Raw genomic sequence first — 47,796 nt, forward strand, 5'->3', positions numbered from 1 at the left:
GCTATGCTTGGGATGAAAGCAATCCTTATGTGTGCAAATCTCAGCGACGGCTTGCGGCATTGAGTGAAGTCTGCGGAACTGTCAAATCGTGAGCATCAGCAAAAGCATACGCCGCCTGCACGCCCTGTGGCTGGGGTGTTGGGTGTGCCTGTGTGTGGCGGCGTGTCAAACATTTTCAGGCAACCCAATTGCGATACCGCAACCCTTACCTAACTACGATACGGTCACTTGGTTACATGTAACCAAGTTGCCTGAAGGCCAACAAAGTTTAGTGGCAGCGCAAACCGATGCAACAGGTGCTTGGCGGTGGGTGCAAACCGATGCTTTTGGGGCGCCGCTGGCGCGCCAAATGGTGGATCGGCAAGGGTGGAAAAACGATGGATTTTTGCCGCCCAACGCCCCGGCCAGCCGCTTGTTTGCGGCGTTGGCGGTATTGGTGGGTGCGCAGCAGCACGTGGATTGGCCGCTCATTTATCCCCAACAGCAGCAGACTCGGGAATCAGGCTGGACGGTGTACCGATATCGCCAACAGCTGCTATGGCGAATTCGGCCACAGGGCGATAATCAATGGGATGTGGTGTTGGCGGATGGGACAACGTGGTTGGTTGAGGTGGTGAATGAATAAAATGGGGCCGGTTTTTTTACATCAGCCGGGCGTGGTTTCTGCGTTGGGGGATGATTTGGCCTTCAGTTGGCAGGCGTTGTGTCAATCGGATGGGCATTATTTAAGCCGGCAAACACAGTGGGTTCACCAGCGTGTTTTACCGGTGGGTGCGGTGTCTGTGCCATTGCAGCCGTTCGCTGCGCCAACGTTGCCAGGGTATAAAAATCGCACCAATCGGTTGTTGTGGCATGCCAGTATTGCGGTGGCCAACCAAATTATACAAGCCAAGCAGCAATTCGGCGCGCATCGGGTGGCAGTGGTGGTGGGAACATCTACCAGTGGTGCTGATGAAAATCGGGCGGCGTTCCAACAGGTGGTGGCTGGGCAGGATTGGTCCAACAGTGGGTTCTCGCAAACCCAGCAATCGCTGTATTCGCCTGCCGATTTTTTGGCGCAAGCGCATGGATTGACTGGCTTGTGCTACGTCATTTCCACTGCGTGTACTTCAGGGGCGCGGGCTCTCATTAGCGCGGCGCGGTTATTGCATGCTGGTTTGGCCGATGCAGTGGTATGTGGTGGGGTGGACTGTTTGTCTTGGTTAACGCTCAATGGCTTTGCCGCTTTGTCGGTGTTGTCAGACGCGGTGGCCACTCCTTTTGGTCCCCAGCGCCAGGGGATTAATATTGGCGAAGGCGCTGCGGTGTTTGTGGCTACCCGTGCGCCGCTGGGTGATCAAGATGATGCTTTGCGATTATGGGGTTACGGCGCCAGCAGTGATGCTTGGCATATGTCCAGTCCTAGGCCAGATGGGTTGGGTGCACAGCAGGCCATTCAGGCAGCCTTGGTATGCGCTGATTTGTGTCCAGATGAGATTGGTTGGGTCAATTTACATGGTACGGGTACCGAGCAGAATGATGCTATGGAAAGCGCAGCTGTAGCCCAGTCATTGGGTAGTCAAGTTTGGTGCACCTCCACCAAACCAATGACAGGGCACACATTGGGTGCTGCCGGGGCTTTGGAGGCTGCATGGGTGTGGGCCGCGGCCAGTCGTCGCATCAACCCTAACGGGATATTACCCAAACAATACTTACCTCTTGGTTATGATGCCAGCCTGCCGCATATTCGCCTAACCGAAGCCCAAAGTACTTGGCCTTCTGGGCCGCGCTTGGGCTTAACGACTTCATTTGCTTTCGGCGGCAGCAATACAGCCTTGGTGCTGGGAGAAGAGGTATGAAACTGAGTTGCCCTATCGATAACGTGGCCCCACTTTTGCCACACAGTGGACAAATGGTATTGCTCAATCGCATTGTCGATTATGATGACCAAGGCTTGAGGGCAATGTTGTGCTTGGCCGATGGCAATCCACTGCAACAAGCAGATGGTACGGTGCCATCGTGGATGGGCTTGGAATTATTGGCACAGTGTATTGGCGCTTTGGATGGCTGCGCTGCACATGAGCAGGGTGAATCGGTGCGATTGGGTTTTTTACTGGGCACCCGAAAATTGCAATTGTTTGCTCCTGCTCTACCTTTAAATACCCCATTGTGGGCGGAGGTGCGGTTGTCCGTACGCGATCAGAGTGGCTTTGCGGTGTTTGATGGCCGTTTATGGGCGCAAACAGACGGCCATTTGGCGCCAACAGCTGAGTCGGTTTTGGTGCAGGCTGCTTTGAATGTGTTTAGCCCGCCTGATTTGGGCGCATATCTGGCACAGCAACAACAGGAAAAATATGCAAAATAATCGTCAAACGGTGTTGGTGACCGGTGCCACCAGAGGCATAGGCCGTGCCGTGGTCTTGGAATTGGCAGCCGAAGGCTATGATGTGGTGGTTCATGGGCGTCAATCAGCGCTGGCGGCCGAGGTAGCTGAGCAGTGCATGGGCTATGGGGTATCAGCCAGAACGCTGTTGTTTGATGTGGCCGATAGGCAAGGCGCTCGTGATTTACTGACAGCAGATGTGGCTCAGTATGGGGCATATTATGGTGTGGTCTTAAATGCGGGTGTGACCCGCGATAATGCCTTCCCCGCCTTTACTGATGCGGATTGGGATGATGTGTTGCGCACCAATTTGGATGGGTTTTATCATGTTTTGCATCCGTTGGTGATGCCCATGATTCGGCGTCGAGCGCCGGGGCGGATTGTGTGTATGGCATCGGTGTCGGGTTTGATGGGCAATCGAGGACAGGTTAACTATAGCGCTGCTAAAGCAGGGCTGATTGGTGCCTCCAAGGCCTTGGCCTTGGAATTGGCCAAGCGCAAAATCACAGTGAACTGCGTGGCGCCTGGTTTGATTGATACCGATATGTTGGATGAACAGGTGCCGGTTGACGATATACTGAAAATGATTCCTGCCGCGCGCATGGGGTTGCCTGAAGAGGTGGCCCATGCGGTGGTGTTTTTGCTTTCGGCAAAAGCGGCTTATATAACGCGGCAAGTATTGGCGGTGAATGGGGGGTTGTGTTGAAGCGGGTGGTGATTACAGGGATAGGCGGAATAACGGCTTTGGGTAACGATTGGCCAGCCATCAGCAGTGCCTTTCGTCAAGGTATCAGTGCGGTTCGGGTGGTGTCTGGGTGGGAGCGGTTTGTGGATTTAAATACCGTCTGGGGGCGCCCGTTACCGACTTTGCACCGCCTGCACACTGGACACGCAAGCAATTGCGCAGCATGGGGCGTGTGGCACAGCTGAATGTGGCTGCTGCCGAACAAGCATTGGCCGATGCAGGGTTGTTGCAGGATGAACGCATTTGCGATGGGCGCATGGGTGTGGCCTGTGGTTCTTCTTCAGGTGCTGCTAAAGACGTTGCCGATATGGGGCGCTTGCTGTTGGATGGAACCTCACCTTCTTTTAGTGCCAATACCTACATCCGCGTCATGCCCCACACCACGGCGGCTAATGTGGCCATTTTCTTCGGTTTGAAAGGGCGTGTTATCCCCACGTCATGTGCCTGTGCTTCAGGCAGCCAAGGGATAGGCTATGCTTATGAAGCCATCAAGTTTGGCAAAATCGACATGATGCTGGCTGGTGGTGCTGATGAACTGTGCGCGGCACATGCGTATGTATTTGATTCTTTGTATGCAGCCAGTTTGAAAAACCATGCACCGCACACTACGCCTGCTCCTTATGACGCGCAACGCGATGGCTTAGTGATTGGCGAAGGAGCAGGCATGTTGGTGTTGGAGTCTTATGAGCATGCTCTGTCGCGTGGGGCGACCATTTATGCTGAATTGGTGGGTTTTGGCACAAATGGCGATGGCAGTCATGTCACTCGCCCCGAGCCCGCTACCATGGAAGCGTGCATGCAGCTGGCATTGGCCGATGCAGGCTTGCCGACCCACACCATTGGCTATGTGAATGGACATGGCACTGCCACGGAACAAGGTGATATTGCTGAGACACAGGCCACACACGCTGTCTTTGGTCAGAACATACCCATCAGTTCACAAAAAAGCTATTTGGGCCATACTTTGGGTGCTTGTGGTGCTTTGGAGTCCTGGTTTTCCATTGCTATGATGAATGAAGGCTGGTTTGCGCCTACGCTGAATTTGCATCAAGTTGATCCGCGTTGTGGCGAATTGGATTACATCCAAGGGACGGGTCGCTATCTGCAAACTGAATACGTCATGAACAACAATTTTGCCTTTGGTGGCATCAATACCTCATTGATTTTTCGTCGCTGGTCATAATCTGTATTGAGGCATGGGTTGTTGCCAAGTGGCGGTGCCGCAAAAATCATAGCGAAAAACCACGTCGTTTGGCGCTGGCCAAACACAACATAACACCATGTCTACACGGGGTGACCACCAACGGGCGTGAAATTCATTTTCTGGATTGGGCGAGCGCACAGCCCACGTGCCATCAGGCTGCCTGAAAATACCCACATTGCGCAAGTCTCCTGGAAAATTTAGATTGGTGGCCTTGATCAGCGCTTCTTTCAATGTCCACAATTGATAGTAGGCCAAGTTGGCTTGAGGCTGAAGAGACCACCAAAGTTGTTCATCCGAAGTTGTGAAAATGGGCAGTAGTTGTGCAAAAGATTTGGGCTGCATGATTTGCACATCAATGCCCAAAGACACATGCTGCCGTGAACTCACACTGGCTGCATAACCTTGATGGTGGCTGAGACAATAGCGGCGAGGCAGACAGTAGCGGCGCAGATGCGCTTTCAGTGCCCGGCTGCTGCGCCAATCCGGGTTGTTGTCTTTTTGTGGCTTTTTGTGCCGGCGCATCAAATCCGTTGGGCTTAATGCGCTTGGGTGGTAGTAATCGGCAAAATCAGGGCTTGCCAGGGTAATCAATAATTCCATAAGATAACTCGGTGAGCGGGCAGCAAGGGCTTGCTTTTGCCATCATAGCATCTATTTTTAATGATTAATTTTGTCAGGATGAAGCCATGAAGACAGACTATGCAAAATGGTTGGTCGCGAGTGTGTTGCTGGTTGCAATGAATGTAGTTCATGCGCGCGATACCAAGTTGATTTTACCCATTGAAGAGGCACTGAACTCGCCAGAAGGTCAATCGGTTCTCGATCCGGCCATCAAAATTCAATTTGCCCGGGGTGGCGGTCGCATCATCAAGCAAGGATTGGTGAGCAATAGAAAAACCAATGCGTTTGGAAAATCGGATAAAGAGGCTTGCCAATGGGCATTTCTGTCTGCTGTGAAACAGTTCCAAGACCGCGCACACGAATTAGGCGGGAAACGGGTGGTTAATTTGGTTAGTTATTACCAAAAAAATACCTTAAAAAGCAGTCGTGAATATGAATGCCATGCTGGGGGCGTCATTGCAGGCGTGGCCTTAAAAGGCGATATTGCCCGATAGTATTTTCAGGCAGCCGCTTCGAATGGGGCGGCTTTTTTATGGCTGTGCGGATTGGAAGAGTTGCCTAAAAATTGTACAATGACGACTTTCCCTTTGTTGTTCCTGATTTCATGCGCATAGGTCCTTACGAATTACCTGCGCCTTTGGCGTTGGCGCCTATGGCAGGGATCACCGACAAACCTTTTCGACAATTGTGTCGGCGTTTCGGCGCGGCATGGGCGGCCAGTGAAATGCTTACCAGTGACCCATCGCTGCAGCACACGCGTAAGACTCGCCAGCGTGCCGATCATGATGGAGAGCAAGGGATCCGGGTGGTACAGATTGCTGGCAGTCATCCGCAGCAACTGGCAGAGGCAGCGCGCTTCAATGTAGCGCAAGGTGCCGATGTGATTGACATCAATATGGGGTGTCCCGCCAAAAAAGTATGTAATGTGGCGGCGGGCAGCGCGCTGTTGCAAAACGAGGCGTTGGTGGCGGATATTTTGCAAGCAGTTGTGCAGGCCGTGCCCGTGCCCGTGACCTTAAAAACGCGACTGGGCTGGGATGATGAACATGAAAACATCGCCACCATTGCTCATTTGGCAGAGAAGGCTGGTATTTCGGCGCTGGCCATACATGGCCGCACCCGCACGCAAATGTATCGTGGCGAGGCGCGATACGACAAAATTACGCAGTTGAAGCAGGAAATACACCTGCCTATATGGGTGAATGGTGACATCATCAGCCCGCAAAAAGCATGGCAAGTGTGGCAGCAAACAGGTGCCGATGGCGTGATGATTGGTCGAGGTGCGCAAGGACAGCCATGGATTTTTCGTGACGTATTGCACTATTTTCAAACTGGTCGGTTGCCTGCGCCGCTGAGCATGGCAGAGCATGCGGCGGTGGTGGCTGAGCACATTGCTGCCATGCATGCATTTTATGGCGCAGTGGCTGGCGTACGGATCGCGCGCAAACACATTACTTGGTATGTGTCGGCATTGCCCGGTGGTGATGCTTTTCGGCGGCAGGTAAATCAAGAAGCGGATGGCTTGGTGCAACAGCGTCAGTTGGATTTATTTTTGAATCAGCAGGTGGCACACTTATCGGCATGGCCGTGTGCCTACCGGCCACAATCGCAGCAGGCTGCCTGAAAGCAGTGCTGGTGCAGAGCAGGGAATGATCATGGTACACAATGTCAGTATTGCCGATTGCATTGCACAAAATTTACAACAATATTTTGCCGACTTGGAAGGCGAAATGCCGTGTGGCGTGTATGACATGGTGTTGGCTCAAGTGGAGTTGCCATTATTGCAGTGCGTGATGGACGTGTGCGACAACAACCAAACGCGCGCGGCACAAATGCTGGGATTAAATCGCAACACATTGCGCAAAAAATTAGCGCAACATCATCTTTTAGACTGAATTTTCTGACCTAATTTTAAGGAAATACAAATGGCTGTGGTGAAACGTGCGCTATTGAGCGTATCCGATAAGACCGGCGTGGTGGATTTTGCTCGTGCTTTGGCGCACATGGGCGTGCAATTGTTGTCCACCGGTGGTACGGCTAAACTGATTGCTGATGCGGGTATTGAGGTCACTGAAGTGGCTGATTATACAGGATTTCCGGAAATGTTGGATGGGCGCGTCAAAACCCTGCATCCGAAAATTCATGGCGGCATTTTGGGTCGCCGCGATCATGCCGATCATATGGCTAAAATGGCCGAATATGGAATCGGTACCATTGATTTGGTGTGCGTGAATCTCTATCCATTTGCGGCTACGGTGGCGAAGCCGCATTGCACCTTGGAAGATGCGATTGAAAACATTGATATTGGTGGGCCAACAATGGTGCGGTCGGCCGCAAAAAATTGGAAAGATGTTGCCATCCTCACCGACAGCCGCGATTACGAGCCCATCATCAACGAGTTGCAGGCCAGTGAGGGTGCCTTGTCTGACAAGACCCGGTTTAATTTGTCGCGTAAGGCTTTTTCGCACACTGCGCAATACGATGGCATGATTTCCAATTATTTGACCAGTGTTGATGATGCGGTGTTAAGCGGTGAAGCAACGTTGCAGCCTTTCCCGCAACAATTTAATCAAAGTTGGTTAAAAGTGCAGGATTTGCGTTATGGCGAAAATCCACACCAGCAAGCTGCATTTTATCGAGATATTTATCCGGCTTCAGGCAGCCTAGCCAATTATCAGCAACTACAAGGTAAGGCGCTGTCGTATAACAACATTGCCGATGCCGATGCCGCTTGGGAAGCCGTCAAGTCGTTTGATGAGCCCGCTTGTGTGATTGTGAAGCACGCCAATCCCTGTGGTGTGGCTGTGGCTGCCGATACGCTGAGTGCGTACCGGCTGGCATTTGCCACTGATACCACCAGTGCTTTTGGCGGCATTATTGCATTTAACCGCGAAGTGGATGCTGCGACAGTAGAAGCCGTAACGGGTCAATTTTTAGAAGTGCTCATGGCCCCCAAATTCAGTGACGATGCCAAAGCCATCATTGCGGGTAAGAAAAACGTGCGTGTTTTGGAAGTACCACTGCTGGCGGGCGCCAATCGCTTTGAATTAAAACGAGTGGGCGGTGGCTTGTTGGTGCAAACACCCGATACCCATCATCTACACTTGGCCGATTTGAAGGTGGTGACTGAACGGCAACCCAATGAACAAGAATTGAAAGATTTGTTGTTTGTTTGGAAAGTTGCCAAATACGTGAAATCCAATGCCATTGTTTTTGGTCAAGGCGGGCAAACTTATGGCATCGGCGCTGGGCAGATGAGCCGCGTTGATTCCACCCGCATCGCGGCGCGTAAAGCTCAGGATGGTGGCTTTGACTTGCACCATGCTTGCGCAGCATCTGATGCCTTTTTTCCATTTCGAGACGGGGTAGATGTGATTGCAGAACAAGGCATCAAGGCGATTATTCAGCCAGGTGGCTCCATTCGTGATGATGAAGTCATTGCGGCAGCCAATGAGCATGGAATTGCTATGGTGCTCACGGGTGTGCGCCATTTTCGCCATTAATGCGGTGTGGATGTGAGTAAGCAAAAACCCTGTCGGGAATGACAGGGTTTTTGCTTGTGGCCGTACGACAGGTAACTGACTATTGATAAAACGGTGTAATGCTGGTGATACTCTCTGCCGGTACGTTAAGCTGTGTAGCCACATATTGCTTCAGTGATTCAGGGTCCTGGGTGCGAACCATGCGATGTGGCACTTGAGCAACCAACTCGTCTTGCACCATTTGCCCAGTCTGCATGATGTTGACCAAACGAATAACATAGCTTGAAGACATGGCTGATACCTCCATGATTTATTTTTAATTTATTAATCAATTTGTGTTGTATGCTTAAAGCATGCAGGCAATCATACTGCATATTTTATTGATGACGCTAGCATTCTTTGTAAAAAGAATTCATGAAATGATATTTGGGCCAAAGGAAAATCAGATATGGCTTTGCAATTCACCCTTATCCCTGTCACCCCTTTTCAACAAAATACCACTTTGTTGTGGGATGATTGCACTTTGGATGCTGTATTGATTGATGTGGGCGGCGATGTGGAAACATTGCTGGCAGCGGTTGCGCATCATCATTTACAGTTGCAGGCGATTTGGCTGACTCATGGGCATTTGGATCATGTGGGTGGTGTGGTGCGCTTGATCGAAAAAATAGAAGTGCCGATTTATGGACCGGGAAAATCAGATGATTTTTGGCTACAGCAATTGCCGGAAATGACTGCTCGATATGGTTTCCCAGTGAGCCCAGTATTTCAGCCTACGCAGTGGCTGGTCGAAAACAAAGTGCTGCATGTGGGCTCACATGCCTTTCAGGTATTGCATATTCCCGGCCATACTCCGGGGCACGTGGTATTTTATTCCGCTGCAGACCAGTTGTTAATTGCGGGGGATGTACTGTTTCGCGAATCAATAGGCCGCACCGATTTTCCTCAAGGCAATCATGCAGATTTACTGCGCAATATTCGCGAAAAGTTATGGAAGCTGCCCGATGAAACACAGGTGATTCCTGGTCATGGGCCCATGACCACCATCGGCCATGAAAAGCGGCATAATCCATTTTTATAAATAATAGGTGGAGAGACAGAAGTTCAGATGATGTAGCGGATGGTGTTTTTGGTCCGCGAGAAGCCTCATTATTTATGAACTCATGATGGTGTTAGTTGCAGCGGTATCGGTCTAGGGCCATATAGTGTAATGGTTGTTGGGCTAATTTAGTGTTTTGTCGTGTTCAAATTTGTTTTATCAAACGATAACCTCATCTCCAATGTGGATCACTCCTGGCTGAACTAAGGTTAAATGAATGCCGAAACAGACGCCATTTTGGTTTTTCCGGGTTTTGGCCAAGGTCATGAGGGGTTCTTTAGTAGAGTCTTTAACGCCAGTGTCGGGATCAACTGTAATCAGTACACATCGGCTGCATGGCTTGAAATTTTCTAATATTGCACTGCCGATTTGAGCCTGCTGCCATCCGTCTTCAATATAAGGCACACCTGCATCAACGATAATGTTGGCACGGAAGCGCCGCATGTCTACGGGATTTGGCAATTGCTGGTTGAGGGCAGACAAAGAAGCGATGTTGGTGAGCAAGTAAGGTGCGCCATCGGCAAAGCTCAGTTCCCCACCGTTGTGATTCAAGATGCGGTGCGATTTTGATCCTAAGTAAAACAAGCGGCATGGGCGCCCCAATTGCGTGGAGAGCCACGCATCGGTTTCAGGCAGCCCTTGGTAGGCAGAAAAGGTGTCTTTCCACACATTCACTTCGTGAGGCTGGGTGTAATCGGATACGGCGACTTGATGTTGTTCACCATTGGGGGCAATGAGTGTGAGTGCGTTATCGCTGGGGACAGCCTGCCACAATACCATCTGTGGATGGGTACGCGCAGTGATGAAGTGGCCATTGGGCTCGGCCACCAGCCAAGCCCGGTCCTGATCAAAGCCACGTTCGTGCAACGTGAGGCTATCGGCGGGTATGCCGCGCATTGATTTGACGGGGTAATAATACAAAGCCACCACTTTCATGTTGTATCCTTTAATTGGCATGAATTACATCAATACGCTGCGTTCTGGTTGCAAAATCGGCGGATACGGTTCACCCAGCTCAGCCAATAAATTGTTTTCAATAGTGCGGCAAATGCTGTCTAAGGCTAATGCATTGGGTTCTTGAGAAAAGGGGTTGGTGATTTCTTCGCCCAATGCATCCAGCCCCAAAAATGCGTATGCCATAAAGCTCACCACCACTGGTGTCATGTAGCCGATGGTTTCCACCAGCCCAAACGGCAACAGCCAGCAATACACATGCAAAGTACGGTGCAGCAAAAGGGTATAAGCATAGGGCAATGGCGTGGTGCGAATACGCTCGCAACCGCCCAAAATACGGCCAAGTTCGTTGATGTGCTCTTCTACGCGCGCCATCAGTGGCGATTCCAAACCGTGTTGTTGATGTAAGTGGTAAAAAGAACGGCTGATTAAGGTTAGGATGTGGTTGGTGGGGCTGGGGGCTGCTAATACGGCAGCGTAATCGCGTTCAGGCAGCCAGCGCTGCAAGTCGTTGTGGGCATCGGTGCCGCGTAAGCGATGGCGTAACGCATGGGCATAGGCAATCAGCAAATATACCCGAGCTTGGGTTTCGGCGGGTGTGCTGCCGCCCGCGTATACCAAAGCCTCGCGAGTGAGGCTGCGGCAAGTAATCAAACAACTACCCCATAACGTGCGCGCCTCCCAGTAACGGTCGTAGCTGGCCCCATTGCGAAAGCCCACAAACAAACCCAATACCAAGCCAATGATGGTGAATGGGGCCACAGTGAGGTTAATGAAATGCCAGTGGAAGTGTAAATATAAAACACACACCACCACCGCCAAGAGATCCAAATACAGTACGCGTTTCCATACCTTGGGTAAGATGGAACCGTGCCAAATCAAAAAAAGTCGCCATATGGAAGGCGGATGATCGTGAACTATCATGGTTTTATGGGTTATCGTTGAGGCGCACCATGCGGTTGACTTGATAAATCAGCAACAGCACGGGTGCGCCAATCAAGGCGGTGAACGTGAAGAATCCGGGATAGCCGATGTGGTCGACAATGGTACCAGAGTAGCCACCCAAAGTTTTTGGAATCAGCGTCATTAACGAGCTGAAAATAGCGTATTGAACCGCTGTAAAGCGGATGCTGGTGAGCGCCGATAGAAAGGCCACAAACACGGCACCAGCCAAGCCCGAAGCCAGATTGTCGGCAGCCACAGCCAAATACATAAATACCACATCGTGGCCGCGCCATGCCAAGCCCACAAACAGTAAATTGGTGAGTGCAGCCAAAATGGCGCCCACGGCCATTAATTTCATTAATGAGTAACGTTGCGCCAGCAAGCCACCCACAAACCCACCCCCAATCGACATGATGACACCAAAGGTTTTGACGGCTGCTGCAATCTCCGTTTTGCTAAAACCCATATCTTCATAAAAGACATTGGAAATCACACCCGAAACAATGTCGGAAATGCGATAAAGGCCGATGAGGGCGAGTAGCCACAGCGCTGCTTTGCCGTAGCGGTTAAAAAAATCCAGAATCGGGTTGAGCCATGTGGTGCGTGCGGTTTCAGCAGAAACCATCCCTGCTTTGACCAATATTAAGCCCACCGCCACTGCCACGGCAATGCTGATGAGAAGACGAATGCTGCCCAGTGCAAATCCCCATAAAGGGGATGCGCTTTCAGGCAATACCAAACCGATGATTTGTATGCTGCCAATGAATGCCACCACACACAGTGCAAAAACCAACACCAAGCGCGCATATTCGCGATTGTGTTGGGTTAACGATTTGGGTGTGGGTTGCGTTTCGCGGATGATGAAGGTGGTGATGATGCCTACCAACATCACTGAAGCCATGATGAAATACGTGTGTTGCCACGCTTGGTATTGGTAATGGGTACCGTTGGAACCAAACACATCCGCTAAAAATAAGGCGCCAGCGCCGGCAATCACCATGCCGATGCGATAGCCCGCGTTGTAGGTGGCCGCCATCACCGATTGCATGGCGGTATCGTGCTCAGCCAGTTCGATGCGGTAGGCATCCACTACAATGTCTTGGGTGGCTGAAGAAAATCCCAATAACACAGCGGCAAAAGCCATGTACATCAGGCTGCCTGAAAGATGGGGGTCGATGAGTGCAATCCACAAAATTGCGATTACGATCAATAATTGCGCCACCAACAACCATGCTCGTCGGCGCCCTAGCCAGCGCGTTAATCCAGGCAGAGGCAAGGCATCAATCAAAGGTGCCCAAACGAATTTAAATGAATACGCCAGTGCCGCCCAGCTAAACATGGTGACGGTACTGCGCTCGACACCCGCCTCGCGCAGCCACAAAGACAAGGTGGAAAAAATCAGCAGCAGTGGTACCCCAGAAGAAAATCCCAAAAACAACATGGTCAGTGCACGCCGATCGCCGTACACCGCCAAAGCTTGCTGCCAGCTGTTGCGTTTTCGGGAGAGTGAAGATGAGGAAGTCATGGTGAGTGCTCATGCGGTTTCAGGCAGCCTGTTGCGGCTGCCTGAGCGATTATTCGGTGGTGGCGGGCAGCGCAGGCGATGTGTCGTCTTCATCGTCTGCTGTTTGGTATGCGGCGGGCAAGGTTTTGCTGGTTGGTACCCCTAGCTGGCTTAATTTTTTGGCACGGTTGATCAGGTTACCGCGGCCAGTGTGTAATTGTTTCATGGCTGTCTGGTATTGTGTTTGTGCCTGTTCAATGTTTTTGCCGACACCTTCCAATGTGGCGACAAAGCCAACAAATTTATCATAGAGCTTGCCGCCTTCTTGGGCTATGGTGAGGGCATTTTGGTTTTGCTGTTCATTGCGCCAAATATTGGCCACAGTACGCAGTGTTGCCAGCAGCGTGCTCGGACCCACCAGCATGATGCGTTTGGCAAAACAGTCGTCGAAGAGCTGATTGTCATGCTGTAATGCCAGTAAATAAGCGGGCTCTACCGGGATAAACATAAACACAAAATCGAGGGTATTGATGCCGTCTATGTTGTCATAACGCTTTGCCGCCAGTTCTTTGATATGTTGCCGCACGGAGTGCACATGTGCGGCCAATTCACGGGCGGCCGCTTGCGCATCAGTGGCTTGTGTGTAGCGGACATAAGCTGTCAGCGATACTTTGGCATCTATGATGATTTGTTTGTTGTCGGGTAGGTTGACCAGTACATCGGGTTGTAGCCGGCGCTGCTGGCCATGCTCATCGGTGATGGTGGTGGCTGCCTGAACGATGTATTCGCGCCCTTTTTGTAAACCAGAGCTTTCCAGCACTTTTTCCAAGATCATTTCACCCCAATTGCCCTGGTTTTTGTTTTGTGTACCCGTGAGAGCATCGGTGAGTGCTTTAGCATCGCCATGCAGTTGGGTATTGAGTTCTTGCAGGCGTTTGAGTTCCACTTCTAAAGTGGTGCGTTCTTTGGCTTCTTTTTCGTAGGTATTTTGCACCAGTTGGCTGAAGCCTTGTATGCGCTCGTGTAATGGGTTGATGAGCTGGCTGAGGCTGTGTTGGTTTTGCTCACTAAAGCGTTTGCTTTTTTCTTCCAAAATATCATTGGCGAGGGTTTTAAATTGGTTGCTTAATTCTTCTTTGGCAGCCAAGAGTAGCGCCAATTTTTCTTGATGAGCTTCGCGTTCTTGCTGTAATTGGGTGCTTAAACGGCTATTGGTTACTTCACTATTATTCAACTGTTGGCGTGTGTTTTGGTAAACCTCATCTAGCTGGCGCCATTCTGTCGCACGCGCTTGCCAATTGGCCAGTTGTTGTTTGGCTGCGGCTAGAGCATTGTCGCTGTTTTGCCATCGTTGCTGAAACTGTTGTACCTGTGCTTGGGTTTGTTGTAGTTGCGCTTGTAACGCTGGTAATTGTCGATTCTCAGCTTGGGCACTCGCCAGTTGTGTACTGGCTGCCTGAAACTGTTGGCGCAATTGGCCTAATTCTTGCTGTGTTTGCTGTTGCTGCTGTTGCCATTGCGTAGCTTCATCTTTTGCGCGGGTGATTTCCGCCTGTAAAGCTTGTGCTTCTATTTGCCATTGTGCTGTTTGGGTGAGAATGCGCTGTCGGCTCCATAGCCAAACCACCACGCCCACCAGACCCGTTGCCAATGCAACGATTAACCACAGCGACAGCGGTACTGCCAACATGATGTTCAACCTTTAAAATAAAGGCGTATGTTATCACGCTTGGCATAGAGTGCATGCGTGGGCTTGGGGATAAATGTTAATATGCGCACTGTGCTGACAACAGTATACGAATTGATGCGGTATATTTACCTGTAGATTGGGTATGATGGCTGGGCGCAGATGGATGCGCCTCTTGCTTAGTTAACTTAAGGTTCCTGAATGTATTTGATGCCCCATAGCAATTGCAGGCCAATCAAGACATGAAGAAATCATGCTGTCGCCCAGCAAAAAGCTGCGTCTTTGAGCGGTTGGGTACTTATGGCTATGCCAATATAGCAGGCAATTGTAATGAGGGGCTCTTATATATATGGCACATGCTGGCACGATAATTGCTCTACACAGCAATCTGCTGTGTGCAAAGTGCCTGCTTGATGAATGAAATGTAATGGGACACATGAAAAACAATATTGAATTTTACTCTTTGAAAGAGTTGTATCGAAATCTTTATCCTTACATGCGCGGATTGCTAAAGTATTTCTTGGTTTCTGTGATTGCTATGGTGGTGGTGGGGGTAACAGGGCCTTGGTTTGCAGCTCTGTTGAAACCCATTATTGATAATGGGTTTGTGGCAAAAAACATTGAGGCAATGAAATGGGTGCCTTTCCAAATAGTGGGCCTGTTTATTTTTCGCGGCATAGCCAACTATATAAATGAATACACCAGCGCGTATATTTCCAATGTGATGGTGCAAAATATCCAGCGTGATCTATTTATTAAAATGATGATGCTGCCAGTTGGGTATTACAGCGAAAATAGCCGAGGACACATGGTGTCTCGCATTACCAATGATGCCAAAGGTATTACTGGGGCTGGCTTTGATGTAATCACGACCGTTGCCAAAGATGGTGTCACCGTCTTGGGATTGTTGGCTTGGCTATTTTGGCTTGATTGGCAACTGACTTTGGTGACATTTATCACCATTCCTTTAATTGCTTGGCTGGTGCGAACGATTAATGCACGCATTCGTCGTCTGGCATCGAAGGCGCAAAGTGGCATGGGCGAGGTCCTGCAAATCCTCACTGAAGCGGTTGACGGGACTCGCGTGGTGCGTGTGTATGGTGGGCAAGAGTATGAGACCAACCGATTCGAAAAGGTGAATAAAGAATTGCGGCACATTGCTGTGCGCAGACAATCCTACACATCGATAGCTAGTGCCACGACTCAGCTTTTGGTGGCCACTTCCTTATCGATTATTTTGTATATGGCTGCACGCCGTGCTGCTCATGCAGGATTCAGTGCCGGCGATTTTATGTCGTTTTTAACGGCCATGTTGATGATGTTTGACCCGCTGAAACGCATCACAAATGTCAACTCTGTTTTGCAAGGTGGGATTATTGCTGCAACCAGCGTATTCAATTTTATGAAAGAAAACAATGAAATTGATAAAGGGAAATTGGCCATGCCAAGAAACCCTGGAGATATTGTCTTCAAAGATGTGGTATTGCGCTATAAGGGCGCGGATAAAAATGCCATTGATCATTTAAATTTAACCATACCCAAAGGCTCAGTAGTGGCATTGGTTGGGGAATCGGGTTGTGGCAAGACCTCTACGGCGAATTTGATCCCTCGGTTTTATGATACAACCAACGGGGAATTGAGTATTGGCGGTGTTAATGTACAGGATTACGAACTCAAAAGCCTACGTGCACAGATGGCGCTAGTGAGCCAAGACGTGGTGCTGTTTAACGACACGATTGCCAATAATATTAAATATGGTCATCCCGAAGCCACCGATGAGCAAGTAGTGGAAGCTGCAAAAGCGGCGAATGCCATGCATTTTATTGAGAAGATGCCAGAAGGTTTGCAAACCCGAGTGGGTGATATGGGGATGAAATTGTCTGGTGGTCAGCGTCAGCGGATTGCTATTGCCCGCGCTTTGCTGAAAGATGCACCCATATTGATTTTGGATGAAGCCACCAGCGCATTGGATACTGAGTCTGAACGTTTGGTTCAGGCTGCTTTGGAAGTCTTAATGAAAAATCGTACTACCGTTGTGATTGCACATCGCCTTTCTACCATTGAAAATGCCAATAATATTGTGGTAATGCATGAAGGCAAAATGGTAGAACAGGGCAAACACGATGAGCTTTTATCTAAAGGCGGCCGTTATGCCAGCCTGTATGCCATGCAATTTGGGCATGCCAATCAAGAGGATTCGTTATAAATACTGATTAAAAACAATATGGCATTATAAATATAAGATAATAATAGATATCTGTGGATGATATGGTAAGGCACACATGCAACCTAATGTGTGCAACGATTGTCTCAGAAATAATAATTGCGGACCGCAAACATGACTGCCCTTTCAATTTTGGTGCCCATTTACAACGTTGAGCCTTATTTGGCTCAATGTTTAAAAAGCATTCAACAGCAAACATTTGAAGATTTCGAAGTTCTTTGCATCAATGATGGCTCTACGGATGGGTCACTGGCCATTATTGAAGAATTTATTAAATTAGATAATCGTTTTAAAGTTATTGATAAGAAAAATACAGGATATGGTCATTCGATGAATGTGGGTTTAGCCCACTGCTCGGGTGACTATGTTGGCATTGTTGAGTCTGATGATTTCATCGAACCAGATATGTTCGACATCTTAATCGCTTTAGCACAGCAGCATGATTTAGATATTGCGCGGTGCAATTATTTTCTGTTTGATCAGCATGGAAAAATCAAGAAAGACTTAAGTTATCTACCCACGGATAAAGTGGTTCATCCGCTTGATTATCCAAAAATCTTCTATCAAGCGCCTTCGGTCTGGGCCAATTTGTACCGCCATACTTTTTTAACTGAAAACCATATTCGCTTTTTGGAAACGCCCGGTGCTTCTTATCAAGATACCTCTTTTGTCTTCAAAGCATATGCTCTTTGCCTGCGGTTTATGTTTGTGGATAAACCTTTGCTGAATTATCGCAAAGACAATGCCCATTCTTCCAGTAATAGTGGCGACAAAGTTTTTTGCGTTTGCGATGAATACCGAGAAATTTTGCGGTTTTGTAAGCAGCATAATGCAGTTTATCAAGCCTTAAAATTTCATATCCCGATGCTGAGATTCAAATGCTATTCGTGGAATTTTGCTCGTATAGATACTGCGCACAAATTACCCTTTCTGAAAGCATGGCGAGATGATATTACTTTAGATTTTAAAGAAAAAAGAATTAATAGGCATTACATCAGTACAAATAAACTGAAAAAAATGATGTTAATCAGATTTCTTCCAATATGGTATAGAGATAGAGTTAAAGGGTTATAGAAGTGCATAATTATATATAGAGCTTATTATTCATGTTATTAATAAATTATTAAATATTTTAAAAATCATAATTGGGAGCAAATGGTTTTGAGAAATCAATTTTTTTGTATCCAGCATATTTTAATGCCAAATTTTGCATTTGGAGCCAGTGAAGAAAAATATCAGCGAGGGGCGTTGGCATTGTATGCAGATGGCAAAACGGTCATTGCCCAAGGTGGAAAATTGTCTTTTGATACTTACTATAATGCCTTGTCAACCGTTGTCTGGTGTGAGCAATGTGATATTCAGAACTTGGCCTTCCAAGCTAAGGGTCATGGCCACACTACTGCTCGCTTATTGCTTGTCACCGATGTTGGGACCATCTTTGAGCTTGCCCGAAATACACTAGTATTGAATGATTCAGAGCAAATTGTATTTGAGGTGAGCCATGATGATATAAGTCATCGTGGTTTAATTTATGTTGAGTTTATCGCTGCTGAGGGCCCGGTTACTTTTAGTGGTGGCGGGTGGTACACAATAGATATACCAAGACGAGATGTGAAATTGGGTATCAGCATCACACATTTTAATCGCAAGCAATATGTTTTGCCTTCTATTGCCAGGGTTAAAAAAGAAATACTGGATGACCCAGAATATAAAGATAAAATTTTATTTACTGTGGTTGATAATTCGCAAAACATTACATCTGCGGAAGCGCCTGGTGTTGACGTTATCTCCAATGCCAATACTGGAGGATCAGGTGGGTTTATGCGGGGACTGTTGCATTATCAAAATGACACAGATGCGACGCATGTGTTGTTTATGGATGATGATGCGTCCTGCGAAACAGAAAGCATTAAACGGGCTTATTGGATTTTGTCGTATGCAGTGAATGATAATAGTGCGGTAGTTGGCTCCCTGTTCCTCGACGATAGGCCGGATGTGCTAATTGAAAAGGGTGCTAAATTTGATTATATGTGTCGCCCAGCTTTTCATGGCTGGAACATGAAAGAAGTTGGTCAGGTGGTTCGAGCTGAGACTGCTAATAAGAGTATTAACTATGGAGCGTGGTGGTTTTTTGCTTTTCCAATTGCCGAAGTGAAACATTATGCATTTCCTTTTTTTGTGCGTGGAGATGACATATTATTTAGTATGATAAATAAGTTTAATTTGATTACAGAGATTGGAATTGCTTGCTATGGGGAAAGCTTTGCAACAAAAGTTTCTGCAATGAATTGGTACTTGGATACTAGAAACCATTTGGTGAATACCTTTTATTTCCAGAAAAATTCAAAATTTACATTAAAAGCCTACCGCCATTTTTATTTAAATAGTTTGTTTTCGCATCAATATGGTAGTGTCGATGCAATTAGATTGGCACTAAAGCATGCCCTCGAACCTATAGAGTTCTGGGAAAGTAATTATGATTTAGCGCTCGTTAGACCAGAAATAAACCAATTGGCAATGAAAGAAAAACAGCATGCAATTAATTTTGAAGGGTTAAAATTGTCTTATGCAAGTAAAAAGAGACACTCAACCATTGATCGATTTAAAAGAAAATTGACGCTGAATGGGTTGTTATTACCGATGAAACAAAAAACGGTATTCCAGCCGTTATCCTACAATGCTTATTATCCCGATATTTTCCGTTATAAAAGCATTCTGTATTTTAACCCTGTTTCTAGTAAAGGGTATGTGGCAGAAATATCTAGGACAGCATTTTTTAAAAGGCTAGGTTACTTAATTTTCGATTCTTATCAAATTTGGCGTCAATTTTCTAAACAAAAACAAAAATACCAAAATAATATTGACGTGATTACCTCCAAGCTTTTTTGGGAAAGAATTTTGTTACAAAAAGACAATACAAAGATTTAGCATGAATAATGACTTAAAACCATTGGTTGTAGATCTAGATGGCACTTTAGTACTGAGTGATACCCTGCATGAAACACTTATTTTATTAATTAAAAAGAATCCATCTGCGGTATGGCGGTTGCCTTTATTGTTGTTTAAAGGCAAGCCAGCTTTTAAGCATTATGTTTTCGATCATGCAGATTTCCAGCCAGCCATGTTGCCATATCGGCAAGAGTTATTGGATTATATCCATGCTGAAAGACAAAAAGGGCGCCAGATTATTCTGGCTACTGCTGCTTACCAAGGTATTGCCCAGCAAGTAGCAGATTATCTGGGTTGTTTCGATCAAGTGATCGCCACACATGATAACCAAAATTTGAGAGGTGAGCGCAAATTAGCAGCTATTCGAACCCAAGTAGGTGAAGAGTTTGTTTATGCCGGTGATCATCAAGTTGATTTACCTATATGGGTTCAATCAAAAGGTGCAATTGTGGTGGGTAACCAGGTGCCAAAATTGGTGGCAAAAATTCAGGCAGCTCATGTACCCATAGAGCAGCAGTGGGCTAACCCCAAAGCCAGTCTAATGACTTGGCTGAAAGCCATTCGTATCCATCAATGGTTAAAAAATATTTTGCTATTTGTGCCGTTGCTCACTGCTTTTCTAATGTTTGATTTAGCCAAATTTAGTTCGGTGTGTTTGGCTTTTCTAGCTTTTTCTTTGGGTGCTTCCGCAACTTATATTCTCAATGATTTATGGGATTTGGGAAATGATCGACAGCATGCTAGAAAATGCAAACGTCCTTTTGCCGCTGCTGTTTTATCAATTCCACAAGGCATTAAAGCAGCAGGATTACTCCTCTTGATTGGGTTGGTTCTTTCTGCATGGGTTTCTTGGGCTTTTTTGGCAACATTTCTGGTTTATTTGATACTTACTACTCTTTATAGCTTAAAACTCAAGAAACAAATTTTGTTAGACATTATTACCTTATCTGTTTTGTATACAATGCGCATATTTTCTGGCGGCGTTGTCGCTGATATTAATTTAAGTTATTGGTTGGTAGCTTTTTCGGTATTGGTGTTTCTGAGCTTGGCTACAGTTAAGCGCTGTGCTGAATTGGTAGCGATGCCAGATAATTTGGAAAAAATTGTAGGACGGGGTTATGTGAAATCAGACTTGGCTATTTTGTGGCCGCTTGGGATAGGTGCTTACATGGGTGCCGTGATTATGTTCGGTTTGTACATAAATGCGCCGGAAACCACCATGCATTACACACACCCTTCTTGGTTGTGGTTGGTTCAATTAATTATGGTGTATTTAATTGGCAATTTATGGATGAATACCAAACGTGGTTTGATGCACGATGACCCAATTGTATTTTTGATTCGGGATAAAAAAAGTATTAGTTTAGTAATCTGGATTTTGATGGTAATGCTATCTGCACATTATTTTTGATGTGTCCATTATTATCAAATTACATAGGATCTTAAATGAATTATTTAATATTTCTTTTGGCTATTGCTAGCATTTCACTTAATGCATTTGCACAAATAGCTTTGCGAAAAACAATGTTAACAATGGGAGGGATGCCAGATAGCATCTTTAGTTATTTTCAATTTGGAATTCATTTACTTGTAAACATGTGGTTTTTGTTGGGTATGGCTTGCTATGCTGTAAGCATTGGATTGTGGATGGGTGTGCTGGGGAAGGTTGAAGTGAGCTTAGCATATCCGTTGCTTTCTATTGGATATGTGATTACGGCAGTCATTGGTTATTTTTTCATGCATGAAGATGTGAATATGATTCGCATCATAGGTTTGGCTACCATATGTGTGGGTATATTCATTATTTCTAGGAGCGCCTGAATGCGGCACATTATTACGGGTGGAAGCGGTTTCACTGGTAGGGTCTTAGCAAAAAAATTGATAGAAAAAGGTGAATTAGTTGTTAATTTTGATTTAAAAAATTATGAAGACATAGTTTTAAAAGAGAAAACGCAATTTATTCAAGGTGATATATGCTCAATTGCGGATATTCAGCAAATACAGCTCCAATCTGATGATGTTGTATATCACTTGGCCGCGAGGCAATTTGCCGATGCAGTACCAGAAAGAATAGGGAGGAATGGTTTTTTGAGGTCAATGTAAGGGGGACAAAAAATATTCTTCTAGAGATGGATAAAGCCCATGTTTCCCGTATGGTATTTTTTTCAACCGATATGACTTATGGAGTTCCTAACACTTGCCCTGTAGCAACTGATCATCCGCAAAAGCCGTTAGGTCCTTATGGAGAAGGAAAAGTTGAGGCTGAGCGATTAATTCGCGGCTATTCACAATTAAACGCTACTATTTTTCGACCACGACTCATTACGGGCGCAGGACGACTGGGTATTTTGGAGAAACTATTTAAATTAATTGCATTGAACCTACCAGTACCTATGATTGGCAATGGGTTGAATCGATATCAGATGGTTAGTGTAGAAGATTGTGTGCAAGCAGCTTTACGTGCTGGTGAAAAGAATTTTCCGAGATCTGCGTATAACTTGGGATCTTCCTCTCCCCCAACCACAAAGGAATTACTTAAAGCAATCATAAAACATGCAAATTCAAAATCATTTGTCATACCGATTCCAACTCAATTGATTAAGCCTGTTTTAACAGGATTGGATAAATTGGGATTAACGCTTTTGTATCCAGAGCAGTTTGGTATCGCTGATAAAAATATTTTGCTCGATACACAAGATACAGTTGGAGAATTAGGCTGGGCACCAACCAAATCAGATATTGAAGCGATGTGCGAAGCTTTTGACAATTTTCTACAATTACAAAAACAATGAATTCTATTAATAATCGAGTAAGTGCTAAATCTGGTCTTTTTTTTGCTGCCATTTATGCTTTTTTAGTGATTAGTGTTTGCCAAGTATTTATGCATGATTTTTTCAATGTGGATGACGCACTGAATGAAATGCTTGGTTTTTTCAAGCAGTTTGGCCGGATTTGGGCACAGGGGCAGATACCATTTATTGTTGATACACTGTATGTTGGTGGGAACAGTATGGTTGAGCTGGGGAAAGGCGTGTTTCTTCCTCAAAATGTTATTGCCTCATTGTTGGCATATCACTTCGATTACATCCGTCTGCCTGGATTGTTTTTAGCATTCTTTAATATCACACTAATTACTTTTTCTGCAGTGGTTATCGCAAAAAATTGTAATATTAGCAGGAAATATGCCTACGTATTTGCCGCTTTTGTTGCTATTCAGCCAATTTTTTTGTATCAATACTCAGGGGGATGGTGGAATGCGGCTGATGGACAAGCTTGGGCTACTGCATCTATCGCGGCGTTATTAGCGCTAAGGAGTCATGTTTCATTATTTAATATAGTTCTGAATTTTTTAGCTGCTTTATTTTTATTGGCATCTGGTTGGCCTCATGGGGTCATTGCTTATGCTATTTTCGTATTATTTACATTAATAGCAGAGTGGCAATCGCAAAAAGATTTAAAATCTATATTATGGCTGGCGACCCCTACTCTATTGGCTTTATTGTTGGCTATTCCCATTTATTCCGAATATGTGTTTTCAGGCAGCCTACTGGATCGTCCTAATGGGTTTAATAATGATGGTCAGTTTTTATCGCCAGCATGGTCCAGCATTGTGATGGGTTTTTTCCCTTCATATTATGAGTTTATTCATTATTTTGGTGGCTATCGGCTGATGCTGGTGCCTTTGGGCTTCTCTATTTTGTTACTGCCTGCGACGTTATGTTATCGCCAAATCAGTGTACTGTGGCACCAATCGCCCACCCTAAAGTGGTTGGTAGCGTTAGTGGTTATTTTTTTTCTTATGACGCAAATGCCCAGTCAATTTGGGCCGTTACGTTGGCCATTTCGTTTTCTGCCTTTTTTATCTATGGGGCTTTGTTTACTCACTTGTTATATTTTGGATAAGGCGCCTGTCAAACGAAGCACCGGTGCGCGCCGCGTGTATGGTGTTATTGTGCTGGCGGCTGGTGTGTTGGCTTTTATGAATGGCTTGGGGATGGAAATTCAGGCTAAACACATTTGGCTGCAGGTTTTATCGGTATTGCTGTTGCTTGCGGTGCCGTGGCTGCTCAGGCGGCAACATTCTGCATGGTTGGTCGGCAGTGCGCTGGTGTGTTTACTGATTATGTTGGCTGGGACCAAATCTTTGGGCTATAAAGAGCGTTTTGTTTCTTTTGCGAAATTGCCTCAGCAGTTGCAAATAGAGCCTAAAGTTAACTTAGAAGGGTTTGTGCTGTCACTTTCCAGTCATTCTAATCGGATTTATTTGAATGACCTTAATTCTGCCCAGTTTGGGGTGTACAACATTAAAGCCATTAATGGCTATTCGCCGGTAGGGAATAAAGCTTTAGATGCTCTGCTTCCTCATGATACAGCACATGCACTTTTCAAACCGAATGAGACGTTGGTGAATGTATTGCAACTCACGAAATATGGCACTTGCCAAGCAGTGCTAATGCGCATCAGTACGATCATTATGCAGCGCGCCGATTTTGAACAACATCAGCGGCCATTAAAGTTATGTGGCTATATTGATGTTCAGGATGATGCTGCACGTGGAGATGTTTTCGTTTCTTTGCCTAAAGCGGCTACCCAGGGATGGGTAAATAACCCACCTTCAGTGTTGCCCGCTGATGCAGCGGTAACCATGATAAGGCACAATAATAATCAAGATATTTTGCAAATAGAAGCGGATGCTCAGGCGCGGACGTTGATTTTCCCTCGAGTATGGTGGCCAGGTTATTCGGCCTTTCTAAACGGCAAGTCGCTCAAAGTTGATAAAGATGATATGGGTGTATTGACGAAGGTGGTCGTGCCAGCGAATGAAGCAGGTAGGTTGGAGTTAACATATTTCCCTTATACTTGGCGTTGGCTATGGCCATTTCCATTAATGGCTTTAATGATATTAGCTGGTATGTTAACCAGATTCAGAAAACGACCGAGAGATCGTAATAATTAATAGAAGACACTTTGTTGCCGAGGGTTGTGTTTACGCATATCTTCGATGCTGATTATGGGTACGACCCTCAATTATCTGATGTTAATGAGATTTTCCTCCCTATAATTTTGGATTTGTAAGCTAGATCTAGGTATGAGTCTAGGTTGAGCTACTTGAGAGATTGGGATAACAAGGGCTTTAAAAAAATATACCAAGAATCAATCACTAACTTAAATGATTTGTATCAGCGTCTTGAGAGCAAAGATAATGTACTGAAAGAGTCTCAACAATAATTGCAAGAAAAAGATTGTTTGATTGGTGAATTAAGGCAAGAAATTAAAAACAAGAATCAAATGTTAGCGATGACTACTTGGGATAAGTGGAAACGTAAAATTTTCAGGATTTCAGGATGAAATGAATTGAAATCAATTATTTTTGATATGATGAATTTATAAAAATACGCAATGGAATAAATATGCAAAAAAAATACGATTACCTGATCGTTGGTAGTGGTCTGTTTGGTGCAGTGTTTGCTCATGAAGCGAAACTGCGTGGCAAAACATCACTGGTGATTGATAAACGAACGCATCTTGGTGGCAATGTTTATTGCAAAGAGGTGGAAGGCATTCAGGTGCATCAATATGGCGCACATATCTTTCACACCAATGACGAATCTATTTGGCAATATGTAAATCGCTTTGTACCGTTTAATCATTATATCAATAGCCCTGTGGCATTGGCCAAAGGCAAGCTGTATAACTTACCGTTTAATATGAATACTTTTTATCAGCTTTGGGGTACCAAAACACCAGCTGAAGCTCAGGCGAAATTAGCCGAGCAAATTGCGCAATATGGTGTGGCCGAGCCAAAAAATTTGGAAGAGCAGGCGCTTTCTTTGGTGGGCAAAGATATTTATGAAACGTTGATTAAGGAATACACCGAAAAACAATGGGGCAAAAAAGCCACTGAATTGCCCAGCTTTATTATTAAGCGTTTACCAGTTCGGTTGCGATTCGATAATAACTATTTCAATGACCGCTTCCAAGGAATTCCTGTGGGCGGTTACAATAAACTCGTTGATGGACTACTGGACGGTATTGATACGCAAACTGGTGTGGATTATTTTGCTGATCGTGCGCATTTTGATGGTTTAGCTGATAAGGTTGTTTATACTGGCAAAATTGATGAGTTTTTTGGTTATGAATTGGGGCAATTGGCTTATCGCTCGCTGCGATTTGAAACCGAAGTATTGGGAACCGATAATTATCAAGGTTGCGCAGTAGTCAATTACAATGATGGAGATGTGCCGTTTACGCGGATTATTGAGCACAAGCATTTTGAATTTGGCACTCAGCCGAAAACTGTGATTACACGAGAATATCCGCAAAACTGGGATTTGCAAAAAGAAGCTTATTACCCAATTAATGATGATCATAATCAAGGACTTTATAAGCAATATAGGGTTCTGGCCGCGGCACAAGAAAATGTCATTTTTGGCGGGCGACTCGCAGAGTATCGATATTATGATATGCATCAGATTATTGCTTCGGCTTTGAAAGCGGTGAAAGTGGCATTTGCTGAAGCTTAACAGAGTGTCTCGTATTATTATCAAACCGAGTGACCCATTGCGCTTGCTCGGTTTGATTTTTATTTAGCGAGTATGGTGGTTTTCTGGCGTGGCGACTCGAAACAATGTGCCATATCGGCAACTGCGGCGCTTGAGCTCTAGGCAAAAACAATGTTGGTGGATGGCGAAGCATGTTAAACACTTTTGTAATCAACTTAGATCGACGTCCTGATCGCTTGCATTTTGTTAAGGCACAACTAGATGATTTGCGTATACCCTTCGAGCGTTTTCCTGCAATAGACGGGCAGACAATGTCGCCAGAGCAGAAGAATGTATTCGATGAGTCTCGTTTTTTATTGGAATGCAAAAAAATGCCTGTTATTGGTGAGATAGGGTGTGCATTGTCTCATCGGGCTGTGTGGCAGCGTATGGTTGATGAAAATTTAGATTATGCGTTGATTCTGGAAGATGATATTCGCATTCATCCAAAGCTAGCAATATTGCTTGCAGATGAAAAAAATTACCACCGTTATGATTTTTTGAATTTGGCAATTAAAGAACCTTATGAGTTGGATGTGCATGATGTCATAACCTGTTTAGAAAAAAAACAATGCCAACGGCCGGCATTTTGGCAATCTCGAAAGCAGTGGCGGAAAATGGAAAGTGAAGCAGTGGTGGATTGGCGGATTTTTAGTATTCGGGCATTGGGCAATGGTATGATTGTGTGCGAATGTGATCCAGCTCCTGCTTTGGCTTGCTGCTACATTTTGTCGCAAAAAGGTGCCCAGCAGTTATTGGTGGCAACGGAAAGTCTATACTTCCCAATTGATAAGGCGTGGCATCATGCAGGGGGTATGCTAAGAGAAGCTTGTCTAGCAGAACCTTTGGCTACACAAACGCTCGATTCTGATATTTTAAATCGGACGCGTGTCTTGCTTTCTTTGGGCCAAAGAATCCAGCGTTTTTTCGTGAAAAGCCGACGGTTACAGCGGCGCTGGGATGTGCTGCGAATGTATGGATGGACGCGGCTTTGATCGATAAATTTTGAGCAAATAATTATGATTACATTGGGTCGAAAATATGCATGGCGGGAGCGTAACCGCCAAGTAGTGGTGCCTCTTCCTGCAACCATTACTGAGGATATGAAAGCACAGGCAGATAGTGCTGTAACGGTGGTTGCTTTTCACACTGATGATGCATTTTACAGTAATGAAGCGCATCGTATGTGTGCTTCCGCTGCTCGCTTGGGTATTGAGGTTAAAGCTACGATAGTGCCAAGCCAGGGGGATTGGGTGAAAAATACCTCATTCAAATCGGCTTATTTACAGCAAGAAAGAGAGTTAGTTCGTGGCCCAATGCTGTATGTTGATGTTGATGCGGTCTTTCATCGTTCACCATTGACTTATTTGGCCCAACTAGATTGCGATGTGGCGGCCTATTTTGACTTGGGTGACGATCACTTGGTTTCCGCAACTTTATTTTTTCAGGATACACAGGCAGTTAAACAATTATTGGCAGAGTGGAATAGGCAGTGCCAAGCGCGTCCCGACGTTTGGGATCAGCAAGTATTGCAGGATATTCTAAAGGCTGATCAAGCTAAATCCACGCCTCAATATCGAATCCATCGTTTGCCAGTCGGATTCTGCTGGGTTTTTGACCGGGAAGACAATCTGCTGGCTGAAAAACAAACCGTCTACATTGAGCAACTGCAGGCAGCCCGTTCGGTTAATGAAGGAACGCGTACCAAGGGCAAGTTATTTTCTTTGCGTCGTAGTCGTGTGCAGCGCCGCATTGATCGGATTCAGCAAATTGAACAAATATTATTCCCTGATCAGTAAAATAATTTGGGTTGCCTGAAAAGTGATAACACATGATTTCTGCCCTCATTATTAATTTGGATCGGTCGAAGGAACGGTTGGCTTTTCAGTGCCAACAATTGGCTGCCTTAGGCGTAAACATGCAGCGCTTGCCTGCCGTAAATGCCGATGATTTGAGTGTGCATGACTACGAAGCACTGGCCAATGGGTGGGAGCGAAAAATGCGTCCTGCGGAAGTGGCGTGTTTTCTTAGTCATCAAGCGGCTTGGCAGAAAGTTGCTGATGATGGTCATCCTTATTTGATTTTGGAAGATGATGCATTACTGTCTCGACAGCTTCCTCAGCTTCTACAGGCCTTATCGGAGAATATCTGGCAAGCCGATTATGTGACTTTAGAGGCGCGTAATCGCAAAAAATTATTGGGCAAACAATCGTTTGATTTGATAGACGGCAATCGCTTGTATCGGTTGTATCAAGATCGCAGTGGTGCCGCAGCGTATGTGCTATATCCCCAAGGTGCGCGAAAGCTGTTGATCAAGACCGCTCAAGAAGAAGCTGCATTGGCGGATGCATTTTTGTGTCGTGCATATGAATTGAATGCTTATCAAATTTACCCGGCAGCAGCCATTCAGTTGGATCAGTGCATGGCGTATGGTCTACGCCAAACCAATTTTTTTGCATCCACCATTACACCTGCTAATCATACAAAACTTAATGCTCCCAATGTCCGCTCGCATCTGTGCTTTAAATATAGGCGGATTGCTGCTCAATGTCGCATGGGATGGCGGCAACTAACAGTGTTAGGACGAGCTCATCGGGTATGGGTGCCTGTTCATGTCGGTGATTTTGCGCACACCGTCGATCAGGCTGATTGAATATTGGTTGAAAGATCATTATGCGTTTGAGTGTGTTGATTCCCGTGTTCAACGTAGCGAAGTATCTGCCTAGCTTCTGGAAAAATTGCTGCCCAACTTGCCGGATGAAGCCGAAGTTATTTTTTACGATGATGCCTCACCCGATAATTCCTATCAGATTATTCAGCATTTTCAAGATACCTATTCTGGATCACATATACGCCTGATCCGGGGACAGCATAATGTGGGAATCACCCAAGTGCGTCATTTATTGTTGGCAGCCAGTAGTGCAGATTATATTTGGTTTGTAGATTCTGATGATTTGGTCGCCACAGATGCTCCAGCACGACTATTGAAGATATTGAATCGATTCACACCCGATGTGGTGCTGTTTGATTATGATGTATTCTATGACGATAGTGGAACGCTTAAATCTCAAGAATCTTTATCTATTGCGCCTTCTAATACGTTGTTGAGAAATTCTGGTAATTTATTGTATCGGATCGCGATTTTAGATGGCAGGCATTATTTTTGGAATAAAGTATTCCGTCGGGCCCTGATTCACGCTTTGCCGGATTTGATGATTCCTGCTTATGAAGACATTACTTACACGCCCATGCTGCTCAACCAGTGTGAAACATTTTATTATTTGCCCGTTTCATTGGTGCATTATCGCATTTGGGGACAGTCGATTGTACAAAAAATGGGATTGGGTCAAGCTTATGGCATTCAGGCTACTTAGTTCAGGCAGATTACGCGGCTCGGGTAGTGAAGGACGAAAAGAGTCAGGCTTATTTATTATATAAAGCAGTTGTTTACTACAAGAGATTGCAACGAAATGCGCATAAGAGTCAACTAAACGTTGCAGATAAACTGGCTTTGCAGCAGCTTGCTGACCAATTGTATGCACAAAAAAAGCAATCAATTGGCCAAGTAATCACATTGCTGGTGAAGCACCATATGTGGGGGAAAGCCTTAAAATTGATGTGGATTGCGTTCAAGTAATTCAGTGGCTAGGCTGAAACGAGACTATAACATCATGCCTCTTCGATGATGCCCTCATCCAACCATGATTTCATAATGCGTTTTTCATCATCCCAGTTGTGCCCGACCCAGCCTTCATTTGTGAAATTGTGTACGTAGATGTGGTTGTGGGGGTGAGTTAACAAAACATAGTCAATGGCCAATAGACCAGTACTGGGCTGGCGATAGCCCAACACCTGAGCGCAATGTCGATACACATCAAAAGGGACTATCTGAGTGGGGTATTGATCCAGTCCGAAATGTTTTTTCCATTTTGGGAATCGCCATAAGTATTTCACACGCTTATGCAAAGGGATGTTTTGGTAGCGGGCATGCAAAATATCGGCCATTTGATAGCGGAAAAAAACCAGAGTGTCGGTTTTGAAAAAACGTCGATCAATGGTTAGATGACGAATTTGTGTATAGCCATTGGCAATAAATACCCAGTCTGCCATGAGTTGACAAGTAGGATTGGGGTCGTTGAAGCGGATGACGATGTCGTCATTCTGAATCAAGTGGCTAATATCCCGTTGTTCTAAGGCGTTGCCAATAATAAAAAAACGGCTATTGGGTTTAATCTTTTTCATCTGTTGTGTCAGTTATGGATGGATTTTTATAGCCAATATTTTTTTAGCCATGGTGCGGCAAGTACTTTTCGGTACCATTTCCCACCGCCGCCTTGAATGGCATCTGGCGGATTGATTTCGCCATGAAATACAATAATTTTACCGTAGGTCGGTTTCTGCGGTGGTTGCCATAAAGACATGGGTAGTTTTTTCAAAATATCGTATTTATAGCTGAGGCACCAGTTTTGTGGCCAGTAGCTCAATTGATGGTGTTCACGGACATACCAAGACAGAAATGCCTGCTCATGACGGAAGCGCTGGCGAATTTGTGCGAAATTCGCTTCAAAATAATGGAGTAGGTTTGAAATGGATCCAATTTCAAAACGATACACCGAGCTATTGCCTACCAATCGCCACGGTTTTTTCCAGTCGCGAATAATCCATAGTTCATCATTTCGGGTGTTGGGTTGTGTGAAAAAACAGTCGATGTTATCGATGATGACAATGTCGATGTCTAGAAAAAGAGCGGTGCCCTTTAGGCCATAGAGATTGGGCGAAAACGTCGTGAGTTTTTTCCAGCCGCGCTCAGGCAGCCCTTGAGGAAGCTTAAGTTCGGGAATAGGGTGACATTGGATGGCTGAGTCTAACCCACGAGCATCGTCGGTAAGGCAAACCATGGTAAATGGCAAAGTAAGATTGCGTTGTACCATGTGGTATAAGCGATTGACGTATTCTGGGCCGTATTTGACGCCCCATTTCATGCACAAAATATAATTATGACTCATGTGCTGGTTGCCTGAAAAGAATGGCTAAGTATAGCCGATCACTCTCCTGTCGTTAAACCATATTGTCTCAGCCACTGCTGCCAACTGAGTCCTAGTGCATCTTTAGCAGAAATTTGTGGCGTTGATACGGGCCATTGAATGCCCAGTTCAGTATCGTCCCATTTCAAGCAGCCTTCGTCTTCAGGGTGATAGTAATCCGTACATTTATAAACGACATCGGCGATTTCGCTCAAAACCACAAAGCCATGTGCCATACCTGGTGGCAACCAGCATTGAGTGTGATTATGTTCGGAAAGTGTCACACCAAACCAGCGACCTAGAGTAGGGGAATCGTGCCGGATATCTACGGCCACGTCGAAAATGGCACCTCGAATCACACTAACGAGCTTACCTTGCGGATGCTTGTGTTGAAAGTGCAATCCGCGCAGCACATGCTGGTGTGAGCGGGAAGTGTTGTCTTGTACAAAAGTTTCAGGCAAGCCGGGCACGGCCCGGTACCGTGCTTCATTAAATGTTTCCCAAAACAGACCGCGGTCGTCAGTAAACACCGCAGGCTGAATCAATGATACGCCTGGTATCGGCGTGGATAGGATTTGCATGGCTGAAATTAAGATGATAGTCCTTGGCGCTCGGCGGTATTGCTGCGCATCAAAATAGGTTGCCACCAGTCGCGGTGATCAAGATACCATTGTACGGTTTGGCGAAGCCCTTGCACAAAGTCATATTTTGGCTGCCAATTCAGTTCTTGTTGGAGAGTTGCGGCATTCAGTGCATAGCGCCAATCATGGCCTGGGCGGTCGCTTACATGCGTAATGAGCTGGGAGTAGCGTTGAATAGCGCCTAGTTTGTTGTCATGAGGCAAAGGACAAAGCTCATCCAAAACCGCACATACTTTGTGTACGATCTCCATATTACACCATTCATTTTGGGCACTTACAGCATAGTGATGCCCACATTGGCCGTGATTGAGTATCAGCCATAAGGCACGCACATGGTCGTCAACATGCAACCAATCGCGAATTTGTGTACCTGACCCGTAAATGGGTAGGTTTTGTCTTTGCAGTGCGCGAATAATGGTCAAGGGAATCAGTTTTTCTGGAAATTGGCGGGGGCCATAATTGTTGCTGCTGTGGCTAATCAGCGTAGGCAGGCCATACGTGCGGTGCCACGCTTGCACCAGATGGTCGGCACTGGCCTTGCTGGCTGCATATGGGCTGCTAGGGTGGTATGGGCTATTTTCGGTAAATGGCTGATCTATTTCGCCTAAATCGCCAAATACCTCATCAGTGGATACGTGTAAAAATCGAAAATTTTGTTGCTGATTTTCTTCCATTTGGCGCCAATACTCGCGCGTGGCTTCTAGCAGCGTAAATGCACCCACAATATTGCTTTGTATAAATGCAGCAGGTGCATCAATGCTGTGATCAACGTGGCTTTCTGCGGCCAGGTGCATCACTGCTAGGGGTTGGTGCTGCCGAAATAAGGTACTTAAGATCTGTTTATTGCATATGTCCGCTTGAATGAAAGTATAACGCGGATTGGATACTGCATCAGCAATGGACGTCAGCTGCCCTGCATAGGTGAGTTTATCTATGTTAATGATGTGCATGTTTGTATTGGCTAATAGATAGTGTATTAGCGCAGAACCAATAAAACCGGCTCCGCCAGTCACAAACACCGCTGAATTTTCAGGCAACATGGCATGCTCTCATTTCTTGGTTCAGCATTATAACGCAACGCTTGATTGTCTTACTGCGCGATCATTTGTGCTGATTCATCAATATCAATAGGTTCTAGCTGCTGCGGGGATAAAGGTACTGATATTTGATTTTTTATAGCATGAGTTCACTTAAATCAAACAAGCCGCCTGAATACGAATTTATTACATGCTAAAATTATTCCTTCATCTATTAATAAATCCAAATAAATTTGCAAGCACGGGACGGTGTGTATGAAAAAACTGATGTGGTTGTTGTTTAAAAGCAATCTGATTGGCCGGATGTTTGTGTGCATCGCCATTGGTGGTGCCATTGCAGCTTTTTTCCCTGAATTGGGTAATAAACTGGAATTTTTGGGCAAGGTCTTTATCCAGTCACTGCGCGCTGCGGCGCCAGTATTGGTCTTTGCACTGGTCATTTCTTCTATTGTGAATAATAAATTTGAAGATGCCTCCAGTATTAAATCGGTGGCTTGGTTGTATGCCATTACCGTGTTGATTTCCGCTTTGCTGGCATCGACGGTCAGCTATTTGTATCCGCTGCATCTGGTGATGGACATCCCCCCCGCAACGGAAAAACCACCCGAAGGCGTGGCTGAAATCTTGAAAAACATTGTATTGAAATTCGTGGATAACCCGATCGACGCATTGGCTACCGGTAATTTCTTGAGTATTTTGGTGTGGGCAACCGCTTTAGGTATTGCCTTGCGCCGCAGCAGTGAAGCCACCAAGGAAATGATTAAAAATGGTTCGGATGCCATTATTTGGGTAGTGCGTTTGGTGGTAGCCATTGCACCATATGGGGTGCTGGGCTTGGTGGCTTCGCACTTCACCAGCGATGGTTTGGCCAAATTGCAAAATTATTTGCAATTGATTGGGGTGCTGCTGGGGTTGATGATATTTGTAGCTTTGGTGGTCAATCCGTTTATTGTGTTTTTGAATTTTCGCAAAAATCCTTATCCGTTGGTGTTTATGTGTTTGCGGCATAGTGGCATTACCGCGTTCTTTACCCGTAGCTCTGCTGCCAATATCCCGGTGAATATCCGATTGGCTGAGCGCATGCAATTGCCTGAAGAAATTTATTCGTTGTCGATTCCGTTGGGCGTAACCATGAGCATGAATGGTGCGGCCATCACCATCACAACCATGACCATGGCCACAGTCCATACTTTGGGCTTGGATATCAGCTACATGCAAACTGTGTTGCTGAGTATCTTGGCTACAGTATGCGCCTTGGGTGCTTCTGGCGTACCAGGTGGCTCCTTGTTGCTGATTCCCGTGGCGTGCAGCATGTTTGGTATTGACCCTGCTGTAGCGGCGCAGGTGGTGGCCATTGGCTTCGTAATCAGTGAAATTCAGGATTCGGCAGAAACCGTATTGAACTCGTCCAGTGATATGTTGTTTACATCAGTGGTGTCATTGAAAAAACAAGGTCGCGATCCGAGTCAAATTACACTGTTGCCTGAATAAATTGCGTGTTGATTTGAAAAGTGCCCCGTATTTTTGCGGGGCATTTTGTTGATGAGATGTGCCGGCTCGCCTGCATGACTTGCATTTAGCTGCTTTGGCCGCATGCTAGCTACATCGGCTTATGTAAGAAAGGATGCATCATGGCGATTCCTGTTTCAGTGCTGAATTTAGTGCCTCGTCGGGCGGGAGACAGCACGGCAGAGGCCATTGATAACATGGTGCGGCTGGCGCAGGCAACCGAAACTATGGGTTACCAGCGTTATTGGATTGCAGAGCACCACAATATGCCCAGTGTGGTGAGTTCGGCCACCCAAATCCTCATTGGCCATACTTTGGCGCACACACACAATTTGCGCGTGGGCTCGGGTGGCGTGATGCTCCCCAATCACAGCCCGCTAATGGTGGCTGAACAATACGGTACCTTGGCTACAATGTACCCCAATCGCGTGGATTTGGGATTGGGGCGAGCACCCGGAACGGACCAAATGACAGCCGCCGCTTTACGTCGACAAGCACGGGATGTGTCGTTGAGTTTTCCTGACGATGTGCGCCAGTTACAGCGTTATTTGAGTGCAACCGACAAGCAGGGGTTTGTGAAAGCTTATCCCGGAATCGGCACACAAGTGCCTTTATACATTCTAGGCTCCAGCACAGAAAGTGCGTATTTGGCCGCAGAGTTGGGGTTGCCCTATGTATTTGCAGCCCATTTTGCGCCACGCTTTCTGGATGAGGCTGCTGCGATTTACCGTCAACAGTTTAAGCCTTCTACGCAATGTCTTGAACCTTATTTTATTTTGTGCGTGAATGTGGTGATGGCGGCTACAGATGAGGAAGCCGCATTTCTACAAACATCTCATTGGCAATCGGTTTTGGGGTTGGCACGCAATGACCGCCAGCCGTTACAGCCGCCAGTGGAGCGTATGGATGGATTGTGGCAGGCGGATGAGCAGGCCTTTGTGAGAGGATTTACAGCCTGTACATTGCGAGGCAGCGAAAATACGGTCACCGCAGCATTGTCTGAATATCGGCGATCCTACCAGCCGAATGAAATTATGGCAGTCACGTATGTGTATGACATGGATAAAGAAATCGAATCTTATCGACTTTTCAAAGCCGTAGCAGATCAGGCTGCCTGATGAGTAAAGACCTCAGTAATTTAAGGGCTTAAAACAAATAAAACAATATGTTATTTGTTTTATATCAAAATTACATATGAAAAAAGCTATCATTTAAGCAGATATTTAGGTTGAGGTGGGTTTAGAATAGCTCCTTCATATCGATGCACTGGGAGATTGGGCATGAGTAAGGAAGTATTGAATGTTTTTGTGGGTTGCGATCCCAATAATTGTGATCTTGAGCAAATGATGGTGGTTGATTACAGTATTCACAAAAATACCAGCGTACCGGTAAAAATTCATTGGATGCAACTGAGTCATGACCCCAAGAGCGTGTGGTACTCTGATCCTCAAACTGGTGCTGGTTGGCACACGGAGAAATGGGCGACACCTTTTTCTGGGTTCAGGTGGGGGATTCCTGCAGCATGTAATTATGAAGGGCGTGCAATTTATATGGACGCCGATATGATTGTGCTGGCCGATTTGGCTGAATTGTGGCGCCACCCTATCGAAGGGGAGGCCATTGTGGCTGCTAAAGAAGTGCATGATCATGCCAAAGGCAAGCGCTTTACCCGCTTGTGTACTTGTGTTTGGGATTGCGCTAAAGCCAAGGACAAACTACCAAATTTGGCTACATTGCGTGCAAATCCAAGTGCTCATCAGGAATTAATGGCCAAGCTGAAACAGCACCCTGAGTGGGTACAACCATACACAGAAGCATGGAATTGTGTCGATGGAGAAGGTTTGCCCATTGAGCAAATGAAAATTCTCCATTATTCAGACATGGGAACCCAGTTTAGCCATAAATATTCCATACCACGCCTAAAGGCAGCTGGCCAAAAACATTGGTTTGATAGTGATATTTTGCCGCACCCGCGCAAAGACTTAGTTGAATTGTTTGATCAGTACTATCAAGAGGCACTGGATGCAGGCTATAAGCTGGAAAATTATGCTGTAGTGCCTTTTGGTGCCTTCCCAAAAGCATCTCAAGCTGGTTATACCGGAAATGAAGTAACGCGAAAGCAAAAGGAAAAATCTTGGTTGTCGCGAACTTGGAATCAATTACGCGGCAAGGCTTAATCCGTAACTGAACATTGAGGTTGCAGAGCTGGCTTCACGAAGCAAGTGGCTGAATGGCGCATCTAATCCATGAAGTCACTTGGTTTTCAGGCAGCCGTCTTTGTATTGATTATGGCAGGCGTGTTGTTTTTTTGAAACCACGACAGTTCTTCACGTAGTTTGACAACTTCGCCAATAATCATCAATGCGGGCGTGGGTGCGTCAGCAGCCAGAGAAGGTAAGTCGCTTAGCTGACCTGTGCGTACACTCTGGTTGGCCATGGTGCCTTGTGAAACCACTGCAACTGGCGTGTTGGCTGCTCGACCGTGGGCAATGAGTTCTTTGCTGATGTACTCGGCTTTAATGGTGCCCATGTAAATCACCAAGGTCTGATGCCCACGCGCCAGTGTGTGCCATTGCATATCATCGGCATCGAGACGCAAGTGTCCAGTGATGAATAAGGCGGTTTGAGCATAGTCACGATGGGTTAACGGGATACCCGCATAGGCTGTGGCACCCAAGCCAGCAGTCACACCGGGCACGATACGAAAAGGGATGCCCGCTTTCACCAACTCTTGGCATTCTTCAGCGCCGCGGCCAAAAACAAATGGATCACCACCTTTGAGGCGTACCACACGTTTGCCTTGCCGCGCGTAATTAACCAATAGCCGATTAATTTCTTCCTGTTGTGTTTGATGTGCGCCAGCACGTTTGCCTACGTTAATTTTCTCAGCATCTCGTCGCACCAATTCCAAAATTTCTGCAGAAACCAAGGCATCGTACAGCACTACATCGGCTGCCTGCATGGCTTGGAGGGCATTTAAGGTCAACAAGCCCGCATCTCCCGGCCCCGCACCCACCAAAGTGACTTCGCCTTGCTTCAGCGGTTGGTGTTGTTGCAATTGTTGGTGCAATACGGTTTCAGCTGCGCGATGATCCCCACGGGCAACATGGCTATCAAAATCACTCGCAAACAACCGTTCCCAAAAGCGGCGCCGCTCCGTAAGGTTGTGGAGTTTTTGCTTGACTACCGCGCGAAAGCGGCCAGCCAGTGCTGCAGTTTTGCCAATATGTTGAGGCAGTAGGGTTTCGATTTTTTGGCGCCACAGCCGCGCCAAAACGGGTGCTGCGCCGCCGCTGGAAATAGCCACTTGTATGGGGTGGCGATCAATGATGGCAGGCACAATAAATGAACATTGCGCTGGATTGTCAACACTGTTACAAAATTTACCAGCTGCTTCGGCTGCCTGAAACACTTCAGTATTTAACGTAGCATCATCAGTAGCCGCTACCACCAAAAATACGGTGTCCAATAAATGGCTGGCAAACGTATTGCCCGCATTTTGGATGAGCCCTTCATCCAGCCAATTTTTAAATCGTGCTGACCATTGGCCGGATACCGCATACACAATAGCGCCTGCTTTGAGTAAAGCTTCGGCTTTGCGCTCAGCCACATGCCCGCCACCGACCAGCAGCACAGCACGTTGATTTAAATTGGCAAATAAGGGGTAGTGGCTCATTTCAGGCAGCCTGATGATTTTATTGGTTTGCCATCATAGCGGATTGGGTGCGACCCGGAAAATAAGTGTTTTATCTAAGGTAAGCGCAAGCGGTTATATGCCCAGAAGATAGGCGCTCAAGCAATCATGTTTGCGTGTTTTGGTTATATAAAAAGAAATTTTTATTCTTTCGTGCGTGCGAAGCAGCTTGATAGTATGTGAACCGAATCAGCGTCATGCACTTTGCGTGCGCCATGAAAACGATAAAATACCGCAAACCAAGGAAGTACCCCATGTTCCGCCCTCAGCTATGGACCCCGCCACACAATGCTGCAGCCACGGCTCGCTTACCTGCACTCACGCAGGCATTGGATGATCGCCTGCTTGACATCGCAACACGGTTTTTGCGGGTCAAACTGGCATCCAGCTTGGCAGTAGAAGACATGGTGATTACCGATGCCATCGCAAGACTGAGCTTGCCCTTTGAGGTTTTTACTTTAAATACGGGTAGACTCAACGCCGAAACGCTGGCGTTGCTGCCTGCATCCCGTCTGCGTTGGTCGATTGCGATTAAAGAATATGTGCCGCATGCCGAAGCAGTGGATGAGTATGTGGCGTCGCATGGTGAAAATGCTTTTTATGATAGTGTGGACCTGCGGCGGGCGTGTTGCCGCATTCGCAAGATTGAGCCGCTAAACCGCGCCTTGGCGGATGCTGATGCGTGGCTCACGGGGCAACGGCGTGAGCAGTCGGCCACAAGAACAGAGCTGACATGGGAAGAACAGGATAAGGCACGAGGCATTGCCAAATTCAATCCAATTTTTGATTGGCATGAAACCGATGTTTGGGCATATGTAGAGCAACATGATTTACCAATTAATGCTTTATACCGAGAGGGTTATCCGAGCATTGGCTGTGAACCATGTACGAAGGCCGTGAAAGCAGGTGAGGACATACGGGCAGGACGTTGGTGGTGGGAAAGCCGAGACAGTAAAGAATGCGGGTTACACAAATAAATCGTGATGCAAGCTGCCTGAATGTTTTGGCGGATGGCGGCCTGAAAAATAACGGCATCTATAATGGTTTTATCCGTGGTGCATGAAGCAATAGGTAGCATAAACCGTTTCGTTGGGATATTGGACAAATTTAATGGGGGCAATGCCCCTGCAAATGGACAGAGCATGAGCATTCAAGATAAACATTTGGACTGGCTGGAAGCCGAGTCGATTTACATCATCCGCGAGGTGGTGGCTGAGTCGAAAAACCAGCTTTGTTGTTTTCCGGTGGTAAAGACTCCGTGGTGTTATTGGCTTTGGCCATCAAGGCATTCCAGATTCCGGGCCGCGCTTTGCAGTTGCCGTTTACGCTGGTGCATGTGGATACGGGTCACAATTATCCTGAAGTCATTGCGTTTCGTGATGAAACCGTGCACCGCACTGGCGCCAAATTGGTGGTGGGCAGCGTGGAAGAATCGATTGCTAAAGGTACCGTGGTGTTGCGTCGCGAAACCGATTCGCGAAATGCCGCTCAAGCGGTGACGTTATTGGAAACCATTGAAAAACATGGGTTTGATGCGTTAATGGGCGGTGCGCGCCGCGATGAGGAAAAAGCGCGCGCCAAAGAGCGTATTTTTTCTTTCCGCGACGAGTTTGGTCAGTGGGATCCCAAAAACCAACGCCCTGAACTGTGGAGCCTGTACAACACCCGCCTGCATCTGGGTGAAAATATGCGCGTGTTTCCGATTTCTAATTGGACAGAGCTGGATATTTGGCAATACATCGCCCGGGAACAACTGGCTTTGCCGCCTATTTACTATACGCATGAGCGTGAAGTGGTGGCACGTGGCAGTTTGTTGGTGCCGGTGACGCGATTGACGCCCAAAAAAGAAGGGGAAACCAGCGAAATCCGCAGTGTACGCTTCCGCACAGTAGGGGATATTTCGTGTACTTGTCCGGTGGCCAGTACCGCGTCCACTCCAGAGGAAATTATTGCTGAAACCGCGCAAACCACCATTTCTGAGCGCAGTGCCACCCGCATGGATGATCAGGTGTCGGAAGCGGCAATGGAAGAGCGCAAGAAAGCAGGCTATTTTTAAATGGCTGCCTGAATAGGAAATTTCCATGACGCAACGTGTATTTATCGTGCATGGCTTTGAAGGCGACCCGCACGGCAACTGGTTTGATTGGTTGGCCGCGAACATACAGGCTGCTGGCGCACAATCTTTTCAGCTCAGCATGCCCAATCCCAATCACCCAGATGCACACCAATGGCAACATCTGCTGGATGAGGCGGTGAGGACGCCGGATGAGCAAACCTTTTTAGTAGGGCATAGCTTGGGTACCATCAGTTTGCTGCACTTTCTCAGCCGCCGCCGGCCTTCGCGCTAGGTGGTTTGGTATTGGCTGCAGGCTTTGCTGATCGTCTGCCACGTCTGCCGGTGTTGGATGGCTATATTGATGAAAGCCAGCCAGATTATGTGGCGTTAGAAAAAATAGGTATGCCGGTGCGTTGTTTGATTTCCGATAACGATGATCATGTTCCGACTGAATTGAGCGTTCGCATGGCCCATGCATTGAATAGTCCGATTGATTGGGTGGCCGATGGCGGCCATTTGATGGCCAGCGATGGGTTTACAACCTTGCCAGCAGTGTGGGCAGCACTGCAGCCCATGTTATTGGGTGCGAAGGCTGCCTGAAATTTGAAAAAAGAAACACGAGAGAACACCATGAGTACTGATTCCGTATTGCGATTCATCACTGCAGGCAGCGTTGACGATGGCAAATCCACTCTGATTGGACGCTTGCTGTATGACAGCCATGCATTGCTGGCCGATCAAGTGGCCTCACTCTACAGCGGCAAACATAAGCGGACTACCGAAGGCGTGCCTGATTTTGCCCAGCTTACCGATGGCTTGGCTGCCGAACGCGAGCAAGGCATTACTATTGACGTGGCCTACCGTTATTTTGCTACGCCCGCCCGTAAATTCATCATTGCTGATACCCCGGGGCATGAACAATATACCCGCAATATGGTTACCGGTGCATCTACAGCGGATGCGGCGATCGTGTTGATTGATGCCACTCGTGTGGATTTTTCCTCCGCGCGGCCAGCGTTGCTGGCGCAAACCAAACGACACAGCGCGCTTTTAAAGTTATTGGGAACGCAGCATATTATTGTTGCCGTTAATAAGTTGGATTTGCTTGATTACAGCGAAGATAAATTCAAAGCCATTCAGGCAGCCTATCAAGAACTGGCCGAAACCTTAAAAATTGGCCAAGTGGTTTATGTGCCGATTTCGGCGCTCAATGGCGATAATATCGTGAATGCCAGCGAACACATGCCTTGGTATTCGGGCCAGCCTTTGCTGCGTGTGTTGGAACAGTTGCCGACTGATCATGGTTCGGCCACAGCAGATGTTGATGAAGCTTTGTTGCCCGTTCAACGCGTGGCACGGCAAGATGGCAGTGCAGCCGATGATTTTCGCGGCTATCAGGGCCGTTTGGAACAAGGCTGTTTATCGGTGGGTGATGCGGTGCGCATTGAACCTGCTGGTCACAAAAGCCACATCAAAGCCATTTTTGGCCCTTCAGGCAGCCTACACTCGGCCAAACCCGGTGATGTGTTGACGGTTACCCTAGACGATGACGTGGATGTGTCGCGTGGCGACAGCATCGTGGCTGCCAATAGCCGCATACATCCCACCCAAGTACTCACGGCTGCTTTGTGTTGGTTTGATGATAAGCCATTGAATCCAGCACGCCGCTATTGGTTGAAACACACTACCCAAACGGTGTATGCCAAAGTCAAAAGCATTGATTATTTATGGGATGTGCAAACACTGAGCCACACACAAAATGCCGATACCTTGAAGCTCAACGACATAGGTCGTGTTCACTTGAGTTTGCAAAAACCGATTGTGCCTGTGGCCTATGCACATAACCCAGCTGCGGGCGCATTTATCCTGATTGATGAAGCCACTAACCGTACCGTGGCCGCCGGTATGGTGGTGGAAACCGATGATGGCGGGGATTGGGCCATCTAAATTGCCCACCATTGATGCCACGCCGTGGGCATAGCAAGCATATGCCTGCGGCTTCTATCTTAATAAGTGTTATTTCTTTCTCAACCCCTGTACAAATTGGTACTATTTGCGCCGACTAGGCTGCCCGACATGTGGCCGCATGACCCTACCGAGAACAACATGACCCTACCCATTTCTCCTGAACTGACTCAGCAATTGGCCGCGCTTTCTCCCACTCAACTGGCGTGGCTCTCTGGTTATGCGTGGGCGCAAAGCCAAGGTGTGGCAGCGCCCAGTGCAGTAGTGCCGAATGGGGTGCCTACGACGCATGCCGTAGCACCTGCGCGTACAGTAACTGTCTTGTCTGCATCGCAAACCGGCAATGCCCGACGCGTGGCCGAAGAAGTTCTGGTGAAGCTGGAGAGCGCAGGTGTGAACGCCAAATTGGTTGCGGCGGGTGATTTCAAGAGCAAGAGTCTGGTTGATGAAGACATTGTGCTGTTGGTGACGTCGACACAAGGCGAGGGTGAGCCGCCTGAAGAGGCTGTGCCGTTGCATAAATTCCTCTTTGGTAAAAAAGCGCCCAATTTAAGTCGCCTGCATTTCGCGGTCTTGGGTTTGGGTGATACCAGCTATCCCAATTTCTGTCAGGCTGGTAAAGATTTTGATGCGCAATTGGCCATACTGGGCGGCACACGCTTGCTGGATCGTGTCGACTGCGATTTAGACTACCAACCTACCGCTACTGCTTGGCAAGATGCCATTACTGCTACCGTGGCTGATTTGGCCGCCCGCGCGGGCGATGTTCCTGCAGCAGCGGTATCGGTGGCAGCGGCACCGACGCAAAAATTTGACAAAGAATCGCCCTTTTCGGCCACATTGAGCGTGCGCCAGAAAATCACGTCACGCCATGCTGCCAAAGATGTCGAGCACATTGAAATTGATTTGTCGGATTCGGGCATTCAATATCAAACGGGTGATGCATTGGGGGTGTATTACCAGAATGACCCTGCGTTGGTGGCGGAAATTCTGCAACACACGCAAGTGAACCGTGATGATCTTGTCCGTTTGGTCAATGGTGAGGAAGTGCCCATTGAAACGGCATTGCGCGCGTATCTGGACATCACGCAAACCACCCCCGCTTTGGTGAAAACCTATGCGCAATGGGTGGAGCAGGCGGATTTGCGTGAGCTGGCTGCCGATGCAGCTCAGTTGAATGAATACATTGCGGATACTCCACCCGTGGGTGTGTTTGCCGATTATCCGCATGTGTTGGCCGCTCAGGGTTTGCATGATTTATTTCGCCCGCTGACGCCGCGCTTGTATTCTATTGCTTCGGCGCAAGCAGAAGTGGGGGAAGAAGTGCACATCACTGTAGGTGTAGTGCGCTTTGAACACCATGCTACTGTGTATACTGGTGGCGCCTCTGGCTATTTGGGCGCGCGCTTGGATGAAGGCGAAGCGGTGCGTGTATTCATTGAACGTAATCCTAATTTCAGGCTACCTGAAAATGGTGATACGCCGATTATCATGATTGGTGCTGGCACCGGTGTGGCACCTTTTCGCGCCTTTATGCAACAGCGAGAGGCCAATGGTGATGGTGGGGAAAACTGGCTGGTGTTTGGCAACCAGAAATTCACCGATGATTTTCTCTACCAAGCCGAGTGGCAGCAATATCGCAAAAATGGGTTGCTCCATAAATATGATTTTGCCTGGAGTCGTGAAGGCAGTGAAAAAGTGTATGTGCAGCATAAATTGCGCGAAGAAGCCGCCGAGGTATGGGCGTGGTTGCAACGCGGTGCACATGTATATGTGTGTGGTGACGCCACTAAAATGGCCCGTGATGTGGAACACGCTTTACTCGATATCATTGCGGAGCAGGGCAAACTGAGTGCCGAGGATGCTGACGACTACTTGAATGAATTGCGGGAAGACAAGCGTTATCAGCGGGATGTGTATTGATGTGGACTGGTGGTTGGTGGGTTTGCTCCAAAATCCTCGAGGTTGTGCCATATACAAAAGATAATGCACAGAGAAACGGATTGGCCATTACAATCCATATAACTCAGCATGACCATTGATGAGTCAACATCCTGAAGCCACTTCTTGAAAGAAGGGGCTTTTTTGTTTCAAACAGATAGGGCGAGATAAGGCGACCTCAATGTTTTTCAGGCAGCCTGGGTATTGGATCCATTCGCGTTCAAAACGTGGTTATGGTTAGGGATAGATTTCATGATTGGCTTGTCGGGCAAAAGCCGCTTGAAACAAATGCACTGCCGCTGCTACCTTGGCTGATTGAATGCGGTATGGGGTCACAATGTAAACAGGGATGCTGAGGATTTGCCATTCAGGCAAGAGCGGCACCAAACGACCTGCTTCTACATGTTCCGCCATTTCTCCGTCTAATTGGAAAGATACACCTAGGCCAGCCAAGGTCATGGTGGCAATGGCACCCATTTCTTGGCATGTCCAGAAATCTTCGATGCGCAGCATATAATGATCATGATCGCGGGTGAATTGACGTTGCACGGAATGGGTACTGAGCCAGCAATAGGCATGTAAGTCTTGTGGATGTTGGGCTGCCTGCACGGTGGATAAATACCAAGGAGCGGCATAAACCTGCATGTGCCAAGTGGTCAGTGGACGCACCACCATATTGGGGGTATTCAGGCAATTGCCACCGCGAATAGCAATATCCACATCACTTTGAGTTAGATCCAGCATGCTGTCTGTCATGACTAAATTGGGCGTGATGTGGGGGTAATTTTGACTTAAATCACGCAGTGCTTGGCGGAATGCGGGCGCATGGACCATGGCCGAGGGTGCTGTGATTTTCAGCGGGCCGGCTGCCTCTGTGCGGATGTTTTCCAAGGCATTTTCGGCATCGTTGAGATTTTTTAATAAGCGCGAGCAATACACGCCCAACAAACGGCCTGCATCAGTGGGACTGATGCGCCGAGTGCTGCGCTGAAAGAGCTTTACGCCGCGTTTTTGCTCTAAGCTGCTGATGTGCTGGCTTACGGCTGATGGGGTCATGCCCAGGATTTGAGCGGCTTTAATCATGCTGCCATGTTCCATGACGGCGGCAAAAGCCAATAATGATTTGATTTCAGTCATGCGCCAATGAAGGATATGATTATTAAGATGAGCTTAATAATAACATCAGTTGAATTGGGTTTATCGCAGTGCAACAAAAAAATTATAATAACGGCTGCATTTGTGTTGGCTGATCCAAGGGGAAATTTTGATCGAAAACCAAATTGCTTATTTTCCTTGCCAGGATCGGCTGCCTGAATTTTCAGGCAGCTTTTTTTTGTTGGTAAAAGGAGCTGGCTTGGGACAGTGGCTTCTGCGCCCAATTATTGAAGTGGGCATGTTGAGGCCTGCAGTACGCATCTTGCTTGGTTTGAATGCAACTGAGCTGTACTCATTATCGGGATGTAATGTTCGTTGAATGGGTCATACCGGTGTGCAATCCATGTAAAGCATCGCTCTAATCATGGAATTTTGGATGATTTGATGGGCCATGAGGGTGCTGGGAAACTCCCCTTGTTTCATTTCGGTCGCTCTTGGAGAGTTCGCAGCCATGAGGTATTGCCTATTGAAGTAGGCCAAGCAGGGCTCTAATGTCTTTTGGGGTGCATACAGAATTAAAATATGCCTTTGAAGTAAATGAAAAATTCAGTATGGATTACGCCATTTTCGTGGACTCACTATAATTTTTAATTAAAAAATATGCCGTTTGACTGAATTTTTTATAAATTTACTACTCATAGCTTAATATTTACCTTTAAGGAGTGCTAGGGGAATCAATGCATGTCGCATTTATTGGGCAGTATTGGATGCGTTTAAATATTAAAAAATCAATGTATTGGGTGATTTATTGAAATTAATTATCTGGTTTTTTAGCTGAAATCTGTTTGTAAAGCCAGATGGATTTAAATAATGAAAAATTTAAAGGATGCCTTGAATGAAAAAACGAATACTGGCGACTCCCGCCAAAAAATTGCGGAATCTGACGGTGTCTGCTCCATTGCACCAAGCCAATCGTTCTGCTGAGAATTTGTGCATACAGTGGTCACTAAAAACCATTCCCCTATTGTTGCTGGGCGCGTTTGCATTGCCAGCCTATGCGCTGAATTGCAGCAGTGGTACCGTTACTGGCGGTGGTGACCAAGCAGTGTGTAGCAATACTGTTGTCAATGAAGATATTGTTGTGGCTGCCGGCAATACACTTACTTTGAGCAACTTTCCCAACTGGGGTGTGGGGGTCAATCAAGCCAATGCGGGAAAAATTACCAATGACGGTAGCATTGTTAGTGCTGGTAGTGGCGGTGGCCGTGGGATAGGTACCAATAAAGGTTTGTCTATGGCTGGGGTAGTCAATACGGGGACCATTAATGTGTCTGGCCATGGCGTGGAACTCAATACCGGGAAAATTACTGGCTTTGAAGATACCGGTTTGTATGACGCAGGTAAAATTGCCTTATACAATTCAGGCAGCATTACAGGTACAAAGCGTTGGGAAGACAGCTCGGGATTTCGCATTTCCGGTGGCTCATCAGCAGATGGTAGCGTGGTGAATACTGCTGCAGGTTCAATTACCGGTGGGGTGTATGGTATTAATTTGGCGGGTACAGACAGTTTGCTCTCTGGAGCCGTTGTGAATGCAGGCAAGATTGAAGGTGAAGAACAATCGGGTATTCGCAATTTAGGCACCATCGATAGCGAAATAATCAATAGCGGCGATATTACCGGAGGTGAATTTGGTATCGACAATCGCAACCGCATTGTCGGCATCACCAACACTGGCACTATTCAAGGTGTTACCAAAAATGGGATTGAAAATTTCAGTACAACCGATGCTAACGGTGCCATAGATTATATTCAAAATAGCGGTAGTCAAGCTCTTATTGAAGGGGGAGTATCTGGCATCACACTGGAGGAAAGCACCGCCATAGGTAGCATTATCAATCGGGATGGGGCAAAAATTTCGGGAACGGAACAAGATGGTATTACCAATCGCGGGGTCATCACCACCGTGAACAATGGTAGTGCTATTTTAGGGGGTACCACGGGTGTTTACGTGGCCGCAACGGGCTCTATCCAATCAATCACTAATCAAGGCAGTGGTCAAATTGAAGGTGGTAAAGACGGCATCACCAATGAAGGTACGATAACCCTGGTAGAAAATGATGGTCTGATTAACGGAAGTGGCAGCAAGGAAGCCGGAGATGGTATTTACAATGGGGGTACCATTACCACTGTCAATAATCAAAGCAAAATCAAAGGGGTTACGGCCGGTGTTTATAATGATGCCTTGATAACTTCCTTAAATAATGCTGAAAATGGCACCATCAAAGGGACTTATAATGGCATTTTTAATCAGGCAAGTACCGCTGTTATTGATGCGGTGAATAACCAAGGGACGGTTGAAGCCGACACCACTGGTATTTATAATCAAGGAACCATCAACACCATTGCCAATGGTAAAAATGCTGAAATCAAAGCGAAAAAAGGCATTCACAACGCCAATACCATAGGGGTGATGAATAATCAGGGTATGATCAGTTCAACCGATGGTAGCATTG

43 protein-coding genes and 3 pseudogenes (1 of these 46 running past the window's edge) are annotated in these 47,796 nt (G+C 46.8%); 34 read left to right on the forward strand and 12 right to left on the reverse strand.

The annotated features are described in order from the left end of the window. The 6 genes and pseudogenes from A2F46_RS02810 to A2F46_RS02835 all read left to right on the forward strand — a co-directional run. Positions 1–92 (forward strand): annotated as a pseudogene (locus A2F46_RS02810) (NAD(P)/FAD-dependent oxidoreductase); it begins 1,155 nt to the left of the window's first position. Continuing rightward, on the forward strand, positions 89–625 hold the full coding sequence (locus A2F46_RS02815; RefSeq protein WP_066566300.1) for a hypothetical protein: 537 nt from the start codon (positions 89–91) through the stop codon (positions 623–625). Before A2F46_RS02810 ends, A2F46_RS02815 begins: the two are co-directional and overlap by 4 nt. Continuing rightward, positions 618–1,838 (forward strand): beta-ketoacyl-ACP synthase, encoded by a 1,221-nt coding sequence (locus A2F46_RS02820; protein ID WP_066566302.1) that lies wholly within the window; start codon positions 618–620, stop codon positions 1,836–1,838. Before A2F46_RS02815 ends, A2F46_RS02820 begins: the two co-directional genes overlap by 8 nt. Continuing rightward, entirely contained in the window at positions 1,835–2,344 is a 510-nt protein-coding gene (locus tag A2F46_RS02825) for a hypothetical protein (RefSeq protein ID WP_066566304.1), read from the forward strand. The genes A2F46_RS02820 and A2F46_RS02825 overlap by 4 nt, the downstream gene beginning before the upstream one ends. Then, positions 2,334–3,068 carry a 3-oxoacyl-ACP reductase FabG gene (gene fabG, locus A2F46_RS02830; protein WP_066566307.1) on the forward strand — a complete coding sequence of 245 codons (735 nt, stop codon included), beginning with the start codon at positions 2,334–2,336 and terminating at the stop codon, positions 3,066–3,068. Before A2F46_RS02825 ends, fabG begins: the two co-directional genes overlap by 11 nt. After that, positions 3,062–4,290, forward strand: a pseudogene (locus tag A2F46_RS02835) (beta-ketoacyl-ACP synthase). Before fabG ends, A2F46_RS02835 begins: the two are co-directional and overlap by 7 nt. Here the strand turns inward: A2F46_RS02835 and A2F46_RS02840 are convergent. Further along, positions 4,285–4,911, reverse strand: a complete 627-nt coding sequence (locus tag A2F46_RS02840) for a 4'-phosphopantetheinyl transferase superfamily protein (protein WP_066566309.1) — start codon at positions 4,909–4,911, stop codon at positions 4,285–4,287. The pseudogene A2F46_RS02835 and the gene A2F46_RS02840 overlap by 6 nt on opposite strands. Positions 4,912–4,997: 86 nt before the next feature. Here A2F46_RS02840 and A2F46_RS02845 point away from each other — a divergent pair, with 86 nt between their 5' ends. From A2F46_RS02845 to purH, 4 genes are all read left to right on the forward strand, one after another. Next, a complete protein-coding gene (locus tag A2F46_RS02845; protein WP_066566312.1) occupies positions 4,998–5,426 on the forward strand; it encodes an excinuclease ABC subunit A in 429 nt (142 codons plus the stop codon). A 110-nt stretch (positions 5,427–5,536) separates the two neighbouring features. Then, on the forward strand, positions 5,537–6,556 hold the full coding sequence (dusB, locus tag A2F46_RS02850; RefSeq protein ID WP_066566314.1) for a tRNA dihydrouridine synthase DusB: 1,020 nt from the start codon (positions 5,537–5,539) through the stop codon (positions 6,554–6,556). 31 nt (positions 6,557–6,587) lie between these two features. Further along, complete coding sequence (locus A2F46_RS02855; protein WP_066566482.1) at positions 6,588–6,827, forward strand: Fis family transcriptional regulator; 240 nt, start codon at positions 6,588–6,590, stop codon at positions 6,825–6,827. Positions 6,828–6,857: 30 nt separating this feature from the next. Beyond that, positions 6,858–8,435 carry a bifunctional phosphoribosylaminoimidazolecarboxamide formyltransferase/IMP cyclohydrolase gene (gene purH / locus A2F46_RS02860; RefSeq protein WP_066566315.1) on the forward strand — a complete coding sequence of 526 codons (1,578 nt, stop codon included), beginning with the start codon at positions 6,858–6,860 and terminating at the stop codon, positions 8,433–8,435. A gap of 79 nt (positions 8,436–8,514) precedes the next feature. Here purH and A2F46_RS02865 read toward each other — a convergent pair whose 3' ends face one another. Further along, positions 8,515–8,706: a hypothetical protein gene (locus A2F46_RS02865; protein ID WP_066566320.1), complete on the reverse strand. Its 192-nt coding sequence runs from the start codon at positions 8,704–8,706 to the stop codon at positions 8,515–8,517. Between the two features lie 156 nt (positions 8,707–8,862). On the opposite strand from A2F46_RS02865, the gene A2F46_RS02870 reads away from it, so the two are divergent. Continuing rightward, positions 8,863–9,495, forward strand: coding sequence for an MBL fold metallo-hydrolase (locus tag A2F46_RS02870; RefSeq protein WP_066566322.1), 633 nt, complete (start codon positions 8,863–8,865; stop codon positions 9,493–9,495). Positions 9,496–9,672: 177 nt separating this feature from the next. Here A2F46_RS02870 and A2F46_RS02875 read toward each other — a convergent pair whose 3' ends face one another. From A2F46_RS02875 to rmuC, 4 genes are read right to left on the reverse strand one after another with little or no spacing between them, the layout of a single operon-like run. Further along, on the reverse strand, positions 9,673–10,449 hold the full coding sequence (locus A2F46_RS02875; protein WP_066566326.1) for an MOSC domain-containing protein: 777 nt from the start codon (positions 10,447–10,449) through the stop codon (positions 9,673–9,675). A 24-nt stretch (positions 10,450–10,473) separates the two neighbouring features. Next, a complete protein-coding gene (locus A2F46_RS02880) occupies positions 10,474–11,391 on the reverse strand; it encodes a bestrophin family protein (protein ID WP_082783547.1) in 918 nt (305 codons plus the stop codon). A 4-nt stretch (positions 11,392–11,395) separates the two neighbouring features. After that, positions 11,396–12,937, reverse strand: coding sequence for an MFS transporter (locus A2F46_RS02885; protein WP_066566333.1), 1,542 nt, complete (start codon positions 12,935–12,937; stop codon positions 11,396–11,398). A gap of 49 nt (positions 12,938–12,986) precedes the next feature. Beyond that, positions 12,987–14,552, reverse strand: coding sequence for a DNA recombination protein RmuC (rmuC, locus tag A2F46_RS02890; protein WP_369796306.1), 1,566 nt, complete (start codon positions 14,550–14,552; stop codon positions 12,987–12,989). A 487-nt stretch (positions 14,553–15,039) separates the two neighbouring features. On the opposite strand from rmuC, the gene msbA reads away from it, so the two are divergent. From msbA to A2F46_RS02955, 13 genes are all read left to right on the forward strand, one after another. Further along, positions 15,040–16,809 carry a lipid A export permease/ATP-binding protein MsbA gene (gene msbA / locus A2F46_RS02895; protein WP_066566484.1) on the forward strand — a complete coding sequence of 590 codons (1,770 nt, stop codon included), beginning with the start codon at positions 15,040–15,042 and terminating at the stop codon, positions 16,807–16,809. 132 nt (positions 16,810–16,941) lie between these two features. Next, the gene (locus A2F46_RS02900; RefSeq protein ID WP_066566337.1) at positions 16,942–17,901 is read left to right on the forward strand and encodes a glycosyltransferase; all 960 of its coding nucleotides are present in this window, start codon (positions 16,942–16,944) and stop codon (positions 17,899–17,901) included. An 81-nt stretch (positions 17,902–17,982) separates the two neighbouring features. After that, the gene (locus A2F46_RS02905) at positions 17,983–19,755 is read left to right on the forward strand and encodes a glycosyltransferase family 2 protein (RefSeq protein ID WP_066566339.1); all 1,773 of its coding nucleotides are present in this window, start codon (positions 17,983–17,985) and stop codon (positions 19,753–19,755) included. Position 19,756: 1 nt separating this feature from the next. Further along, positions 19,757–21,187, forward strand: coding sequence for a UbiA family prenyltransferase (locus A2F46_RS02910; RefSeq protein ID WP_066566341.1), 1,431 nt, complete (start codon positions 19,757–19,759; stop codon positions 21,185–21,187). 35 nt (positions 21,188–21,222) lie between these two features. Then, positions 21,223–21,597 (forward strand): SMR family transporter, encoded by a 375-nt coding sequence (locus tag A2F46_RS02915; protein ID WP_066566343.1) that lies wholly within the window; start codon positions 21,223–21,225, stop codon positions 21,595–21,597. After that, positions 21,598–21,879 carry an NAD(P)-dependent oxidoreductase gene (locus A2F46_RS13190; RefSeq protein ID WP_066566345.1) on the forward strand — a complete coding sequence of 94 codons (282 nt, stop codon included), beginning with the start codon at positions 21,598–21,600 and terminating at the stop codon, positions 21,877–21,879. It abuts the gene before it with no gap. A 14-nt stretch (positions 21,880–21,893) separates the two neighbouring features. After that, the gene (locus A2F46_RS02925) at positions 21,894–22,568 is read left to right on the forward strand and encodes an NAD(P)-dependent oxidoreductase (protein ID WP_255358739.1); all 675 of its coding nucleotides are present in this window, start codon (positions 21,894–21,896) and stop codon (positions 22,566–22,568) included. After that, positions 22,565–24,733, forward strand: a complete 2,169-nt coding sequence (locus tag A2F46_RS02930; protein WP_066566352.1) for a hypothetical protein — start codon at positions 22,565–22,567, stop codon at positions 24,731–24,733. The genes A2F46_RS02925 and A2F46_RS02930 overlap by 4 nt, the downstream gene beginning before the upstream one ends. 454 nt (positions 24,734–25,187) lie before the next feature. Further along, positions 25,188–26,300 carry a UDP-galactopyranose mutase gene (glf, locus tag A2F46_RS02935; protein ID WP_066566354.1) on the forward strand — a complete coding sequence of 371 codons (1,113 nt, stop codon included), beginning with the start codon at positions 25,188–25,190 and terminating at the stop codon, positions 26,298–26,300. A 170-nt stretch (positions 26,301–26,470) separates the two neighbouring features. Further along, the gene (locus A2F46_RS02940; protein WP_066566361.1) at positions 26,471–27,313 is read left to right on the forward strand and encodes a glycosyltransferase family 25 protein; all 843 of its coding nucleotides are present in this window, start codon (positions 26,471–26,473) and stop codon (positions 27,311–27,313) included. A gap of 24 nt (positions 27,314–27,337) precedes the next feature. Continuing rightward, a complete protein-coding gene (locus tag A2F46_RS02945; RefSeq protein WP_066566363.1) occupies positions 27,338–28,117 on the forward strand; it encodes a putative nucleotide-diphospho-sugar transferase in 780 nt (259 codons plus the stop codon). A gap of 32 nt (positions 28,118–28,149) precedes the next feature. Beyond that, positions 28,150–28,971 carry a glycosyltransferase family 25 protein gene (locus tag A2F46_RS02950; protein ID WP_066566366.1) on the forward strand — a complete coding sequence of 274 codons (822 nt, stop codon included), beginning with the start codon at positions 28,150–28,152 and terminating at the stop codon, positions 28,969–28,971. A gap of 85 nt (positions 28,972–29,056) precedes the next feature. Continuing rightward, on the forward strand, positions 29,057–29,692 hold the full coding sequence (locus A2F46_RS02955) for a glycosyltransferase (RefSeq protein ID WP_066566367.1): 636 nt from the start codon (positions 29,057–29,059) through the stop codon (positions 29,690–29,692). 295 nt (positions 29,693–29,987) lie between these two features. On the opposite strand, the gene A2F46_RS02965 is transcribed toward A2F46_RS02955, so the two are convergent. Genes A2F46_RS02965 through rfbB form a run of 4 tightly spaced genes read right to left on the reverse strand, consistent with a single transcriptional unit; the run spans position 29,988 to position 33,023 of the window. Further along, entirely contained in the window at positions 29,988–30,560 is a 573-nt protein-coding gene (locus A2F46_RS02965; RefSeq protein WP_066566372.1) for a hypothetical protein, read from the reverse strand. 26 nt (positions 30,561–30,586) lie between these two features. Beyond that, positions 30,587–31,324 (reverse strand): glycosyltransferase, encoded by a 738-nt coding sequence (locus tag A2F46_RS02970; protein ID WP_066566373.1) that lies wholly within the window; start codon positions 31,322–31,324, stop codon positions 30,587–30,589. A gap of 38 nt (positions 31,325–31,362) precedes the next feature. Beyond that, positions 31,363–31,923, reverse strand: coding sequence for a dTDP-4-dehydrorhamnose 3,5-epimerase (gene rfbC, locus A2F46_RS02975; RefSeq protein WP_066566376.1), 561 nt, complete (start codon positions 31,921–31,923; stop codon positions 31,363–31,365). A gap of 8 nt (positions 31,924–31,931) precedes the next feature. Continuing rightward, on the reverse strand, positions 31,932–33,023 hold the full coding sequence (gene rfbB / locus A2F46_RS02980; protein WP_066566386.1) for a dTDP-glucose 4,6-dehydratase: 1,092 nt from the start codon (positions 33,021–33,023) through the stop codon (positions 31,932–31,934). Between the two features lie 252 nt (positions 33,024–33,275). Here rfbB and sstT point away from each other — a divergent pair, with 252 nt between their 5' ends. From sstT to A2F46_RS02995, 3 genes are all read left to right on the forward strand, one after another. After that, positions 33,276–34,511, forward strand: a complete 1,236-nt coding sequence (gene sstT / locus A2F46_RS02985) for a serine/threonine transporter SstT (RefSeq protein ID WP_066566387.1) — start codon at positions 33,276–33,278, stop codon at positions 34,509–34,511. A 140-nt stretch (positions 34,512–34,651) separates the two neighbouring features. Further along, the gene (locus A2F46_RS02990; protein WP_066566389.1) at positions 34,652–35,647 is read left to right on the forward strand and encodes an LLM class flavin-dependent oxidoreductase; all 996 of its coding nucleotides are present in this window, start codon (positions 34,652–34,654) and stop codon (positions 35,645–35,647) included. Between the two features lie 162 nt (positions 35,648–35,809). Continuing rightward, the gene (locus A2F46_RS02995; protein ID WP_066566392.1) at positions 35,810–36,706 is read left to right on the forward strand and encodes a glycosyl transferase; all 897 of its coding nucleotides are present in this window, start codon (positions 35,810–35,812) and stop codon (positions 36,704–36,706) included. Positions 36,707–36,792: 86 nt separating this feature from the next. Here the strand turns inward: A2F46_RS02995 and cysG are convergent, their stop codons facing one another. Further along, positions 36,793–38,205, reverse strand: a complete 1,413-nt coding sequence (gene cysG, locus A2F46_RS03000; RefSeq protein WP_066566395.1) for a siroheme synthase CysG — start codon at positions 38,203–38,205, stop codon at positions 36,793–36,795. A gap of 233 nt (positions 38,206–38,438) precedes the next feature. On the opposite strand from cysG, the gene A2F46_RS03005 reads away from it, so the two are divergent. From A2F46_RS03005 to A2F46_RS03025, 6 genes and pseudogenes are all read left to right on the forward strand, one after another. Continuing rightward, entirely contained in the window at positions 38,439–39,200 is a 762-nt protein-coding gene (locus A2F46_RS03005) for a phosphoadenylyl-sulfate reductase (RefSeq protein WP_231867688.1), read from the forward strand. Positions 39,201–39,365: 165 nt separating this feature from the next. Beyond that, positions 39,366–40,279: pseudogene (gene cysD / locus A2F46_RS03010) on the forward strand (sulfate adenylyltransferase subunit CysD). A gap of 25 nt (positions 40,280–40,304) precedes the next feature. Next, the gene (locus A2F46_RS13395) at positions 40,305–40,571 is read left to right on the forward strand and encodes an alpha/beta hydrolase (RefSeq protein ID WP_369796301.1); all 267 of its coding nucleotides are present in this window, start codon (positions 40,305–40,307) and stop codon (positions 40,569–40,571) included. Positions 40,572–40,582: 11 nt separating this feature from the next. Further along, positions 40,583–40,879 (forward strand): alpha/beta hydrolase, encoded by a 297-nt coding sequence (locus A2F46_RS13400; protein ID WP_369796302.1) that lies wholly within the window; start codon positions 40,583–40,585, stop codon positions 40,877–40,879. A gap of 30 nt (positions 40,880–40,909) precedes the next feature. Further along, positions 40,910–42,226, forward strand: a complete 1,317-nt coding sequence (locus A2F46_RS03020; RefSeq protein ID WP_066566486.1) for a sulfate adenylyltransferase subunit 1 — start codon at positions 40,910–40,912, stop codon at positions 42,224–42,226. A 129-nt stretch (positions 42,227–42,355) separates the two neighbouring features. Then, complete coding sequence (locus tag A2F46_RS03025; RefSeq protein ID WP_369796303.1) at positions 42,356–44,167, forward strand: assimilatory sulfite reductase (NADPH) flavoprotein subunit; 1,812 nt, start codon at positions 42,356–42,358, stop codon at positions 44,165–44,167. A gap of 255 nt (positions 44,168–44,422) precedes the next feature. Here the strand turns inward: A2F46_RS03025 and A2F46_RS03030 are convergent, their stop codons facing one another. After that, complete coding sequence (locus A2F46_RS03030) at positions 44,423–45,322, reverse strand: LysR family transcriptional regulator (RefSeq protein ID WP_066566399.1); 900 nt, start codon at positions 45,320–45,322, stop codon at positions 44,423–44,425. An 853-nt stretch (positions 45,323–46,175) separates the two neighbouring features. Here A2F46_RS03030 and A2F46_RS03040 point away from each other — a divergent pair. Beyond that, positions 46,176–47,796 (forward strand): hypothetical protein (locus tag A2F46_RS03040; RefSeq protein WP_197457535.1); only part of this gene is annotated, 1,621 nt, incomplete at its 3' end.

This window comes from Snodgrassella sp. CFCC 13594, assembly GCF_001590725.1.
Taxonomy (GTDB): Bacteria; Pseudomonadota; Gammaproteobacteria; order Burkholderiales; family Neisseriaceae; genus Snodgrassella.

Excerpts from the sequence above, each read along its gene's own strand:
- A2F46_RS02820 (WP_066566302.1), top strand. The coding sequence starts at position 618 with ATGAATAAAATGGGGCCGGTTTTTTTACATCAGCCGGGCGTGGTTTCT.
- A2F46_RS02825 (WP_066566304.1), top strand. The coding sequence starts at position 1,835 with ATGAAACTGAGTTGCCCTATCGATAACGTGGCCCCACTTTTGCCACAC.
- fabG (WP_066566307.1), top strand. The coding sequence starts at position 2,334 with ATGCAAAATAATCGTCAAACGGTGTTGGTGACCGGTGCCACCAGAGGC.
- A2F46_RS02840 (WP_066566309.1), bottom strand. The coding sequence starts at position 4,911 with ATGGAATTATTGATTACCCTGGCAAGCCCTGATTTTGCCGATTACTAC.
- A2F46_RS02845 (WP_066566312.1), top strand. The coding sequence starts at position 4,998 with ATGAAGACAGACTATGCAAAATGGTTGGTCGCGAGTGTGTTGCTGGTT.
- dusB (WP_066566314.1), top strand. The coding sequence starts at position 5,537 with ATGCGCATAGGTCCTTACGAATTACCTGCGCCTTTGGCGTTGGCGCCT.
- A2F46_RS02855 (WP_066566482.1), top strand. The coding sequence starts at position 6,588 with ATGGTACACAATGTCAGTATTGCCGATTGCATTGCACAAAATTTACAA.
- purH (WP_066566315.1), top strand. The coding sequence starts at position 6,858 with ATGGCTGTGGTGAAACGTGCGCTATTGAGCGTATCCGATAAGACCGGC.
- A2F46_RS02865 (WP_066566320.1), bottom strand. The coding sequence starts at position 8,706 with ATGTCTTCAAGCTATGTTATTCGTTTGGTCAACATCATGCAGACTGGG.
- A2F46_RS02870 (WP_066566322.1), top strand. The coding sequence starts at position 8,863 with ATGGCTTTGCAATTCACCCTTATCCCTGTCACCCCTTTTCAACAAAAT.
- A2F46_RS02875 (WP_066566326.1), bottom strand. The coding sequence starts at position 10,449 with ATGAAAGTGGTGGCTTTGTATTATTACCCCGTCAAATCAATGCGCGGC.
- A2F46_RS02880 (WP_082783547.1), bottom strand. The coding sequence starts at position 11,391 with ATGATAGTTCACGATCATCCGCCTTCCATATGGCGACTTTTTTTGATT.
- A2F46_RS02885 (WP_066566333.1), bottom strand. The coding sequence starts at position 12,937 with ATGACTTCCTCATCTTCACTCTCCCGAAAACGCAACAGCTGGCAGCAA.
- msbA (WP_066566484.1), top strand. The coding sequence starts at position 15,040 with ATGAAAAACAATATTGAATTTTACTCTTTGAAAGAGTTGTATCGAAAT.
- A2F46_RS02900 (WP_066566337.1), top strand. The coding sequence starts at position 16,942 with ATGACTGCCCTTTCAATTTTGGTGCCCATTTACAACGTTGAGCCTTAT.
- A2F46_RS02905 (WP_066566339.1), top strand. The coding sequence starts at position 17,983 with ATGGTTTTGAGAAATCAATTTTTTTGTATCCAGCATATTTTAATGCCA.
- A2F46_RS02910 (WP_066566341.1), top strand. The coding sequence starts at position 19,757 with ATGAATAATGACTTAAAACCATTGGTTGTAGATCTAGATGGCACTTTA.
- A2F46_RS02915 (WP_066566343.1), top strand. The coding sequence starts at position 21,223 with ATGAATTATTTAATATTTCTTTTGGCTATTGCTAGCATTTCACTTAAT.
- A2F46_RS13190 (WP_066566345.1), top strand. The coding sequence starts at position 21,598 with ATGCGGCACATTATTACGGGTGGAAGCGGTTTCACTGGTAGGGTCTTA.
- A2F46_RS02930 (WP_066566352.1), top strand. The coding sequence starts at position 22,565 with ATGAATTCTATTAATAATCGAGTAAGTGCTAAATCTGGTCTTTTTTTT.
- glf (WP_066566354.1), top strand. The coding sequence starts at position 25,188 with ATGCAAAAAAAATACGATTACCTGATCGTTGGTAGTGGTCTGTTTGGT.
- A2F46_RS02940 (WP_066566361.1), top strand. The coding sequence starts at position 26,471 with ATGTTAAACACTTTTGTAATCAACTTAGATCGACGTCCTGATCGCTTG.
- A2F46_RS02945 (WP_066566363.1), top strand. The coding sequence starts at position 27,338 with ATGATTACATTGGGTCGAAAATATGCATGGCGGGAGCGTAACCGCCAA.
- A2F46_RS02950 (WP_066566366.1), top strand. The coding sequence starts at position 28,150 with ATGATTTCTGCCCTCATTATTAATTTGGATCGGTCGAAGGAACGGTTG.
- A2F46_RS02965 (WP_066566372.1), bottom strand. The coding sequence starts at position 30,560 with ATGAAAAAGATTAAACCCAATAGCCGTTTTTTTATTATTGGCAACGCC.
- A2F46_RS02970 (WP_066566373.1), bottom strand. The coding sequence starts at position 31,324 with ATGAGTCATAATTATATTTTGTGCATGAAATGGGGCGTCAAATACGGC.
- rfbC (WP_066566376.1), bottom strand. The coding sequence starts at position 31,923 with ATGCAAATCCTATCCACGCCGATACCAGGCGTATCATTGATTCAGCCT.
- rfbB (WP_066566386.1), bottom strand. The coding sequence starts at position 33,023 with ATGTTGCCTGAAAATTCAGCGGTGTTTGTGACTGGCGGAGCCGGTTTT.
- sstT (WP_066566387.1), top strand. The coding sequence starts at position 33,276 with ATGAAAAAACTGATGTGGTTGTTGTTTAAAAGCAATCTGATTGGCCGG.
- A2F46_RS02990 (WP_066566389.1), top strand. The coding sequence starts at position 34,652 with ATGGCGATTCCTGTTTCAGTGCTGAATTTAGTGCCTCGTCGGGCGGGA.
- A2F46_RS02995 (WP_066566392.1), top strand. The coding sequence starts at position 35,810 with ATGAGTAAGGAAGTATTGAATGTTTTTGTGGGTTGCGATCCCAATAAT.
- cysG (WP_066566395.1), bottom strand. The coding sequence starts at position 38,205 with ATGAGCCACTACCCCTTATTTGCCAATTTAAATCAACGTGCTGTGCTG.
- A2F46_RS03005 (WP_231867688.1), top strand. The coding sequence starts at position 38,439 with ATGAAAACGATAAAATACCGCAAACCAAGGAAGTACCCCATGTTCCGC.
- A2F46_RS13395 (WP_369796301.1), top strand. The coding sequence starts at position 40,305 with ATGACGCAACGTGTATTTATCGTGCATGGCTTTGAAGGCGACCCGCAC.
- A2F46_RS03020 (WP_066566486.1), top strand. The coding sequence starts at position 40,910 with ATGAGTACTGATTCCGTATTGCGATTCATCACTGCAGGCAGCGTTGAC.
- A2F46_RS03025 (WP_369796303.1), top strand. The coding sequence starts at position 42,356 with ATGTGGCCGCATGACCCTACCGAGAACAACATGACCCTACCCATTTCT.
- A2F46_RS03030 (WP_066566399.1), bottom strand. The coding sequence starts at position 45,322 with ATGACTGAAATCAAATCATTATTGGCTTTTGCCGCCGTCATGGAACAT.